Source organism: Pseudomonas sp. CFII64 (genome assembly GCF_000416235.1).
Lineage (GTDB): Bacteria > Pseudomonadota > Gammaproteobacteria > Pseudomonadales > Pseudomonadaceae > Aquipseudomonas.
Genome location: NZ_ATLO01000042.1, coordinates 399370 through 455432, shown reverse-complemented (window position 1 = coordinate 455432; position 56063 = coordinate 399370). Strand labels below are relative to the sequence as shown.

The following is a 56063-nucleotide window of genomic DNA, read 5'->3' as shown; positions in this document are numbered from 1 at the left end:
GCGTGTCTGAGCCGGGTCGTGTTGATCCTGTTTTTTCCTTTGCCGGCGCTTTGGTTGGCCGGTGTGTGCTGGACGCTGGCGTTTGCCCTGTACGCCTGGCGCTATGGGCCGATGCTGCTGCGGACCCGCGTTGACGGTCATCCGGGATAAATCAGCGAACCTGAGGAGGTTGCCAGTCATGTACCCCTTGCTATTGGTGACGCACTTGCTGGCCGCGATTGCCTTCATCGGCACGCTGTTTTTCGAGGTGGTGATCTGGCATCGAGCCCGCCTGCAACTGACGGACACCGCGCAGAGCACGGCGGATCAGGCCATTGCGGTGCGCTCGCGCAAGGTGCTGCATGGCGTGGTATTGCTGCTGTATGGCGCCGGTATCGGTCTGGCGTGGCAGCACCGGGGCACATTGAGTCAGCCGCTGGCCAGCAGTTTCGGCACGTTGCTGAGCCTGAAGATCCTGTTGGCCTTGAGCATCATTGGTCATTACCTGTTGCTGGCCTATTGGTTGACCCACGCGCGACTGTCCAATGCCCGCGCCAGCTGGATTCGCCGCAGCATCCTCGGGCACATGGTGTTGATCGTGATTCTCGCCAAGGCCATGTTCTATTGGCAGCCTTGAGTGGCGCAGAGAAAAACCCGCGCCAGCCGGAGGGTTGGCGCAGGTTTGGTGGTGCGGCAATCGTTCAATGACGAGGGTTCAGGGCATTGACGAACAGCACGTTGTTTTCCAGGTGAATGTGTTGCGTCAGGTCATCGCGAAACTCCAGCAGCCCGCGATACAAGGCCCGCCAGGTGTTACAGGCATCGACCGGCGGGGTGATGTTGTCAGTCAGGGCCAGCAGCTTCTCCAGGGTTCGCCCGTGTTGATCATGTTCGAAACGCATTACCTGGATCGGCGGCGCAGCCTGGGGGCCAAAGCCCTGTTGCAGCATCGGGAAGAGCACTTGTTCTTCCTTGAGCATATGGCCTTCGAGTTCCTGTTGCAGGTCGGTCAGCAGGTCGGCCAGACCGTTGGGGCAACTGCTGCGTGCGCCGTGGACGTGTTCGACGCGACGGGCCAGACGGATCAGCTCCGGCAGTTGCTCCCGGTGGCGGGCGTGGTAACGGGTCAGGAGGTGGGCGATCAGGCGTTCTGGCGGTTCGTTGCGCCAGTCGTACTGGTTCTCGCCAGCGTCTTGCAGCAGGTTCAGGGCGTCGGCAATCAGTGCCGGATCGAGGTCTTTGCCCAGCGCCGCTTCACGCAGGCTTTTATGTCCACCGCAACAGAAGTCCAGCTTGAGTGAGTGAAAAATCCGGGTGGCGCCGGGAATATCGCAGGCCAGTTGGCCAAGGCTTTGTTCCTGCAGGGTCTGGCTCATCGGGGTTCCTTGATTGGGATTTCAACGGTTCCCCAGACTCATTGCATCCGCCATGCCATTTTTTAACGTATTGATAATCATGAATTTATTTTTGGCTGTGGTGATAGAAACCCTGACGCTTCAGGGTCAATCCAACCCAAGAGGGTAATGACTACCATGCTGCGTGAAAGCCTGGCTGCCGACCTGATCGTCGAGTTGCCCAATGCCGTGCGGTTGCAACGACTGGTCCAGACCCTGCGCGAATACTTCAACAGTGGCGCCGTGGGCTTGCTTCGTCTGGATGGCGACAGCCTCAGGCCGGTTGCGACGGTGGGGCTGGTGCACGAGGCGCTCGGGCGCCGGTTTGTCATCGCCCAGCATCCTCGACTGGCGGCGATCATGGCGTCGCGTGAACCCACCTGGTTCGAGCCCGACAGTCGCCTGCCTGACCCCTACGACGGCTTGCTCGATCACGCTGTCGGCGAGCCGTTGCCGGTGCATGACTGCATGGGCGTGAGCCTGTATGTGGAAGGCCGGATCTGGGGTGCGATCACCCTCGATGCGCTGCATGCCGGCACCTTCGACAGCCGTGCCCATGAAGAGCTCAAGCGATGTACCTTGCAGATCGAAGCCGCCGTGCGGGTCACCCGCCTTGAGCAGGAAAACCGCAGCTTGCGCCTGTCCCGCAGCGATCTTCAGGACCTGCGTACGCCGGTGGATGAAGGGGAAATCCTCGGCCGCAGCGAGGTATTACACCAGTTGCTGATTGAGCTGGACGTATTGGCCGACTCCGATCTGCCCGTGTTGCTTTTAGGCGAGACCGGCGTCGGCAAGGAGTTGTTTGCCCGAAGGCTGCATCGCCTCTCGCGACGCAGTCACAAGCCGCTGATACAGGTCAACTGCGCGGCCTTGCCGGAATCCCTGGCGGAGAGCGAGTTGTTCGGCCATGTCAAAGGCGCGTTTTCCGGCGCCACCCATGACCGTGCCGGACGTTTCGATGCCGCCAACGGCGGAACGCTGTTTCTCGACGAAGTGGGCGAATTGCCGCTCGGCGTTCAAGCCAAGCTGCTGCGCACTTTGCAGAACGGCGAAATCCAGCGCCTCGGGGCGGACAAACCCTTGCATGTCGATGTGCGGATCATTGCCGCGACCAATCGTAATCTGCCCGACAGTATCCGCGACGGTCTGTTTCGCGCGGACCTGTATCACCGACTTTCGGTGTATCCGGTGCCCATCCCGGCGCTGCGCGAGCGCGGACACGATGTGTTGATGCTGGCCGGGCACTTCCTGGAACTCAATCGGGCCCGGCTCGGGCTGCGTGGTTTGCGACTGTCGCCGGCAGCCGAGCGGGCCTTGCTGGCGTACAGCTGGCCGGGCAATGTGCGCGAGCTGGAACATGTGATCAGCCGCGCCGCGTTGAAGCAGCTCAGTCGCGGTACGAGTCGCACGCAGATCATGACGCTGGAACCCGCGATTCTCGACCTCGACAACACGCTGAGGGCATCGGGGCTGATGGTTGAGCCGCTGCTGGAGGAAGCGTCGGTTGTGCCCTTCCAGACCTTGAGCGTCGCGGTCGATGACTGTCAGCGCCAACAGGTTCTCCAGGCCCTGAGTCTTTCCGGAAACAACTGGGCCGGGGCCGCGCGGCTGCTGGAAGTCGATCCCAGTAACCTGCACAAACTGGCCCGGCGTCTGCGGCTCAAGTAAACGCACGCATCCTTTGCGTGCCAAGTGTTGATGGTGGTCAAGGTGGTCTCGCGCAAGGCTTTGCACACTGCGTGAAACCTTCAGGAGATCACTGACATGCCCCTTTCCCTGGCTGAGATGCGCCGCAGCTACACCCTTAATGGCCTGCAGGACGAGGCGGCGCTGGACGATCCGCTGACGCTGTTCCGCCAATGGATGCAGCAGGCGCGGGACACCGAGTGCGCGCCGATCGAGGCCAACAGCATGATGCTGGCGACGGTCGACAGCGAAGGCAATCCGCATTGCCGGGTGCTGCTGCTCAAGGGCTTGAGCGACGAAGGCTTTACTTTTTTCGGCAATTACCAGAGCGACAAGGGCCGGCAACTGGCGGGTAACCCGAATGCCGCCATGACGTTTTTCTGGCCGGGGCTGGAGCGTCAGGTTCGCATCGAAGGCCAGGTGTCGAAACTTCAGGCACAGCTCTCGGACGCGTACTTCGAGTCGCGCTCGGAGGCCAGTCGGCTGGGTGCCTGGGCTTCGCCGCAGAGCCAGCCGCTGGCCAATCGGGCAGCGCTTGAATCGTTGATGGCCGACACCATCACGCGGTTTGTTGATCAACCCGTGCCGCGACCCGCGCATTGGGGCGGCTATTGCCTGCGCCCACAGCGCCTGGAGTTCTGGCAGGGGCGCGCTGACCGCTTGCATGACCGCATCGATTATCGCTTGCAAAACGGCGTGTGGTTTCGCAACCGCCTGGCGCCTTGAGCCGGTCGAGGTACCTCCATGGAGGAATAGGCCACACCGCGATTCCGGTTCAGGCTTGAGCCTATGCTCATCTACGGGAGGCTTTGAAATGGCCCATCTGGCGCAACGCACGTTTGAACCCCTGAACATCGCCGTGCTGACGATCAGCGATACACGCAGCTTCGAGACCGACACCTCGGGACAGACACTCACCGACCTGCTGCAAGCGGCCGGGCATGCATTGATTGATCGTGATCTGGTCACCGACGACATCTACCAGATCCGCGCGACCGTTTCCCGGTGGATCGCCGATCCCAAAGTGCAGGTCGTACTGATGACCGGCGGTACCGGTTTCACCGCCCGCGACAACACGCCGCAAGCGGTCCTGCCGTTGCTGGATAAGCACGTGGAAGGCTTTGGCGAGTTGTTCCGTCAGGTCTCCCTGGCGGAAATCGGCATGTCCAGCTTGCAGTCGCGGGCCTTGGCCGGAATGAGCAATGGCGTGCTGGTGTGCTGCGTTCCAGGTTCGCCGGGGGCCTGCCGGACCGCCTGGAACATGATCTTGCTGGAACAACTGGACAGTCGCACCGGGCCGTGCAATTTCGCCCCGCATCTGAAAGCGCAAACCCCGCGGGGCATCGACGCCTGCGGGACGCGTTCATGACCGGCCCGGTGTGTGACAGCGGTCACTTGATGCCGGTGGATGAGGCTATTCAGCGTCTACTGGATCAGGTGCCGCCACCGCCTTTGTCGCACATGATTCCTCTGGATCAAGCCATGGGCCGGGTTCTGGCGGCGGACATTCATTCCCCGGTGAACCTGCCGGCCTGGGACAACAGCGCCATGGACGGTTATGCGCTGCGGGCGGCCGACCTGCCAACAGAGGGCGGTTATCTGCCGCTTGGCGGGCGAATTGCAGCGGGGGATCCGGCCGATTCGCCCTTGCCGGCGCAGCAGGCGGTGCAGATATTCACCGGTGCGCCATTGCCGCCCGGCGCCGATACCGTTGTGCCGCAAGAACGCTGCCGGATTGAGGGTGCGCGGGTCTGGTTCCCGTTGGTGAAAGTTGGCGATCACGTACGCCACAAGGGCGAGGAGGTTCGTCGAGGCGATCTGTTGCTCAAAGCCGGCAAGCGTCTGCGTGCACAGGAACTGGGGTTGCTGGCCGGCGCTGGCGTGGCGCGAGTCGAGGTTTATCGCCCGTTGCAGGTGTGCTTGCTCAGCAGCGGCAATGAACTGCGTGAGCCGGGCGATCATCTGGCTCCGGGGCAGATTTACAACAGCAATCGCTACTGCCTGGCGGCGTTATTGCGTGGCTGGGGCGTCGAGGTGCACGACTATGGCGTCATGGCCGATGAGTTGGCGGCCAGCCGACATGCCCTGACACTGGCGTCTTCGGAATGCGACCTGCTGCTGAGTTCCGGTGGTGTGTCGGTCGGCGAGGAAGATCATCTCAAGCAGGCGATTGAGGAACTGGGCAGCCTAGATTTCTGGCGCCTGGCCATTCAGCCGGGTAAACCCTTGGCTTTTGGCAATGTGATCGGCAAACCCTGGATCGGCATGCCGGGAAACCCCTCGGCGGCGATGATTACCGCGTTGGTCGTCGTGCGTCCGTTCCTGCTCCGGGCCCAGGGGGTGACTGATGTGCTGCCCAAGCCATTGGCGGTGCCGGCCGGCTTCGACTGGCTGCAACGTAACAAGCGTCGGCAGTACTTGCGGGCCAGATTGACGCCAGATGCTGAAGGCCGGTTGAGCGTGGAACTGCACCCTCAGCAAAGCTCGGCGATGTTGACGGCTGCCTGTTGGGCCGACGGGTTGGCGGTCATCGAGTGCGAGCAGCAAGTGCTCAAGCACGACAACGTGATGTTCCTGTCCTTCGCTGACCTGATGCAGTAACGGCAATTGATTGTCGTCAAGGTCGTGGCTGCCGGTCTGGCTAGACTGGCAGCGCCTTTTCCAACGGTGCATCACCGCATCGGGCGAGGGTCGAGACGCGTTTTTTCATGAGGATTACCCATGCAACTGGTCTGCCCGGCAGGGAGCCTGCCTGCGCTGAAAGCGGCGGTGCGCCAAGGCGCTGATGCCGTTTATGTCGGCTTTCGCGATGACACCAACGCCCGGCATTTCGCGGGGCTGAACATGGACGACAAACAGTTCGACGCCGCCGTCGCCCACATCCGCCAGCATCAGCGCAAACTCTACGTCGCAGTCAATACTTACCCGCAACCCAAGGGCTGGGAGCGCTGGCAGCGAGCGGTTGATCGCGCCGCCGACTTCGGCGTGGATGCGCTGATCGCCGCCGATCCCGGGGTGCTCAATTACGCCAGTCAGCGTCATCCGCAACTGGCGTTGCACCTGTCGGTACAGGGCTCGGCGACGCACGCCGCTGCACTGCAATTCTATGCGCAGCGCTACGGCATTCGTCGCGCGGTGCTGCCACGGGTGTTGTCATTGGCGCAGGTCCGTCAGGTGGCCGCCAGCAGCCCGGTACCCATCGAAGTGTTTGGTTTTGGCAGCTTGTGCATCATGGCCGAAGGGCGTTGCCATCTGTCTTCCTACATAACCGGCGAGTCGCCGAACCTGTGCGGTGTCTGTTCACCCGCCAAGGCGGTGCGCTGGAGCGAGGACGCCCAAGGCTTGAGCGCGCGCCTGAGCGAAGTGCTGATCGATCGCTACACCCCTGACGAACCCGCCGGTTACCCGACCTTGTGCAAAGGTCGTTTCCTGGTCGACGGCAAGCGCTTTCATGCACTGGAGGAGCCCACCAGTCTCGACACCCTGGACTTGCTGCCGGAGCTCAAGGCTATCGGCGTCGAAGCGGTAAAAATCGAGGGTCGCCAACGCAGCCCGGCCTATGTCGAACAAGTCACCCGGGTCTGGCGGGCGGCACTGGATGCCCATCGCGGTGCGCCAGGCAATTTTCGGGTCAAGGAAGAATGGCGTCAGGTGCTGGCGGGCTTGTCCGAAGGCAGCCAGACCACCCTGGGTGCTTATCATCGATCATGGCAATGAGGGACGGAACATGAAGCTCAGCCTTGGACCGGTCCTGTTTTACTGGGACAAACAACAACTCAGTCACTTTTACGCCGAGATGTCGGCCTTGCCCCTGGATGTGATTTATCTGGGGGAAACCGTGTGTTCGAAACGCCGGGCGTTTTCCCTGGATCAATGGCTGGGACTGGGGCGCGAGTTGCAGGCCTGCAGCCAGGCACAGTTGGTGATCTCCAGCCTGACGCTGATCGAAGCCGCTTCCGAACTGTCCAGCCTGCGGCGGCTGTGCGACAACGGCGAGTTGTTGGTGGAAGCCAACGACATGGGCGCGGTGCAATTCCTCGCTGAACGCAAGTTACCATTCGTGGGCGGTCCGGCCCTGAATCTGTACAACGGCCACGCGCTGGTGCAGCTGCTGGACAGCGGCATGACCCGTTGGGTGCCGCCCGTGGAGTGTTCGGCGGCGTTGATTGGCGATGTGCTTGAGCAAGTGCGCGAACTGGGTCATGAGGTGCCGGAAGTGGAAATCTTCGCGTACGGGCATTTGCCGCTGGCGTATTCCGCACGCTGCTTCACCGCCCGGGCGGAAAACCGGCCCAAGGATGACTGCCAGTTTTGCTGCATCAACTACCCCGACGGCCTGGCATTGACCAGTCAGGAAGGGCAATCGTTGTTCACCCTCAACGGTATCCAAACGATGTCGGCCGAGGTGACCAATCTTCTGGCTGACTATTCCGGGCTGGTGGCTTGCGGGGCCGACGTGTTGCGTTTGAGCCCGCGTGCCCAAGGCATGGCAGAAATCATTGGCGCTTATCAGCGGGTCCGCTCGGGCGAGACGCCGCCACTGTTCGTTGACGGATGTAATGGCTACTGGCATGGCCAGGCTGGCATGCTGCGCGTCGAGGAGGTTGGCCTGTGCTGAACCGAAAAAAATGGTTGTTGAAAGGTGCCGACCGCTTGCTGCCGCTGGTGCGCCGCGTGCCGTTTACGGTGCAGCGCCTGGCGTTGCAACAGGCACTGAATCGTTGCCTCGCCGAGCCGTTGCGCGATGGTGAGTTTGAAGTGTTGCGCGGGCGTTGGTTGTGCCTGCGGATCCCGGATCTGGGTTTGTCCTGGTACCTGACCCTGAACCAGAATGGCTTGCGAATCGCCGAGCACGCCACGGCAGACGTAACCATCAGCGGCAACTGGCGCGAGTTTTTGCTGTTGGCCAGCCGTCAGGAGGATCCGGATACGTTGTTTTTTCGCAGACGGCTGGTCATCGAGGGTGATACCGAGCTGGGGCTGACGTTGAAGAACCTGATTGATAGTCTCGATCCCGATGTGTTGCCGGTGTGGTTGTGGCGCAATCTTGAGCGGGCGGGGAAGGGGTTGGCGGCGTGATGAAAAACCACAGCGAATATCAACCTGATTTAAGGTTGCAGGGTTTCCCTGCAACATAGAATCTCCCACAAGGACGGCGCTGAATTCGTCGGAGCGAGGCTTGCCCGCGAATCGGGCGCCTTGGTGGGTCAGACACACCACGTTATCGTTCTTCGCGGGCAAGCCTCGCTCCCACGGAACGCCATATTGCTCCTTTCCCACTCAGGACGTGTAGAACCGGGTGGGAGAGGACTTGTCCTCGATGAGGCCGGAGGGTCAACCCCAAGCCCCGTAGGACCGGATTTATCCGGGAGGGCGTCGGCTCGGGCAACACATCTGCGGCGCCTGAAAATTCCTTCGCGAGGGCGGTATTTCGGGTGTCAGCGAAACGCCGGCACCACGTGCTCGATAAACAGCTTCAGTGACTTCTTCTTCTCGGCATGGGGCAGGCTGTTGTCGCACCAGAAGCTGAATTCGTCGACGCCCAGTTCCTGGTAGTACTTGATCCGGGCAATGATTTGTTCCGGGGTGCCGATCATGGTGTTCTTGCGGATATTCTCCAGCTCGAACTCCGGGCGTTCCTTGAATTTCTCCTCCGGGCTTGGCTCCAGAAACCCGTTGACCGGTGTCTGTTTGTTGCCGAACCAGGCATCGAAGGTGCGATAAAACTTCGAAATCGCCTTGGCACCGACTTGCCAGCCTTCGGGGTCATCGACGGCATGCACGTGGGTGTGGCGCAACACCATGAGCTGCGGGCGCGGGACATCCGGGTTATTGGCCAGGGCCGCTTCGAATTTGTTCTTCAGGTCGACGACTTCTTCGTCGCCCTTCATCAACGGCGTGACCATGACATTGCAGCCATTGGCGACGGCAAAGTTGTGGGAGTCCGGGTCGCGGGCGGCTATCCACATTGGCGGCGTGTTGATCGGCTTCGGCACGCTGGTAGAGGTGGGAAACTTCCAGATGTCGCCGTCGTGGGCATAGTCGCCCTGCCACAGCGCGCGCACCACCGGGACCATTTCCCGCAGCGCCTGACCACCGGAAGAGGCGGGCATGCCGCCCGCCATGCGGTCGAATTCCACTTGATAGGCGCCGCGCGCCAGACCGACTTCCATGCGGCCATTGCTGATCACATCCAGCAGGGCACATTCGCCCGCCACCCGCAGCGGATGCCAGAACGGCGCGATGATCGTGCCCGCGCCGAGATGGATCTTCGTGGTTTTTGCCGCCAGATACGCCAGCAAGGGCATCGGGCTTGGGGAAATGGTGTATTCCATGGCGTGGTGTTCGCCGATCCACACGGTGCTGAAATCCCCGGCTTCGGCCATCAGCGTCAGCTCGGTCAGGTCTTCGAACAACTGCCGGTGGCTGACGTGCTCATCCCAGCGTTCCATATGCACGAACAACGAAAATTTCATGACGCTTTCCCTCGATTTTTTGTTTTGCGAATGAATAAGCCGGCTTCGGTATTGCCCGGGTTGGCGCTGGCTCACACCAGCGCGGGCAATGCGCCCATCTTGCCTCGGCAATACACCATCGGGCTGTTCGGCAGCTCGGGGACGATCAGGTTTTTCACCGCGCCGACCATGATTGCGTGGTCGCCGCCTTCGTATTCGCGCCACAGTTCGCACTCGATGATCGCCGTCGCGTTGGCGAGCAACGGGTTGCCCAGTTCACTCAGGGTCCACTCGATACCGGCTGCCTTGTCCTTGCCCTTGCGCGCGAAGGCATAGGCTTCGCTTTGCTGGGTGCCGGACAGGAAATGGATCGCAAAGCGCTTGTTCTTGATCAGGGTCGGATACGAGTCCGAGCTGTAATTGGGGCAGAACAGCACCAGCGGTGGGTCCATGGACAACGAACTGAAGGCGCTGGCGGTCAGGCCGACCACTTCGCCATCGTCATTGAGCGTGGTAATCACCGTCACGCCCGACGGGAACGAGCCCATGACGTTCTTGTAGGCATTTGCGTCGATCATGTTCGTTTCCTCTGCGTGCGGGTCTTGGCTGCTTTCTGGTCGTGAGTAACGCGTTTGTTGGTTTATGGTATACCGTAATACCGGTGTTGCAAGCGCTTTTTACGCGACTTTGGTTTAGCTGAAAACGACGATGCCCTCCAGGGGAGGGCATCGCCGACACGTCAGGGATCAGTGGGCGCCAGCCACCTTGTTTAAATCACTCTCGGCCCATTCGGTATACACACAGGCATCGCCAGCGGCCCAGCGTACGCGCACCTTGTCGCCCGGTTTCATCGGCATGCCGGTGGCAGACAGCGCCTTGACGGTCATTGCCGTGCCGCTGTCGGTGACCACCGAGCAGGTCTGGCTTTCGCCGAGGAACAGCACTTCGGTGACGCTCGCGGTGACTTCGTTCCAGCCACTGAGCAAAGGCTCGCTGGCGGCCTGTTCGAGGCTCAGCGCCTGGGCTTTTTCCGGGCGAATCATCAGCAATACGTCCTGCCCGGCCTGCAGGCTGGCAGTCAGCCGGATGGAAAGCGGCTGTCCTTCAAACGTCGCGGCCGCGTTGCTCTGGGCCTTGAGCTTGAGGAAGTTGGAGTTGCCCAGGAACGAGGCGACGAAGGCATTTGGTGGGTTTTGATACAAGTCATAGCCCGTGCCCAGGCCGACGATCTTGCCGTGGCTGAAGATCGCAATGCGCTGGGACAGACGCATGGCTTCTTCCTGGTCGTGGGTCACGTAAACGATGGTGATGCCCAGCCTGCGGTGCAGCTGACGCAGCTCGTCCTGCAATTCTTCCCGCAGTTTCTTGTCCAGCGCGCCGAGAGGTTCGTCCATCAACAGAATGCGCGGCTCGTAAACCAGCGCACGGGCAATTGCCACGCGCTGCTGCTGGCCACCGGAAAGCTGCGAAGGGCGACGATGGGCGAACTGTTCGAGCTGCACCAGCTTGAGCATCGCATCCACGCGTTTTTCCCGTTCGGCGCTGGGCATTTTACGAATTGCCAGCGGGAAGGCGATGTTGTCGCGCACCGACAGATGCGGAAACAGCGAGTAGCGCTGGAATACCATGCCGATGTCGCGCTTGTGTGGCGGCACATTGATCAGCGATTTGCCGCTGACCAGAATCTCCCCGGAACTGGGCGTTTCGAAGCCGGCCAGCATCGACAGCGTGGTGCTTTTGCCCGAGCCGCTGGAGCCCAGGAAAGTGAGGAATTCACCGTCCTGAATATCCAGCGAGATGTTGTCCACGGCAGCAAAATCGCCGTAATGCTTGTTCAGGTTGCACAGACTCACCAGGATTTTCTGATCCTGCTGGCCGGCTTCTTTAATCACCGCACTCATGACGTACTCCTCGCTTCGTTGCGTCGACGCAGCGTCGCTGCGATCACCATGACCATGACTGACAGACCGATAAGCAGCGTCGAGGCGACGGCGATCACGGGTGTCAGGTCCTGACGCAGGGTGGTCCACATTTTGACAGGTAGGGTTTGCAGATTCGGGCTGGCCATCATCACGCTCAGGACCACTTCATCCCACGAGACCAGAAACGCGAACAGGGCACCGGCGACCATGCCGGGACGGATGCCGGGGAAGGTCACTTTGACGATGGCCTGGAGGCGTGATGCGCCGCAGATCACCGCCGCGTCTTCGATGGACTGATCGAACAGCTTCAGCGAATTGATGATCGAGATGATGGTAAAGGGCAGGGCGACGATCACGTGGCTGACCACGAATGAAAACAGTGTGCCGGTGTAGCCCAGCTTGAGGAACAGCGCGTAGACCGCCACCGCGATGATCACCAGCGGCACGATCATCGGCAGGGTAAAAATGCCGTACAGCAGGTCGCGACCCGGAAAACGACCACGCACCAAGGCGAAAGCTGTGGGCAGGCCAAGGGCGACCGCGCAGATTGTGGTCAGCACCGCGACTTTCAGGCTGGCGAACGCGGCAGCCATCCATTCCGGGTTGGAGAAGAATTGCTGATACCACTTCAGCGTCCAGCCCGGCGGTGGAAATACCAGCCACTGTGATGAACCGAACGACAGCAGCACGATAAACACGATGGGCAGGATCAGGAACAGCGCGATCAGGGCCGTGGTCAGGTACAGCCCGAAGCGCAGCCCCGGGCTCATGGCATTGGGAGTCAGGAGCATGTCGGCTTACCTCGCGTTGCTGGCGGCGACCGGGGATTCCGGCTGGAGCTTCAGGTAGAAGTAAAACAGCACCAGGGTGATCACGATCAGCAATGCCGCAGCGGCGCTGGCCAGACCCCAGTTGAGGAACGATTGCACCTGCTGCACGATGAACTCCGGCAGCATCATGTCCTGCGCGCCGCCCAGCAATGCCGGGGTCACGTAATAACCCAGCGACATGACGAAGACCATCAGCCCGCCGGAAAACAGCCCCGGCCGACACAGTGGCAAAAACACCTTGAAGAAGTTGGTCCAGGGACTCGCGCCGCAGATCGAACCGGCCTGCAGCACCATCGGATCAATGGCCTGCATGGTGGCCTGCAACGGCAGCACGATGAACGGAATCATGATGTAACTCATGCCGATCACCACGCCGGTCAGGTTATGCACCATTTCCAGCGGCTGATCGATTACCCCCATGGCCATCAACGCTTTGTTGATCACCCCGGAAGCTTGCAGCAGCACCAGCCAGGAATAAGTGCGCGCCAGCAGACTGGTCCACATCGACAGCAACACGATGTTCAACATCCAGCGGCCCCAACCGCGTGGCACCAGCGTGATTGCCCAGGCCAGCGGGAAACCCAGCAGCAGGCTGAACAACGTGACCAGTCCGGCCACCGAGAACGTATTGAACAACACCCGGGAATAGGCAGAGTTGGCGAACAGTTGTTCGTAGTTGCCCAGGCCAGGTGTCGGCTCCAGCACGCCGCGAAGCAATAGCCCGATCAGTGGCGCGAAGAAGAACAGGCCCAGAAAGATCAGGGCCGGGAGCAGATTGCGGCTGCCGCGCCAGCGTTGTGACAAGGAAACTGATTGCTTCGCTGCCACGACGTGGTTGGGTACCGCGCCGGCGGTGCTGGAAGCACCACCGGCAGGGTTGGATTGACGGGCCGTGCCGGCCGTCATTTTTATTTGACCAGCCATTCGTTCCACCGTGTCGCGATGGCCGAACCGTTCTTGGCCCAGTACGCGAAGTCGAGAGTGATTTGGTCCTTGGCGTACGCTGTTGGCAGGTTAGGCGCCAGGGTCGAGTCCAGACGCTGCACGCTGTCCAGATTCACCGGAGCATAGGCCGTCAGGTTGGAGAAGTCGGCCTGGCCTTTGGCTGCAGTGGCCTCGGCGATGAACTTCATGGCTGCGTCCTTGTTCTTGGCGCCTTTTGGCACCACCAGGAAGTCGGACATGACCAGATTCTGCTTCCAGCTCACGCCCACTGGCGCGCCGTCCTGCTGTACGGCGAAGACCCGGCCATTCCAGAACTGGCCCATGGAGACTTCACCGGAAGCCAGCAGTTGCTGGGATTGCGCGCCGCCGCCCCACCAGACGATGTCTTTTTTGATGGTGTCGAGTTTCTTGAAGGCGCGATCCAGATCCAGCGGATAAAGCTTGTCGGCGGCAACGCCATCGGCCAGCAGCGCCAGCTCCAGCACGCCCGGGCTTGGCCATTTGTACAGCGCGCGTTTGCCAGGGAAGGTCTTGGTGTCGAACAGTGCGGCCCAGTCTTCAGGCTTGTTCTTGCCGGTCTTGCCTTCGTTGTAGCCGAGCACGAAGGAGAAGAAGAACGAACCCACACCGCTCTCGGAGACGAAGCGCGGGTCGAGGCGATCCTTCTTGATGACGTTGAAGTCCAGCGGTTCCAGCAAGCCTTCGCTGGCGGCGCGCAGGGCAAAGTCCGCCTCGACGTCCACGACGTCCCACTGCACATTGCCGCTTTCAACCATCGCCTTGAGTTTGCCGTAGTCGGTCGGCCCGTCCTGCACCACCGCAATGCCGCTGGATTTGCTGAAAGGCGTCGCCCAGGCCTGCTTCTGGGCGTCCTGAGTCGAACCGCCCCAGCTGACGAAGTTCATGCTGTCGGCGGCCATCGCCGCGACGCCTGATACGGACAACACGCCGGCCGTCAGGACTGCAATTGCACGTTTACTCAACACCATTTTGTACGCCCTCATTTGTTGTGTTTTGAGCGGGCTGTTGTTGCCCGCTTATCGGGAGCAGTAGGTCCATTGGGCCTTGGTACGGGCGACCGTGTCAGGGGCTGTTGTTTGTGCTGTCTCCGGTGCTGGAGCGCGCCTGACTGTTCTTTCGGTCTACGGAATATCATATTATGGTATTCCAAACTTTCTGCAAGGGTTTAGCCGTCAAGATCACTGAAATTGTGCGCCGTGATTGCCTTTAGCCCCTTTGTATATTGGGTAAAACGCCCTTGTGGCAGGGCTTTCAGCGTGTTGCCGGCGGCTTGAAAAACAGCCTGAAAAACAAAAAAATACCTGAAAAAAACCTGTTTTTAGCGGCCTTCATCCCGAGAAAGACAGGGTCTCCACCACTTCCAGATCGTAGCCAGTCAAGCCTGCGTATTTCAGCGGGGCACCCATGTGCCGCAGTTTGCCGACGCCAATGTCTTGCAGGATTTGCGCCCCGGTGCCGACTTCCGAATAAATCCGCGACTGCGAGCGGCTGAACTGCCGAGGCGCCTGGGTCAATTGCGGGATGCGTTCGAGCAGCGCCTGGGATGACTCGTGATTGGCCAGCACCACCACGACGCCAGTGCCCACCTCTGCGACCTTTTGCAGAGCGGCCCACAGCGTCCAGTTACTCGGTCCGGTGTATTCGGCACCCACCAGATCCCGCAGCGGATCGATGACGTGGACCCGCACCAGCGTCGGCGTTTCGCGCTTGATATCGCCCATGACCATTGCCATGTGGACGCCGCCTTCTATGCGATCCTCGTAACTGATCAGACGGAAGGTGCCGTGTACCGTCGGCAATTCCCGTTCGCCGATGCGCAGAACGGTGTGCTCGGTGCTCAAGCGGTAGTGAATCAGGTCGGCGATGGTGCCGATCTTGATGCCGTGCCGGGCGGCGAAGGTTTCCAGATCCGGGCGTCGGGCCATGGTGCCGTCGTCATTCATGACCTCGACAATCACCGAGGCGGGTGTGAAACCGGCCAGCCGCGCCAGGTCGCAACCGGCTTCGGTATGGCCGGCGCGGGTCAGCACGCCACCTTCCCGGGCGCGCAGCGGGAAGATATGGCCCGGTTGCACCAGATCCTCGGCACAGGCGCCACTGGCTACCGCAGCGGCAACCGTCCGGGCCCGGTCAGCAGCGGAAATACCGGTGCTGACCCCGCTGGCCGCTTCGATGGATACCGTGAAGGCCGTGGCGAACACGCTGCCATTGCTGGGCACCATTTGTTCCAGGCCCAGACGCTGGCAATGCTCGTCGGTCAGGGTCAGGCAGATCAGGCCCCGTGCCTCGCGGGCCATGAAGCTGATCGCCTGGGCATCGCAACAGTCCGCCGCGAGCAGCAGATCACCTTCGTTTTCCCGGTCTTCGTCATCCACCAGCAGGACCATCTTGCCCTGACGGTAATCCTCTATGATTTCTTCGATTCGGTTGAAGGGCATGGCGGGCTCCGGCTGTCGTATCGTTGTTTATTTGTGGTATACCATAAGACAGTTAAATCATAAGCGACAGATATTTTTCAACGGGTGGAGGTGAAGATGAAGGGTTACTGGATTGCGCAGGTGGACGTGACCGATCCGGAGCAATATTCCGGTTATACACAACGCGCCCCGGCTGCGTTCACGCTGTATGGCGGCAGGTTTCTGGCCAGGGGAGGGCGTAGCGAGGCCGTGGAAGGCAAGACGGCTACGCAGCGCACCGTGGTGATCGAATTTGATTCGTATGAACAGGCACTGGCCTGCTACCGCTCGGCGCAGTATCAGGATGCACTGAGTTATCGCCAAGGCGCGTCGACGGCCGAGATTGTGATTGTGGAAGGGGTTTGAGAGGACGTGGTAGCGGCTCCCACAGGAATCTGGCGCTAGCGAATGAAATGCACCTTGCCGGTATCGTCGTTGCCAACGTAGATCCCGTATGAACCGGTCCGGCGTTCTTCGATGTAGCGCTCGAGGATCTGCCGGATTGCCGGGTAATAGATGCTGTCCCACGGAATGTCTTCGGGAGCGAAGAACTGGCAGGCGAGGGTTTCCGGGCCGAACTGTCCGGTGATCTCAAGGGCCAGGGCGCGGAATACGATGTACACCTCGCTGATGCGCGGCACGCTGAAGATCGAGTAGGGCGAAACGATTTCGGCGCGCACCCCGGTTTCTTCCCAGACTTCACGCAGTGCGGCCTGTTCGGTGGTCTCGCCGCTCTCCATGAAACCCGCCGGCAGCGTCCAGGTGCCGGGACGCGGCGGTATGGCGCGCTGACACAACAGGTACTTGCCGTCGCGCTCGATGATGCAGCCGGCAATGATCTTGGGATTGACGTAATGAACGTAAGCGCAACTGCCGCAGATCAATCGCGGGTGTGTGTCACCTGCGGGAATGCGCTGAGCGAGGTCAGCGCCACCACATTGCGGACAGAAGCGCGGGGCGACCATGTCAGCGGCCTATGCGCGGTTCTTTGAGTGCCACTGGCTCGACGATTTCACGAACCTTGCTGCCATCGTTCTGTTTGAGCTTGAGGTAATCCAGGGCCACTTTGGCGGCGCTGCGCACGTGATCCACCGACGCCTGGTGCGCGGCCAGCGGATCACCGCTCTTGATGGCCGCAACGATGCGCTCCATCTCTTCGTTACTGGCGCTGCGACGGTTTTCCTGGGACACGGAGGTCGCCCGCAGATAGCTGATGCGGGCCTGCAACTGGCGCAACTGAGTGGCGGCGACATGGTTGCCCGAACCTTCGAGGAGCACGTCGTAGAAGCTCTGCACCGAGTCGATGACCTGTTGCAGCTCACCCTCGTTGAGCGCCTTGCGGTTTTCCTCGAGGGCTTTTTCCAGCGCCCGGATATTCCTGGCCTTGGCGCGCAGGGTGAACAGCTGCACGATCAGGCCTTCGAGCACACAGCGCAGCTCGTAGATATCGCAGGCATCTTCCAGGGTGATGATTGCCACGCGCGGCCCTTTGGCGTCGGCGAACTCCACCAGGCCCTCGGATTCCAGATGGCGCAGGGCTTCGCGAACCGAAGTGCGACTCACGCCCAGACGCTCGCACAGATCGCGCTCCACCAGGCGATCGCCGGGCAGCAGCTGGAAATTCATGATGGCGCTACGCAGCTTGTCCAGCACGATTTCGCGCAGGGTAATAGGGTTGCGATTGACCTTGAAGCTGTCGTCGAGTGGAAGGCGTTTCATGGAGTCCCGCTCTGATTGTGACTGTCATGGGTGAAGCGAAAAGAGCCGTTACGCTCTGCAAGTCCGGTGCATGGCCGCGAATCGGCGAATCTCGCCGGCGGCACAGCAAAAAACAGCGGCGAGTTTATCACGCAGGCTCCTGCATGCGACACGCTGACTGCAACCGGACCGGACTTGATTGTACGACCCATGCCGGTCAGACCAGAACTGGCAACGGACCCAGCTTGCCCCGGTGATAAATCATCGGTGTGAGCGGGTTTTCCGGCAGGATCAGATTGCGCACCGCGCCGACAATGATCGCGTGATCGCCGCCATCGTATTCACGCCACAGCTCGCATTCGATGATCGCCGTCGCCTTGCCCAGCAGCGGATTACCCAGTTCGCTCAAATGCCATTCGATACCCTTGGCCTTCTCCTTGCCTTTGCTGGCGAACGCATAGGCCTCGGCCGTCTGGTCGGCGGACAGCAGGTGAATCGCGAATTGTTTGCTGTCGCGCAGGATCGGGTAGGTGTCCGAAGCATAGTTGGGACAGAACAGGACCAGTGCCGGGTCGATGGACAGCGCACTGAAGGCGCTGGCGGTGATACCGACGATCCCGCCTTCGGCATCCAGGGTGGTGACCACCGTGACGCCGGACGGAAACGAGCCCATGACTTCTTTGTAAATACCAGGTTCGATCATTTCAGGGCCTCTCATAAAACTGAAGTGAAGCATTTCTCCGTAGGGAGTTCGCTCCTACGGCATTTGGTTCTCTCAACGCATCACAAACGGATCGGGCATGGGTTCTGCCGACAGGTTGATCCATACCGTTTTCAGTTCGGTATAGGCCAGCACCGAATCGATGCCGCTTTCACGACCGTAGCCGCTGTTCTTGAAGCCGCCGATAGGGGCCATGGCTGACACCGCGCGATAGGTGTTCACCCAGATGATTCCGGAGCGGACATCCCGGGCCAGGCGATGGGCGCGGCCCAGGTCGCGGGTCCAGATGCCTGCCGCCAGGCCGAACTGCGAGTCATTGGCGATCGCCAGCGCTTCGGCTTCGTCCTTGAAGCGAATCACCGAAGCCACCGGCCCGAACACTTCTTCCTGCATGATCTTCATCGAGTTGCGGTCGCATTCGAACAGTGTCGGCTCGTAGTACCAACCTTCGGTGTCCATTGGCGGTCGCTTGCCGCCGGTGCGCAGGCGCGCACCTTCGGCCAGCGCATCGGCGACCAGGCCTTCGACCACCGCCAGTTGTTGCGCGGTAGCCATCGGCCCCATTTCGCTGGCGTCTTCCTGAGGATTGCCGATGCGGATACGTTGGGCGCGCGCCACCAGGCGTTCAACGAACTCGTCATAGATTTCGTCTTGCACCAGCAATCGCGAGCCGGACACGCAGCTCTGCCCGGACGCGGCGTAGATGCCGGCAATCGCGCCATTGATGGCGCTGTCCAGATCGGCGTCGGCAAAAATGATGTTGGGTGATTTACCGCCCAGTTCCAGGGACAGTTTCGCGAAGTTCTCCGCACTGCTGCGCACCACGTGGCGGGCGGTCGCCGCTCCACCGGTGAAAGCAATCTTGCGTACCAGCGGGTGCCGGGTCAGGGCTGCGCCGGTGCTCGGACCGTACCCGGTGACGACGTTGACCACGCCGGGCGGAATACCCGCCTCAAGGGCCAGGCGCGCCAGTTCCAGCACGGTTGCCGAAGCATGTTCCGAAGGCTTGAGGACGATGGTATTGCCGGCGGCCAGCGCGGGCGCGAGCTTGATGGCGGTCAGATAGAGCGGACTGTTCCAGGGAATGATCCCGGCCACCACGCCCATGGGTTCATGCACTGTGTAGGCGAACAGGTCGGGCTTGTCCAGCGGCAGGGTGCCGCCTTCGAGCTTGTCCGCCAGGCCTGCGGTGTAGTGGAAAAATTCGGGCAGATAGCTGACCTGGCCTCGGGTTTCACGGATCAGCTTGCCGTTGTCACGACTTTCCAGCTGAGCCAGTTGTTCCTTGTTTTCAGCGATCAGGTCGCCGAGGCGGCGCAGCAATTTGCCCCGCGCCGTGGCGGTCAGTTTGCGCCAGGCCGGATTTTCGAACGCCCGCTGCGCGGCCTGCACGGCACGGTCCACATCTGCCTCGTCGGCGTCGGGCAACTCGGCCCAGGGTTGGGCCAGCGCCGGGTTGAGGCTCTGGAAAGTCTTGCCGGAGAGGGCGTCGACCCATTGCCCATCAATACACATCTGAAAGCGCGCGAGCGTCATGCAACGATCCCCTTTGCCTGATTGTTTACGTCAGCCTTGGTCAGAAACTCCAGCAATACCTGGTTGACCAGTCGCGGCGACTCCACCGGCATCATATGCCGCTGTTCGGGGAGTATCGCCACTTGTGCACCGGGAATATGCGAGGCCAGTTGCCGCGCCATTTCCGGGGTGGAGCCGGGGTCCAGTTCGCCAGTGGCGATCAGGGTCGGCACTTGAATACTGGCCAGGTCATCGGCGCGGTACATGTCCTGGGTCGCGAACAAGGTGTACGTCGTCAGATAGCCTTGCGGGTCGTTGTCAGCCAATACCTGGCGGATCGCAGCGATCTGCGCCGGGTTGGCCGCCTGATATTCACGGCTGAACCAGCGCGATAAAGCTTCGGCTGCGTTGGCGTCCGGCCCGTGCTCGGCGGCCTGGCTGGTGCGGGCAATGACGCCGGCACGTTGCTCGGCAGAGCGATTGAACACGCTGTTGAGAATCACCATGCCGGCAATGCGCGGCGGGAAGTGCAGCGCGAAAGCCCGCGCGACCAGCCCGCCCATGGAGAAACCGATGACCGTGGCCTGCGCCAGGCCCAGATGGTCGAGCAGTTCCTCCAGTTGTTCGGCGTAACCACGCAATTGCGTGTCGGCGGCCGGGCGCGGGCTGGCGCCATGGCCGAGCATGTCGTACGCGATGACCCGATAGTGCGGAGCCAGACCTACGACCTGGCCGCCCCACATCTCTTTGTTCAAACCAACGCCGTGGATCAACACCACGGGATGGCCTTGGCCGGTCGCCAGGTAACTGGTGCCGGCGGGGGTGCGCTCAGCGGTGAGCCGAATCATGGATCGCTCCTGCACTATGAGTCTTACTGGGCTTTCTCGGCGGCCAGGTCTTCAAGATCGATGTAGCGATTGCCGATCCGTGGATGCAGACGCCCGCCATTGGCAGCCCCGAGGACCACGACGATTTCATCGGCGCGTGGCGCGTCTTCGATCTTCATTTCCAGGGTGATGTAGTGCGAGCGCAAACCTTCGTCATCCTTGTGCATCATCGGGATCTGAATCGAAGTGCCGGGGCCGCCGCGTTTGTTGGTGAAGCTCAGGTAGCTCTTGGCCTTGACCGCTTCGCGGTAATGATTGCCGAAACGCAGGGTGTGGATCACTGCCGAAGCGTGCTCGATCTCGCCATCGGCACCGACCACTGCTGCTTTGCCGTAGGCCTCGATTTTGTCGGCACCGCCGATGGCATCGGTTAGACGCTGGACCATCAATTCACCCAGGTGCGAGCAATTGGCGCGGATTTCCGGTTTCAGGTCTTCGACGAAACCACGGCCCAGCCACGGGTTTTTGATCACCACGGCGAGGCCGATCATGGTCACCGGTTTGTCGGTGGCTTTACCGCCTTCGATGAAGGTTTCCTCGGCGTAGCTAACGATTTTGCGAATTTCGAAACTCATGAGCGGCTCCCAGACAGGGTTATTGGTGTGTATTGCGTCTGATGGTATACCATAATATTGGACGTGCAAATCTTTCTGCGCAGGTCACCGGTCAAATCTGCCGGGCTTGCGGGGGAGGGTGACGCGACGTAAGGCACGCGGATCGCGTTCGCCGGGGTGTAAGGTAGGCAGGCAATCCCTTTCTCTTGACTGAAATGGAGGTAACTGTATGAACACGCCCATGCTCTCGAAGATGCAGATCAATGGTTATCAAGTCATCAGCGTTAATAGCGGTCCGTGGAAAGTCTGTACTAAGGATGATCGGTTGGGTTCTTTCGGCACCCGACAAGAAGCCTTGGCCTATGCAGCGTCGTTACCGGCCTATCAGGCCAGGGTTCCGCGAGCGGAGCGTCAGTAGTCCCGATCACCTGATATAGCCTCGGTAAAGCCGGGGCTATATAGATCGCCGTTCGTCAGCCTGATCAATGATCAGGCAAACTTTCCACGAAGTGCTGTTTCGTAATCAATGGCACCGGTCGGCGCTGTCCGACTGCGCGTCATTATTCAAATGATTAACGAGACGCAGGCGAGATGAACATCGAAACACTGATCCTCACCGAACCCGTCAAACGCCAGGTCATTCGCCTGCTCAGACAAATAGAACAAGCAAGCTCCATGATTCAGGCAGTCAAGTCTGGCGCACGTGCCGATGGGTTCGTGCTCGGCCTGGAGGCTGCGGGAACGATGAGTCACAGTGAAATAGACAACTTGCATGTGTTCTTCGAAACAGCGCTTGAGGCCCGTTTGAGAGCGCTCGTGCAATGAACAAAAAAAGAGCGTTTAAATGAAACTCATGACTCTGTCCACTGCACATCACTCAGGCCGAATTGCTCGGCTTTGGGTTTACTGATAACAGGAACTTTGTCCATGCGGTATTTGGGTATCTGGCCAAATCCCGCATCCACCGCCGCCCAGTTCCAGGCTGACGCATTGTCCATTGCCGGGGCGCAGACATAGAAGCTCTTGTACTTGCCGTGTAATAGATAGTCGATTCGGTAATGTCTGGAATGATGCATGTCTGCATCCCTCTATTGTTGATGTTGTCGATAGATGGAGTCCTCGTAGTTGGGAAAATTCGCGACTTCCGATGATCGGCAGGTGATTAAAATCTGACGTCGGAAAGATGGCAGTTCGATATTATTTCTCGGTGTCTGGCGCTTCATTCATCTGAAGTTTGCTCGCTTGGTTGTGTCATCCGTTTGAATGGCTGATTCCCGTCGGCGACGGCTGGACAGGAGGCAATTGGTGATAGTTTCGGTCGAAATACACCAGCGCCGCCGCATCCTTCTGCCGACGCAGCGCCAATACTTCACAGAACAGAATGTCATGTGTGCCGACGCTGACAGTCTGGCTGACCCGGCAATCAAAGGAGGCCGCTGCGCCATTGAGAATTGGCGCACCGGTGACCCATTCAGACCATTGTGCGGCGGCGAAGCGTTCAGCCATGGGCGTCTTGCCACCGAACAGGTTGGACAGCTCGCGCTGTTCGCTGGTCAAGGTATTGATGCACAGCGTTGCATGGGCGGTGAGGGCTGGATGGACCGATGCCGAGCGATTCAGGCAAACCAGCAGGGTTGGCGGCGAATCCGTCACGCTGCACACCGCCGTGGCGGTAAAACCAAATCGACCATGGGGGCCATCAGTGGTGATGACGTTGACGGCTGCGGCCAGGCCGGCCATGGCGTCGCGGAAATCCTGCAGTGCAATCGGCGCGGGTGCGGTCGTCGGCGCGGTAACGGGGAGTTCGGCTATTTGCATGTCAGTGTCTCCGCTCGGGTCTGGCCAGCAAGATAATTAACAAGTTCGCGATTGAAGGGTTCAACGTCGCTGACACTGGAAGCGTGGCCACCGTAGTCGAGTAACGCCAGGCGCGCCCCGGCAAGCTTGTCCGCCAGATGCTGCGAGCGTTGCCACGGCACGAGCATATCGTCGCGATTGGCGATCAGCAGGGTCGGCGTCTTGATCTGATGCAGCCGGTCTTCAATGTCGAAGGCTTGCAGGGCAGCAATGCGCCGCAGCAGGTTGTCGGTTTCCGGGAAGTGCGCCAAGGCGTGGGCTTCATCTTCGGCCAGCTGTGCGCTGTGCGCGGCGATCCAGTCGGCGGGGTACAAAAACAGCGCCTGCGCCTGAACGTAAGCGGCCGGACCGCTATCGCGCAGCAGGGTCTTGCGGATCGCGAAGCAGCGCTCGCTGTGGGGATTGGGGCTGCTCCAGGCGTTGATCAGCACCATGCTTTGTAGCAATTGCGGGCGTTGCAGGGCCAGCTCCAGTCCGACCAGTGCGCCCAGGGCATGGCCTATGAAATGGCAACGCTGGATGTCCAGGTCGTCGAGCATTGCCAGCAATTCACCGGCCATGCTCGCAATCGAATAGTCTTCGGCAAGGCTGGCCGGACTGCGCCCGGTTCCGGCCTGGTCGTAGACCACGACGCGGTATTGCTCAATGAGCACCGGCAATTGCGGCGCCCAGAAACGCGCGGAACCCCCCAGACCGGAACTCAACACCAGCGTCGGTGCATCTGCTGCCTGACAGCCGAGTATTTCGTAGTGCATGCAAGACTCCAGCGCGGACGCTCGTGCGTCCGCTTCGTTATGGGTTCAGCCGATGTGCGCGATGCTGGCGATTTCGATCAAGGCTTCGGGTTTCACCAGGCCGCACTGGATGCAATAACGCGCCGGTTTTTCCCCGGCGAAGTATTCGGCATACACCTCGTTGACCTTGGCGTAATCCGCCCAGTCGCGAATCATGATCATGTTGAAGGTCACGTCATCCATCGTGCCGCCAGCGGTTTCGATCACGCCTTTTATCGTCTCCAGAACGTGGCGGGTCTGCGCCGTTGCATCGCCGACATGCACCACATTGTTGTCCTTGTCGAAGGGCAGGGTGCCGGAAACGTACAGCACGCCATCCGCCATGGAACCCGGCACGAAGGGCGCGATGGGTTTGCTGGTGCCGGCAGGAATGATTGATTTCTTGGCCATGATGAAACTCCTCAGATCGCAGCGGTTTGGGTGCTGAAGGTGGTGCAGAAATCTTCGACGCTGGACACCCAGCCGAAGAAGGTTTCGATATTGAACAACGCAGCCTGCTGGGCAAAGTCAGGACCGGCCTGATGCGTTGCATCGGCCAGCACAACGCCGAAGTATTCGAGGAAAAAGCCATCACGCAGGGTTGATTCAACGCAGACGTTGGTGGCAATGCCGGTGAACACCAGATTGCGGATGCCGCGACTGCGCAACAGGCTGTCGAAGTTGGTATTGAAGAAACCGCTGTAGCGGGTTTTCGGCACCACGATGTCGCCGGGCTGCGGCTGCAATTCATCCACCAGTTGATAATCCCAGCCCCCTTTGGCGAGCAACTTGCCTTGCAGCTCAGGACGCTTGCGCATGGTTTTCAGCGCGTTGGATTTATGCCAGTTGGGCGACCCCGGCCCGCCGGCTTCGACGTATTCGGGATCCCAGCCATTCTGGAAAAAAATCACCGGCATCCCGGCGGCGCGGGCGGTGGTCAGCGCTTTCTGGATATTGGCGATCACCGGCCCGGTGCTGCTGACATCGAAACCGGCCAGGTCCAGATAGCCGCCCAGCGTCGAATAGGCGTTCTGCATGTCGACCACGATCAATGCGGTCTCGCTCGCCTTCATGCTCAGGGCTTCAGGACGTGCGGGCAGTTGCCGGGTTGGCGATGTGGATTCCGGCAGCCAATAACCGGAGGTTTGCGCGGGTGCATTCATCAGGCGGATTCCTGCAGTGGGTTGATGTGTTGGCGGCTGGTCATCAGCGGCTGGATTTTTTGCCCGAAGTCTTCGACGCCTTTCACGAAGTCGTCAAAGGTCAGCATCACGCCTTGGGTGCCAGGCACCGTCGCGACTTCATCGAGCATCCGCGCCACGCTGGCCCACGAGCCGACCAGCGTGCCCATGTTGATATTCACCGCAGAAGTGGGGTCGGCCATCTGCCGCATGTTCGAACCGGGGCTCTTGTCCGCAGCGCCTTTTTCGCTGAGCCAGGCAATCGCTTCCTCGTCGGCGCCAGCCTTGATGTGCTCCCAGCGGGCGCGAGCGGCTTCGTCGGTGTCATCAGCGATGATCATGAACAGCGGGCAAGAAGTGACGTTGCGGCCGGTTTTTTCGTTGGCTTCGATCAGCTTCGCGGCAGTGGGTGCATAGGCCATCGGGGTGTTCACGCCCTTGCCGAAGCAGAAGTTGTAGTCGGCGTATTGCGAAGAAAATGCCATGCCGGCTTCACTTTGCCCGGCACAGATTATTTTCATCTCGGCCTGGGGCTTGGGGCTGACCCGGCAGTCGTTCATGGTGAAGTACTTGCCTTTGAGGTCGCTGTGCCCGGTGCTCCATAAATCGCGCAACACCTGCGCATACTCGGCCAGATATTCGTAACGGGTCGAGAAGAATTCATCTCCCGGCCACATGCCCATTTGCTCGTACTCCGGCTTTTGCCAGCCAGTCACCAGATTGACGCCGAAGCGACCGCCGGAAATCGAATCGATGGTCGACGCCATGCGCGCGACGATAGCCGGCGGAATGGTCAGCGTGGCGACCGTTGCGAACAAATGGATGCGACGGGTGACGGCGGCAAGTCCGGCCATCAGAGTGAACGACTCCATGTTGTGTTCCCAGAACTCGGTCTTGCCGCCAAAGCCGCGCAGCTTGATCATCGACAGCGCGAACTCGAAGCCGTAGTGCTCGGCCTTCTGCACGATTTCCTTGTTCAATTCAAAGGTCGGCATGTACTGCGGCGCATTGCTTGAAATGAGCCAGCCGTTGTTGCCGATGGGGATGAAGATTCCAATATCCATGAGAAGGCCTCTTGCATGCGAACGATGATTGCGTTGCCCAAAGCGTCGGGAACACGGTACGCAAAAGCTTTTGCATGAAGCAGGCCAGCTTTTATTTGTGCTTTTAAAACAATGACTTGGTAAATGAATTGTTAAATTTCAGACCATCTGGTCCAGGTTAGAGCACTTGGTTTGTGCATGGCGCACGGCGATGGGGCAGAAACGCCGAACACAATCTGTTGGAGCGTGGTTTGCCCGCGAATCGATAGTGCAGTCGACATTTTGTATCGCCTGAAACAATGCCTTCGCGAGCAAGCTCGCTCCCACACAGACGCGTCGTGTCGGGTATGCCGCCTTCCGAACAGGTTCGCTCCTGCAAAGAACCTGCAAATACCCAAGATCGGTCTTGCGGGGTAAAGTGCCCCCGTACGCATTATCGAATCGGTCGTAAACGTGAATAACGAAACTCCCGCCGCCCCGCCCAAATCCCTCAAACGCACGCGCGTGGTCAAGCCCAAGGTCGCTGCGGCCAAAGCCAAGCCTGTGGCGAAGGACAAAGGCACCCGGGCCGCCAGCGCTTCCACGCTGAGCCGTCGTACGCGTCTTGTCGAAGGCAAGCGCACCGCGATTCTCGAAGCGGCGCTGGAGATTTTTTCCCGCTTTGGCCTGCATGGCACCAGTCTGGATCAGGTCGCGAGCATGGCCGACGTGTCCAAGACCAACCTGCTTTATTACTTCAGCAGTAAAGAAGAGCTGTACACCAGCGTGCTGCGCCAGCTACTGGATGTCTGGCTCAAACCGCTGCGTGGGTTCAGCGCCGAGCAGGACCCGATTCAGGCGATCAGCGACTACATTCGGGTCAAGCTGGAATTGTCCCGTGATCACCCGGCCGAATCCCGGTTGTTCTGCCTGGAAATCATTCAGGGCGCACCGCTGATGCTGGCCGAACTTGAGCAGCCGTTACGCGATATCGTCGAAGCCAAGGTGGCGGTGATTCAGGGCTGGATCGATGCGGGCAAGCTGGCGCCCATCGAACCGCACCATCTGATTTTTTCCCTGTGGGCGACCACCCAGCACTACGCCGACTTCGCCCGGCAAATCAGCGCAGTGACCGGCAATTCGCTGCAAGACCCGGCGTTCTTCGCTCAGACCCTGGAGAACCTGCAAGGGTTGATCCTTAACGGGATCAGACCTCGTAAGGGTTGAGCCTCACGCTGAGTACGGAGGCATCAGTCCAGTCGCCGCACTCCCGGATGAGTCCGGTCCTACAAGATCGCGTGGATTTCTAAAGCGTGGGCATGATTCAGGGTTATGTTCGTCGCTTTGCCCTGCAACAGAAAAGCCAGCACAAGTGTTCAATCCGCCGCATTGCGTTTCTCCCATCATGCGGACCCATTCCAGTCCGTTATGTTTGAGAGGTCGTCATGCGTCAGTCCACTTCACCCATCCTGCGAGGGCTTGTTTTGGCCTTGGCGTTGGCTTCAGGACTGGCGCTCGCCCAGCCGCCCGCGCAACAGAAGACCCAAGTGCCGGGTTATCAACGGTTCGCGGTGGGCGATTACGAAGTGACAGCGCTGTTTGACGGCTACAACGATTTGTCGCCGGACTTGCTCAAGGGCTTGAGCCCGGGGCAGATTCGCGCGCTGCTGGCGCGTCGCTCCATTGATACCCCCGGCGTGCAGACCGCATTCAACGCGTTCCTGATCAATACCGGCAAGCACCTGATTCTGGTCGATACCGGCGCAGGCGCTTGCATCGGTGAGACCGCAGGTTTCCTGTCGGCGAACATCAAGGCGTCGGGCTACGAACCGGCGCAGGTGGACACCATCCTGCTGACCCACTTGCACCTGGATCATGTGTGCGGTCTGGTGGATGCCCGGCAGCAGCCGATTTTCTCCAATGCCACGGTCTATGCGGCCAAGCCCGAAGCGGATTACTGGCTCGATCCGCATGCCATGGCTCGCGTCCCGGAAAAAGCCCGGGAGTTCTTCAGGATCGCTCAGGAATCAACGGCGCCCTACATCGCGGCTGGCCGCTTCAAGACCTTTAAACCTGGCGAGTCGCCGGTGCCTGAAGTACAGACCGCGCTGGAAGCAGGGCACACGCCAGGCAGCACCACGTATCTGTTCAGCTCCGCAGGGCAAAGCATCCTGTTCATGGGCGATCTGGTGCACAACCTGGCCGTGCAATTCGATCATCCGGAAGTGACCATCGGCTTTGACGTCAATGCCCAGCAAGCCAAGACCAGTCGCGAGCAGGTGTTCAGCTCGGCAGCGGCCAAGGGAATCTGGGTCGCGGCGGCGCATCTGCCGTTTCCCGGCATCGGCCACATTGCCGCTGTCGACAAGCATTTCCAATGGGTGCCGATCGAATACGGCCCTTACCAGCGCGCGGCGCATGTGCCGTTGATCCAGTAGGGGACTGTCCCGATGGCTCGCAGCCTCGCTGATTTGGCGATACAGTAGCGGCTGCGATTACCTGATGGAAACCCCGTGGACGCCCCTTCGATTGCGCACTTGAACAACGAAAAATTCACTGCCACGCGGGTGGTTCACGCACGTCCCGATCCCGACAAAATCATTGATATTCCATGCGCTGATGCTTTTTCGATCATTGTTCAGCTGGAGGATTTCGCCGAACACCGGCTGTGGCGCGGGCGACGCTTGAGTTACTCCGGCGGTTATCGACAAGGCAGCGTGTCGTTGCCATTCATGGGTGACGAGCTGCGCTGCCAGCATCGCGCGTCCTATGACAATCTGCGCTTCAACATTCCCCGACAAACCCTGGATGAGTATCAGGCGGAGAACCGTGGGCGCAAGATCGACGGGTTCCGTTATGAGCAGGGCGCTCAGGACAGGGTGTTGTACCACCTGGCTCAAGCCATGTTGCCAGCGTTGCAGAATCCGGCAATGGCCAATCAATTGTTCATCGATCACATCCTGTTGGCGATGTGTGCGCATTCGATTCAGCACTACGGACGGATTGCCTCGACTGCTGGCAAATTCACCACCACGCTGACGCCTCGCCAGGAGCGACTGGCCAAGGAGATGATTGCCGGCAACCTGGGCAATGATCTGTCCGTAGAGCGTGTTGCCCAGGAATGCTCATTGTCCCGCAGCCACTTCTCCCGGGCTTTCAAACAAGCTACCGGTGTTGCCCCGCACACCTGGTTGCTGCAAATGCGTGTCGAAAAAGCCAAGGAACTGCTCCAGGCACAACCGCAACTGCCGTTAGCGGCGATTGCCGGGCAATGCGGCTTTTCCGATCAGCCGCACCTGACCCGGGTATTCACCCGTATGGTGGGGACCAGCCCCAGCGTCTGGCGCGGTCGGCAACGCGGAGCCATCGTTTTATTGAGCTGAGGTTAGGCTCAGGCGGCGATTTTTTTCCGGCGCCCGGCCAGTAAAAATATCCCCAATGCAATGAGTGGCAATCCAGCGCCGAACAGCGCTATGCCGTGCCAGCCGGCTTGTTCATAAAGACTGCTGGCCACCGCCGAGCCTATGGCGCCGCCGATAAAGATGCTGGTCATGTACAGGGCGTTCAAGCGACCACGGCTGGCGGGGTCCAGCGCGTAGACGGCGCGCTGGCCGAGCACCATGTTCAACTGCACCGCGAAATCCAGCAGCACACCGGTAACCGCCAGGCCAATGACGGTGTAGCCAGGTAGCGTCAGGCCGATCAGCAGCGCAATCGGTGCCAGCGTCAGCGCCAGCAGTGAGGCGCGCTGGGTATGTCCCGCATCGGCCAGTCGACCGGCAATGGGCGCAGCGATGGCGCCGATGGCGCCGACCAGGGCAAACAGGGCGATCTGGGTTTGCGACAAGCCAAAGTGCCGCGAAAGCTCGATAGGCGCGGCAGTCCAGAACAGACTGAACGCGGCGAACAGCAGGCCTTGATACAGCGAGCGCTGGCGCAACACCGAATGCCTGCGCAGCAGCGTAATCAATGAGCCAAGCAACTGGCCGTAGCTGGCCTTGTGATCGGGGGCCCGTTTCGGGATGGTCAATGCCAGCAGGACAATGATCGCCAGCATCACCACCGACGCGCTCATGAATACCGCACGCCAGCCAAAGTGATCGGCGATCAGGCTGGAAACCGGACGCGCCAGCAGAATGCCCAGTAACAGGCCGCCCATGATATTGCCGACGACCTGGCCACGGGTTTCTTCCGGGGCCAGATGCGCGGCGAGCGGGATCAGCATCTGCACCGACACCGAGCTGAAGCCGATCAGCAACGAAATCATCAGGAATCCGTTGGGGTGCTGGCTCATGCTGGCGGCGAACAGGCTGCCGGTGGCGATAATGGCGGTGCCGATCATCAGCTTGCGGTTTTCCAGCAGGTCGGCCAGCGGTACCAGAAACAGCAACCCCAACGCGTAACCAATCTGGGTCAGGGAGACAATCAGGCTAGCGCTGTGGGCCGAGAGACCGACGTCTGGCGCAATGAGTTCGACGATAGGTTGCGCGTAATAAATATTGGCAACGATGGCTCCGCAGCAAAATGCGAACAGCAGCACCAGGCCGCGGGTCAGGGTGTGCTGCGAGGCATGCAGCGGTGTAGCGCTCGATTGGGTCATGCACGTTGGCTCATGTCGGTGATGAGAGCAGTTCCGCCTGGAACCGATATGGAATGCACCTTAGGCGAACACATCGGGTGGGAGAATCCGTCGCCTGCGCAACAGAGCGTTGCATAAATCGCATCCCGGGCGGCTCAACGGCTGGTTCGCCGCGCTGGCGGATATAAAAAGTATCTGTGGCTCATGGCTAGTACTTCAAGTTAAACCCCTATTTAATTGTATTATTGTGCGCACTTCAAACTTTGTGATATTCGGGTATTTGCCTGGACTATCCCAATAGATAATATCGGGCGTTGCAGTTACCGGGTTATATAGGGTTTACCGTCAGTGATGAATGCCATTTGATAGCGATCGATCCCCAGGGCACTGCCGGTAGTGCGGCAGAAAATCACCGCCCCCCTAAGGACAGCGTGAATAGAATGATAAGTCTCGGTCAAGCCCATGTATCTCTGGAACTAAGAGAAGTATTCAAGTGTGGAACGCCGCTGCGTATTGGTGCGCGAGCGTTCGATATCCTGGAGCTGTTGATCAATCGTCCGGGCCGTCTGGTGACCAAAGACGAGATTCTGCAAAAAGTCTGGCCCGAGACCGTTGTCGAAGAAAACAATCTTCAGGTGCACATCTCCGCCCTGCGCAAGGCACTGGGAACCGATCGCGACCTGATTCGCACCATCCCGGGTCGAGGCTACATGCTCATCAGCGGCGACGAAGAGTTGGCGTCGAATGCTCTGGCTGCAAGTGTGCTGTCCAGCCCATTCGGCTGTCCGATGCTGCGCAAGAGCGATCTGCCCCATGACGTCGCGTTGATAGGCCGGGTAGCGGCGCTGGATGATGCGTGTCAGGCCCTGGAAAGCACTTCATTGCTGACCCTGACCGGCTCGGGTGGCATCGGCAAGACCTCGCTGGCAGTGGCCGTTGCTCATCGGCTGTCCCGCACGCAATCGGCGCCGGTGTGTTTTGTCGCGTTGGGCCAACTCAGTTGCTCCGAGCGGGTTATCGACGCAGTGGCTTATGCGTTGGAGGTCGATGGCGTTCAGGGGCAGTCGATGCTCGACGCCGTGGTCGCCCGCCTCAATGACGCAGCGACTTTGCTGGTCCTCGACAACTGCGAGCATCTGGTCGAAGCCGTGGCGACCTTGTGCGCGCAGCTTGCCCAGCGCTGCCCGACCCTGAAAATCCTTGCCACCAGCCGCGAGGCCTTGCGTATCAATGGTGAGCGCAGCATGAATGTCGTACCCCTCGACGTGCCGGGGCCGGGCGCCGACAGAACGCACATCCTGCACAGCGATGCCGCACAGTTGTTTCTGATCCGATTGCGTGCGCTGGATTCCTGCTTTCCAGGCGATGACAGCGACGGCCTGGACGACCAGAGTGTCGAACTGATTGCGCAGGTCTGCCGCACCCTTGACGGCATCCCGTTGGCCCTGGAAATGGCCGCTGCCCGGGCGTCGGCACTGGGGCTTTATGAGCTTTGCGCCAGCCTGCGGGGCGATCTGCACCTGTTGGCCGGTGGCTTGCGCAGCGCGCCGGAGCGCCATCAGACCTTGCAGGCTTCGGTGGACTGGAGCTATCGCCTGCTCAATCATGACGAACGCCGGGTGCTGGGGCGGATCGCTTTGCTTGACGGGCGGTTCACCCTGGATCAGGCTTGCGAGGTCGCGCAGTCCCAGGATATTTCCAGAACACAAGTCATGGACGCGATTGTCGGCCTGGCGCTCAAATCCCTGCTGGCAGTGCTGACCGAAGGGCCGTTCAAGTTCTACCGCCTGTTGGGCGCGACCCGGACCTGTATCGTGCAGAGGCTCAAACCGGCACCGGGCACGGCTACATCGACGTGTTCATCAGGTTCGTCGGCGCAGTGCGTCGAACGGCTGGCAATCAGCGCAGCGCCAGCTTCGCTGAACACCTTGCGTGCCAGCCAGGGGGTGCCGGAGCCGGATCATTTTCACCGTAACCACCAACGCGTCCTGGCGACCAGCCAGTAGCACCAAGCTCCCGGATTACTGTTTATGCCTGCGACATCCATGGTTTATGTGGTCGACGATGAGAGCTCGATTCGCTCTTCGCTGACTCGACTCTTGAGTTCGGCCGACCTCAGCGCCCAGTGCTTCGCGACGGCTCACGAGTTTCTGGAACAGGCCTTCGCCGAGCAACCCACCTGTTTGTTGCTGGACGTGAATATTGCCGCCGCCAGCGGTTTTGATGTGCAAGAGGAACTGCTGCGTCGCGGGCATCGTTTTCCCATCATTTTCATGACCGGTTTTGGCACCATCCCGATGTCGGTCAAAGCCATCAAGGCCGGCGCCCACGAATTTCTGACCAAACCCTTCGAGCCGGATCAACTGCTTGAAGTCGTCCGCCAGGCGCTCGACCACGATGAGCGTGGGCTGATCGAGCGGGTTCAGGTCGAAAGCATCCGCCGCCGGTTCGAAACCCTGACACCCCGCGAACGAGAGGTGATGGCGCAACTGGTAACCGGCAAGATGAATAAGCAGGTTGCCCACGAGTTGGGCACCAGCGAAATAACCGCCAAAGTGCATAAGCGGCACATAATGACAAAAATGAATGCACGAACTTTGATTGAGCTGGTCAAGATGTGGGAACAAGTGATTCCCGTGAGTTGATTAAAACAGCACAATTATACATAGAGACAATCCCGCTCTTTGAATCAAGAGCGTATTCTTCTCTAATTACTTTTCCTGTCATGAAGTTCAGCCTATGATCCTCATCTGCGTTGTTGATGACGACGCTTCCGTGCGAAATGGCCTTGGCAATCTTCTCAAATCGTTGGGTTATCACACTGTGGGCTTTGCTTCGGGGGAAGAGTTCCTGGCTTCATCCGCGAGCGACGAAGCACACTGCGTATTGCTCGATCTGAAGATGAAAGGCATGCAAGGGTTGGAAGTGCTTGAGCGATTGAAAGCTGCGCGCAAGACAGTTGCGGTTTGCTGCATGTCCGCACATGACGACGAAGTCACCGTGCGCCGCACGCGCGAGGCGGGCGCCCTGGGTTTTCTGCACAAGCCATTTTCCGAGGAAGCGTTGCTCGAATCGATAAGGCAGGCACTTGAGAAGGTAGTTTAAGCAGGTAAGGACCCGTTATGAATGGCATCAGTGCAGAGCCGACGTTGAGTATGCGGGGCCTCCCTGACCAGCAACCGGAAGGTTTCAGTCTGCAGTGGCTGGCGCTGCTGTCCTGGGAACTGCTGTATGCCGACGGCGAGATCGATCATTATCGGGTGCATGTGCCTGGCTGTTCACCCACCTGGCTGATTGCACGGTGCTCTGCCCGACTGGTCGAAAGTGGCTTCCGCCGCATCGAGCATGAGTTTTCAATCGCGCCCCGGCTGGATCCCGGCTGGGCCTTGATGCCGCTGGCGGTACTGCACACACCGGATGGCCCGCTGCTGGTCGCCAACGATCCAGGTGGTAAATCCCTGCACGAAGTGGCGGACGGAAGCCTGTCGATCAGCCTGTTCCTGCGCCTGGCCATTGGCGCCGCACACGCCCTGAGCCAGGCCCACGGCAACGGTCTGCTGCACCGTGATATCAAGCCCAGCAATTTCATTCAGGGTGACGACGGTTTCGTGCGCCTGACCGGATTTGGCGTCACGGTCGAGCGCCAGCCTGGCGGCCCGCACAGCGTCTCGGACTCGATCTGCGGCACGCTGGCGTATATGTCGCCGGAACAGGCGCGGCGAGTGGATCGTAAGGCCGATGAACGCAGCGACCTGTATTCCCTGGGCATGACCTTCTATGAATGGCTGACCGGCCAGTTACCGTTTGAAGCCAGCGACGCGGTGGAGTGGGTGTATTGCCACGTGGCGAGGCAGCCGCCGTCGCCGCGCCAGTTTCGCGATTCCATTCCCATGCCGTTGGCCCAGCTGATTCTCAAGCTGATCGCCAAGAACCCCGCCGACCGTTATCAAAATGCCTTCAGGCTGGAAATGGATTTGCGCGAATGCCTGGCGCAATGGAGCGAGTTTCAGCACATCGCTGCGTTCGAACCGGCCCTGCAGCGTCATTTACCCCAAGGCAACGAGCGCAGGGGACTGATTGCCCGCTGCGAAGAGCTGCAGGCGCTGCATGGCGTGTTTTCCCGGGTCAGCCATACCGGCGGCTGTGAAATGGTGCTGCTCTCGGGTTCTTCGGGCACCGGCAAAACCACCCTGGTTCGCCAGCTCCAGCAGGATCTGGCGTTGCATCGGGTGTTGTTCGCCTCAGGGAAATTCGACCAGGCGCAATACAATGCACCTTATGCCTCGCTGGCCCAGGCCCTGCGTTCCTTGATCATGCGGGTGCTCGGTGAGAGCGCTGACGAGCTACAACGCTGGCGTGAGCAATTATTGGCAGCGCTCGGCGGCCACGGCCGGTTGATCGCCAATCTTGTTCCGGAAATCGAATTGATTCTCGGACCACAGGCGCCCTTGGCCGATCTTCCCGCCAATGAAACCCAGAACCTGTTCAACCTGGTGCTGCATCGCTTCCTGAACAGCTTCGCCAGCCCGCAACGCCCGCTCATCCTGTTCTTCGATGACCTGCAATGGTTGGACGATGCGACGTTGGCCTTCATCGCTTCGTTCAGCGCCGGTCACTATCGAAGCATCCTGTTGATGGGTGCCTATCGGGACGTCGAAGTCCGGCAAACGCCCATGTTCCTGGACTTCCTGGCAGCGCTGCGCGAGAGCCCGACGCGCTTGACCGAAATCAAAATATCGACTCTGTGCCTTGACGATGTTTGCCAGTGGGTCGCGCAGGCACTGGAATGTGACCCCGCCGAAAGCATGCTGCTGGCCAGGGTGATTCATGCCAAAACCAGCGGCAACCCGTTCTTCATCGACCAGTTGCTACGCAGCCTGTTCGATGAACAGCTGATCGTCATGGATCGCAGCAAAGCGAGCTGGACCTGGAACCTGGACGCCATCGACAGCCATCGCTGCGCTGATAACGTGATTGATCTGATGGTGGCGCGGATGGCTCGTCTGCCGTCCCAGACCCGTGCATTGCTGGGGCAGATGGCGTGTATCGGATCGTGCGTCGACATCCGGGCGCTGGCGCGAATCAGCAGCACTGTAGAAAAGTCCTTGCACCGCCATCTGGCGCCCGCTGTGCAGGCCGGGCTGTTGACCGAGAGCCGCCACGGATTTGCTTTTTATCATGATCGTGTCCAGGAATCGGCGTATTGCCTGACGCCGCCTGCGGTGCGGTCGGCCGAACATGGGCGAATCGCCCGGATTCTCCTCGCGGACCTGGATGGGGAAGGGCGCACCGACCAGATTTTCGCCATTGCCTCGCACTTGCAGCGGGTTCGGCCCGACGAGCCGGATGCCGCCGAAGTGCTGCTGTTCAGCGACCTGTTGTTGCGCGCTGCCCGGCAGGCAATGAAGGCTGCGGCGATTCACTCTGCGCTGGGTTACCTGATAACGGTCAGGTCCTTGACCCATTCGCAGCGTTGGCAGCAACACGCGGCAATCAGTTACGAGGCCGGTGTGCTTCAGGCGCAGTGTCTGATTCTCGATGCGCAGCTCGAGCCGGCAAGCCGGGTGCTTGCCGAGTTGCTGGAGCACATCGATGCCGTGGTGCAGCGCGCAGCGATCTACATGCTCAAAGTCGAGCTGCAGGTTCTCTCGTCCTGCTACCGCGAGGCCATCGCCACGGCGCTGGAAGGGCTGCGCATGTTCGGCATCCGGATTGCCCCGCAGATCGAGGGCGAGGCAATCGAACAGCGGTATCAACGCCTGCTGCATACCCTCGCAAACCGCTCAATCGCATCACTGATCGAGCTGCCGTTGATGCAGGAGGCGTCATTCGAGGCCGCCGTTGGCATGCTCGCCAGCCTGATTGCCCCGGCATCCTTTACTGATCAGGATGTGCTGTTCGTCGTCGCTTGCGAGATGGTGCAGCTATCCCTCGACTACGGTATCTGTGCCGCGTCGGCGTCGGGATTCGCCTGGTTTGGTGTGGTGCTTGCCCAGCGACAAGGGCTTTATCAGGAAGGCGCGCAGTACGCGCAGCTGGCACACCAATTGGTCAAGCGTCACGGTTATGACGGTGCCGAAAGCATGGTGCTGGTTGCGCTTGATCAGGTCAGCGTCTGGACTCAACCGCTGAGCCATTGCCTGGATTACGCGCGTGCGGCATTTGCCAGCAGCCATACCGCCGGCAATCTGAGCATGAGCTGTTATGCCTGTAATCACATCGTCTCCGACCTGCTGGTCATGGGCGAATACCTGGAGCGCGTGCAGGAGGAAATCGACAACGGCCTGGAGTTTTCCCGACGCGCGCGCTTTCGCGACGTAGAAGCCGCGTTGCAGACTCAGGCGCGATTTGTCGCGGCCTTGCGCGTGGGGCCAGCCGCAGGAGTGGCGTCCAGCACGACCCAGGATTGCGCCGGCCGCGACAGTGCCATGACACCGGTAGCGTTCTGGTGGTGGCTTTTCGAGGGCATTTCCAACTACCTGTATCGCGATTTCACTGGCGCAACGCTCTGCCTGGAAAAAGCTGAATCACTGGCCTGGTCGACGCCGGCGCACGTGCATCTGCTCGAATTGCATTTTTTCAGCGCCCTCAACCTTGCCAGCGGGCGTGACCGGACGCTTGATTCTGCCCGGATTGTGGCGGCCATGACGCCTCATCTGGACAAACTCAACCAATGGGCGGCGCTCAATCCGCAGGTATTTCGCGACAAGGCGCTCCTGGTCGAAGCGGAAATGGCCCGAGTGGCCGGGGACACGCTCAACGCGCTGGACCTGTATGAGCTGTCGATTACCGCAGCGGCCAATGCCGGTTTCGTGCATGTCCAGGCGCTGGCCCATGAACTGGCGGCCGAATTCCATCACACCCGAGGCTTGTTCTCCTCGGCGCGCAGCCATATGCGCAGTGCCCGGGATTGCTATCAGCGCTGGGGCGCGCATGGCAAGGTCGCTAACCTCGAAGCCCGCGCCGGCTTCCTGCGCGAGCAGGCATCGTTGTCCCGTCCTTCGATCAGTATTTCCGGCGGGCAAGACACGCTGGATCTGGTCTCGGTCATGAAAGCCTCTCAAGCCTTGTCCGAAGAAATTGTCCTGGACCGGCTGATTGGTACGCTGCTGACCAACACGATCATTCATGCCGGCGCACAGCAGGCGCTGTTGCTGCTGGTCAAACAGGACCAGCCGCAGATTTGTGCCCGAGGCCGGGCGCAGGATCGGGGCATCGAGATCGATCTGACCGTGTCCGTGCCGTTGGCGCAGCATTTGCCGTTGTCCCTGCTTTACACCGTCATGCGTACCCGACAATCGGTGGTGCTGGACGATGCCATGCAAGCCAGCGACTTCGTCGATGACCCCTATTTTCAGCAACGCCAGGCGCGCTCGGTGTTGTGCCTGCCGCTGGTCAAACAAGGTCAGGTCATCGGCGTGCTGTACCTGGAAAACAACCTCGCGCCGGGCGTCTTCACCGCCAATCGCGCCACGGTCCTGGAACTGCTGGCCGGGCAGGCGGCGATCTCTCTGGAAACCGCCCGGCTGTACGCTGAGCTGGTGGAAGAAAACACCCGGCGCCGGGCGATCGAGTCGGCTTTGCGCACCAGTCAGGCCTCCTTGGCGCTGGGCCAGCGCATTGGTCATTCCGGAAGTTTTCGCTGGCATGCGGGCAGGGATGAGTCCGTCTGGTCCGATCAGTTGTTTTCGGTGTGGGGATTGCCGGTTGCGGCGACGCCGCCGTCACTGCACGAGCTGGAGCGCGTCGTCCATCCCGAGGATCTGAATGCTTTTTCGGCCATGCTCAGCCGCGCGGTGCGTACCAGCAGCGCGTTCCAGCATGAGTTTCGTCTGGTGATGCCGGACGGCAGCATCCGCCACCTGGAGTTACTGGGCGAGCCAGACACTGACGATAGGGATGTCTTTGTCGGAGTCGCCAGCGATATCACGGAACGGCGCACCACCGAAGCGGCGCTGCGCCACGCGCGAGCGGAGTTGGCCACCGTGTCGCAGGCGACGATCATGGGCGAATTGGCCGCGTCCATTGCCCATGAAATCAATCAGCCGCTGGCGTCCATCATCACCAATGCCAGCGCCAGTGTGCGCTGGCTCAAGCGGGAGCCGCCGGTGGTTGCCGAAGCCCTCGCGGGGTTGGGCGACATCGTCAATGACAGCAAGCGTGCGGCCGACATCGTGCGCGCCTTGCAATCGCTGGCTCGACAGAAGCCGTCCACGCGACAGCCGTTGCAAATCAACGAAGTGATCCGCCGGGTGGTGCAGCTGACCGCCAGTGAGATCGAGCACAGGCAGGTGCTGCTGATCCGCCAGAGCAGTGGGCCGCAGCTGAGCATTGAGGGTGACGCGGTGCAGCTGCAACAGGTCATTCTCAACTTGATCATGAACGCGATGGAGGCCATGAGCGAAGTCCATGATGGCCCCCGTCGTCTGTCGATCAGTTGCGATACGGTGGGCAATGACTATGTGGTGGTCAGCGTCCAGGACAATGGCGCCGGAATCAACGAGGAGCATCTCGAACGTGTGTTCGACGCCTTTTTTACGACCAAGGAAAAAGGCATGGGCATGGGCCTGGCAATCTGCCAATCGATTATCGAATCCCATGACGGCGGGCTTTATGCGTTTGCCGGACGGGGCAGGGGAACGGTTTTTGTGTTTACCCTGCCGGTGTAGGCTGTCGTCCGCGCAACGCAGCATCTGCGCAGACTGTGTGGGAGCGAGCTTGCTCGCGAAAAGCGTATGGACACCGGGTTCATCCAGAGTCACGCGTTATCGTTGAAGTCATTTGTGTTCTGTTTTTTTGACCGAGTACATATCCATTCCTGCGGTAACGGCGACTTACTGGTTCCGCCCTGACGGCGGGTTACTTGGAAAAGCGCCAAGTAACCAAGCGCTCTCGCCCCTGACGTCCGGTGGTTCGCCTGGGCTCACCATACCCTCGCTCCGGTTCTGCTCCGTGGGCCCGCCGCCATCGGCCATCCATGGCCAAGGGCGGCTAACCCGGCATCCATGCCGGGTTGCCCACTGCGCAAAACCTGCGCTCGGCCTTCCGACGGGGCAGGTCAAGGTCAAGATCAAAAGCTAAAGCCAGATCAACAGCCAGAACGAATTTAACCGGGGGAGCGAGGCCAATCCGGAACAGCGCCTCGCGAACAAGTTCGCTCCTGCGCAAGGTTGCGTTTCAAGGTTCAGGGTTATTCAAACGGCCAGCGGGTTTCCAGCAGCAGGGTGCAGAAATTAGCCCGTTTGTACTGTTCGTCGAGGCGTTCGAGAACATCGGCGTTCACCGTGCCAAAGGCGGTATGCGGGCGGTGCTTGAGGCCCGCCGCCATGGCGTTGAGCAATTTGGCGTTGAAACCCGGTTCGCGGGGGAACGCCTGCAGAATGTGTGTCAGTTCAGCAGGACTGAACGCGCTGCGATGCCGGCCATACAGATCGGTATCCACACCGGCAGCGATCAGTGCGACGAGGTGCGATTTGTGTTCCGGAATGCCTGGAGTGCTGTGCAGGGCAATGGCGTCCCAGACTTCCTGTGCATCGTCATTCGAGCAGCCGAACCCCTTGAGAAACTCCCGTGCGGCAGTAGCGCCATCGATTTCGAAGCGGTTTTGCGAGCGTCGATACCGTGCTGTGAGGCCCACGCGGTGAAACAGCGCCCCCACATAAAGCAATTCTTCATCGAACGGGACCTGGTGCTGCTCGCCGATCAGGGTGGCGAACAGGAATACCCGTTTCGAGTGGTTGAGCATCAGCGTTGAGTGCGCATCGCTGATCAGTTCCACTGCCGCTTGAGCCATGGGACTGTCCGGCAATCGAATGCTGGCGATGCCATTGTTATTGTTATCCCTCACATGCATCCCTCACGGTCTTGGGTTTCACGGACCTGTGACCCGTCGCGACGACGGGTCACAGGTCGCGGGTTTAGCGGGCCTGGGCGAAGGTCAGCAAATCCTGATTCAGCTGATCCTTGTGGGTGAAGTACACCGCGTGAGGTGCGCCAGGGTAGATTTTGAGTTCTGCACCCTTGACCAGTGCCGCTGCGGCCTTGCCGGTCACGTCGATGTTGACCACGGCGTCGCCATCACCATGGATGACCAGCGTCGGCACGTCGAAGCGCGCCAGGTCGGAACGGAAATCCGTTTCGGAAAACGCTGCAACGCAATCCAGAGTGCCCTTCATGCCGCCTTGCAAGGCCATGAACTGAGTCCAGTCCAGCATCGGTTTAGTAACTGAAGAGCCCGGCTGGTCGGCACCGGTGAAGACCGGTCCGAACGCGTCGAGGAAGCCTGCGCGGTCATTGAGCAGCCCGGCGCGGATGCCGTCGAAGATTGCCGGGTCCATGCCTTCGGGATGGTCCTCGCGACGAATCATCAGCGGGGTGACCGCGCTGACGAGTACCGCCTTGGCGATGCGCCGGGTGCCGTGGCGGCCAATGTAACGCGCCACTTCGCCGCCGCCCATGGAGAAACCCACCAGCATGATGTCGGTCAGATCCAGGGTTGTGATCAGGGCGTGCAAATCATCAGCGAACGTATCGTAGTCATAACCCTGCCATGGCTGGCTGGAACGCCCGAAGCCGCGACGGTCCGGGGCAATCACCCGAAAGCCGTTCGCGGCCAGGAAGTTCATCTGGTATTCCCACATGTCGGCATTCAGCGGCCAGCCATGACTCAGGATGACCGGCTGGCCGGTGCCCCAGTCCTTGTAGTAAAGCTGCGTGCCGTCGGCGGTGGTGATCGTGGGCATGGGTTTCTCCTGGGATTGGCGCACAAAATGAGAAGGCCAACAGTAGGCCGCCCCTTCGCTCAAGTCCTTGGCACCGACCTGAAATGTTCTTAACCGGATCGCCCCTGCTTCCCCCATAACCGAGCGCCATAGCCTGCTTCAGAACGATTAATGTCCCAAGAAGGACTTTAAGGACTGCCAACTACAGACTCGGAACCTGACCAACCCCTTTTGCTCAGGAGAGTCTGAAATGAATACCGTCAGCCCATCGCCCTTACGCCAGATCGAATCCTCCGTAGCCGCCCAGGCCCCGTCGCCGCCAACGCTGGCCGGGCTTTCGTCTGCCCTCGATGAGTTGATCAAGTCGTGGTCGCGCAACGCGGCGGACGACCGGCCCATCAGCTTGCTTGAGCCGACTGCCTCCGGCATTGAGCCACTGGCTTATCAATTGATCTGCTCGTTATTGCCAGCGCTGCGCAATCGGCAGGGGGAGGTTGAAGACTCAGTGGATCGGGCCATGCTGGTGCTGTGTTCGCATCTGTCCACGCACTTTGAAAAGCCCGCGCCTTGCGAGGCACTTCAAACCGAAAAAGCGCCCTGCGAAAAAATAGCCTTGTCGCCCTGGCAGGAGCGGCGCGCCAAGGAAATGATGGCCAGCCATATGGATCGCGGCCTGTCCATCGCCCAGATCGCCGGCGAGTGCTCCTTGTCGCGCAGTCATTTCTCCCGGGCTTTCAAGAAGAATACCGGCGTCTCGCCTCGCGACTGGTTCTTGCAGATGCGCCTGGACAAGGCCAAGCACCTGCTCACTGAAACGCAACTGACCATTTCCCGGATCAGCCTGGATTGTGGCTTTGCCGATCAATCGCACTTCACCCGGGTGTTCACCCGCGTAATCGGCCTGACCCCATTCAGCTGGCGCCGGTCACTGCCGGTCGCCAGCCGTCGCGCCAGTTGATTACTTGAGCAGGTCCAGCGGGTATTCAACCACCAGATACAACCGATCGATATCGTCGCCCGCCTGAGCGGTATTGCCTCGGTGGGATACATGGGAAATATCCAGCGACAGGTCTTTGGCGGGGCCCGATTGCACCACGTATTTCAGGTCGATATCGCGTTCCCAATGGCGGCCGCCCTTGCCCTGAATCGGCACGTAACGGTCAATGTCAGTGTCGAACGGATTATAGGCGCCGCTTTGCTGGGCCTTGGTCCCGTCGATCTGCCGACCGGTCACATAGCGGGTCATGAACTTGAGGCCCGGGACACCGAGCGTTGCGAAGTTCAGGTCGTAGCGAACCTGATAAGACTGCTCATGCGCGCCGTTGAAGTCGGCATATTTGATCGAGTTGGCCAGATAAATCGAATCGCCGCCGACGAAATCGAATGGCGTGTCGCCGTCAATCTTCTGATAACCGAGGGTCAGCGCCTGACTGCCCAGCCGATATTTGGCCGACAAACTGTACGCTGTATTGTTGATCGAGCCGGCGTCGGCGTCGGCGTTGCCGGTGTCCAGCGTTCGGTACAGATTACTGTCCAGCAGCACCGAGCTGTCTGCGGACAGCTGTCGGTTAAAGTGCAGGTTGGCGTAGTACTGCCGCCAGGTGTCCGAGAGTTGCGAGGCATACAGCGAACCTCCCAGAGGACCATCGCCCGAGAGTTCGATCCCGGCCAGGCTGATGCTGGCGTCGCGCGTGCTTGCGCCGTAACCGGCGAAGTCGCCGTGAGTGGTCGAGGCGTCCTGATTCTTGAATGCCGTGAAGTGCCCGGCCACCAGCCTTACGCCCTGGATTTCCTGGCTGTCGAGGAAGAATCCGGTGGCGTACTCCGGTTGCAAGCGCTTGTCGGCGGTATCGAAAACTGGTGTTTCGACTTCCATTTCGCCGAACTTCAACGTGGTTTGCGAATACTTGAGCTTGAGCGCAGCGCCCGCGCTGGAATAGTCATCTTCGGCGCGGCCCTGGCTGTCCAGTGGCAGCAACCCGGTGCCGGAACGCCCGCGGCCGCTGTCCAGCTTCAAACCATAAAACCCGTGGGCATCAATGCCAACGCCAATCTCGCCCTGGGTAAAGCCGGATTTGAGATTGGCAATAAAGCCTTGTGCCCACTCCTGCTTGTAGTTCTTCTGCTCATGTCCGGTGCGGTAATCGTTGTGCAGGAAGAAGTTTCGCGATAACAGATTGAGGGTCGAATCCTCAACAAAGCCATGTGGCTCTTCGGCATGGACAGCCAAGGCCTGACCCGACGCCAGCAGCGCCACGGAAGTCAGCAGGGTAAATCGGTTGCGCATATTCATGCCCTTTTGAGTGAAGCGACTACGCTGAACCGAATGTCCGGCAAGCGCGGGTCAATCTGACAGGAACGGGCTGGCATGAATTGACGGGCTGTGCGCAAAATTGTCTGCGGGTGCTAGAGCTGAAGGCTCGCCACATCATTCTGTAGGACCGGCTTTAGCCGGGAGGACGCTCTCCCGGCTAAAGCCGGTCCTACAGATCACGGTGTATTTTTGCGAATCAAAAGCACATCCATACAAGGCAGGCCCCCATCTACAGTGCTTACTTGAGCAGCAGATAAGCCCGGCTGCCTTTTCATTTTCTTCGTTCTGGACCCCACTCATGAATCGCAACGACCTGCGCCGTGTCGACCTCAACTTGCTGGTGATCTTTGAAGCCTTGATGTTCGAGCGCAACCTGACCCGGGTCGCGGAAAAGCTGTTCATGGGGCAGCCGGCGGTGAGCGCGGCGTTGGCGCGGCTGAGGGATCTGTTCGATGATCCGCTGCTGTTGCGCAATGGCCGGGGCATGGAACCGACCGCGCGGGCCCTGGACATCCTCAAGGAAATCCAGCCGGCACTGGACACCATTTCCGGAGCCGTCAGCCGGGCCAAGGATTTCGACCCGTCTACCAGCACCGACGTGTTCCGTATCGGATTGTCCGATGACGCCGAGTTTGGTTTGCTGCCGCCGCTATTGACGCAGCTGCGCGAGGAAGCGCCGGGCATCATTGTTGTCGTGCGACGCGCCAACTATTTATTGCTGCCAGCCTTGTTGGCATCCGGGGAAATCTCGGTGGGCGTCAGCTACACCACGGACCTGCCCGCCAATGCCAAGCGCAAGAAACTGCGCGATATCGGCTGCAAGGTTCTGCGTGGCGACGCCCGGCCCGGGCCTTTGACCCTCGACGAATATTGCGCGCGGCCCCATGCGATGGTGTCGTTCTCGGGCGACTTGAGCGGCAACATCGATCTGGATCTGGCCAAGGTCGGGCGGGCGCGCAAGGTGGTGTTGGCGGTCCCGCAGTTCAACGGGCTGCGGGCATTGCTGGCGGGCACCGAACTGATCGCCACCGTGCCCGACTACGCGGCCTGTGCGCTGGTTGAAGGCTGCGCCTTGCGCGCTGACGATCCGCCGTTTCCGATCAACGAAGCCGAGCTGTCGATGGTCTGGAGCGGGGTTCACGATAACGATCCGGCCGAACGCTGGTTGCGCGCGCGGATCAGCCAGTTCATGTCCCAGGCGCTGGACGTCGCGCCCTAGCCGTCAACGCTGATCGGCAAAGAAAGCACAACCATTCAATTTTTGCCGCACCCCGCTGGGCACTATCAAATTCAGAGTTGGCCAGGACACGCGCAGCGTGCTCTGGCCATTCCTTAACTTGCTGGTGGCGCCATGACTAATTCGACGCTGGAAAACAACGCTCAGGACCTCGGCCTGCTGTTTCTGCGGATCAGCGCCGCCGTTTTCCTCTTGATCGTTCACGGGCTGCCCAAGCTGCTCAACTTCCAGGCGCAGCTGTCGCTTATCGAAGATCCCTTCCACATGGGCGCAAGCCTGACCTTGATCCTGGCGATCTTCGCCGAAGTGGTGTGCCCGATTTTCATCGCCGCCGGTCTGTTCGTGCGCCTGTCGTGCCTGCCCATCATCGTCGTGCTGCTGGTGGCCTTGCTGGTCGTCCATCCGCAATGGAGTCTGGAAGAAGGGCAGTTCGGCTGGCTGCTGCTGATCATCTTTACTACTGTGTTTATGGCCGGGCCGGGACGGCTGGCCCTCAACGCACGTTTTAGCGGAGCGTTACGTTATGTCTGATGCACCTTCACTCTTCAGCGCCGAGGCGGCTGTGGTCAGCCAGCCAGTGTTCAACGAAGTGGTCACCCTGGTCATCAAGCACCGGATCAAGGCCGGGCTGGAGGCTGATTATGAAGCCTGGCTGCGGCGCATCGTATCGATTGCCGGCAGCTATCCGGGTCACCTCGGCGTGGATGTCATCCGCAGCAAGGCTGATGGTCTGCAACTGTTTACCTGCGTGCTGCGTTTTCACTCCACTGACGCCATGCAGAGCTGGCTCGATTCCGCGGAACGCAGCCGGTTGGTGGCAGAAGCCCAGCCGTTGCTCGCCGACGGCGACCAGATCGAGGTCAATCCGCACAACGAATTCTGGTTCACACCGGCCACGGAATCGTCTAAATCGCCGCCGCCGCGCTGGAAGCAGGCGTGCGTGACGTTCCTGGTGATCTGCCCGCTGACCCTGCTGATTCCGTTGATCTGGCACCCGGTTTTTACCTTGAGTCCGTTTCTCGCCAATTACGTGGTGAGCACCGCACTGGTCACCGTGACCATCGTCCTGCTGGTGGTCTACCTCCTGATGCCCGCAGCAACGCGCCTGTTTGCGCCATGGCTGAATGCTGCGCCGGAAAGCAAACCCGTGGAGTAACGCCATGAGTGACGACAAAACCGATCTGGAGCGACGCCGCTTCGTCGCCAAGGGCACGCTGCTCAGTGCCGCCGCCGCACTGTTTCCCTCTTTGCCTTTTGCCGGTTATGCCGGCGCTTCTCAATCCTCTGTCGAAGGAACCGCTATGAACGTCGAGCTGATTCTGTACAACGGACAATTCCATACCGTCGACCGTGAAAAGCCGACTGCCAGTGCGGTCGCCATCAGCGGCGGCCGTTTCGTCGCCGTGGGCAGCGAAGCTGAAGTGATGGCGCTGCGCGGCAGCGCGACGCAGGTGATCGATCTGCAAAAACGCACGGTGATCCCCGGCCTCAACGACTCTCACTTGCACCTGATCCGTGGCGGTCTGAATTACAATCTCGAACTGCGTTGGGAAGGCGTGCCGTCGCTGGCCGATGCCTTGCGCATGCTCAAGGATCAGGCTGATCGCACGCCTACGCCGCAATGGGTGCGCGTGGTGGGCGGCTGGAACGAATTCCAGTTCGCCGAAAAACGCATGCCAACCCTGGAAGAGCTCAACCAGGCCGCGCCGGATACACCGGTATTTGTGCTGCACCTGTATGACCGCGCCTTGCTCAACCGTGCCGCACTGCGTGTCGCCGGTTACACCCGCAACACGCCGAACCCGCCGGGTGGCGAGATCGTCCGCGACTCCAACGGCGATCCAACCGGCATGCTGGTGGCCAAGCCTAACGCGATGATTCTGTACTCGACCCTGGCGAAAGGGCCGAAGCTGCCGCTGGAATACCAGGTCAACTCCACGCGTCAGTTCATGCGCGAACTCAATCGCCTGGGCGTGACCAGCGCCATTGATGCCGGCGGCGGTTTCCAGAACTACCCGGATGACTACGCCGTCATCGAAGAGCTCGCTAAAGAAAAACAGCTGACCGTACGTATCGCCTACAACCTGTTCACCCAGAAGCCGAAAGAAGAACTGACCGACTTCAAGAACTGGACCAGCACCGTTCAGCTGCATCAGGGCGACGATTTCCTGCGCCATAACGGCGCCGGGGAAATGCTCGCCTTCTCCGCAGCCGACTTCGAAGACTTCCTTGAGCCTCGGCCGGATCTGCCAGCCGGCATGGAGCAGGACCTGGAACCTGTGGTGCGCCATCTGGTGGAGCATCGCTGGCCGTTCCGCCTGCACGCCACTTACGACGAATCCATCACGCGCATGCTCGACGTATTCGAGAAGGTCAATCGCGACATCCCGTTCAACGGTCTGCCATGGTTTTTTGACCACTGCGAAACCATCACGCCGAAAAACATCGAGCGCGTGCGGGCCTTGGGCGGCGGTATCGCGATTCAGGACCGGATGGCCTTCCAGGGCGAATATTTTGTCGAGCGTTACGGGGCCAAGGCTGCCGAATACACGCCACCGATCAAACGCATGCTGGCCGAAGGCGTACCCGTCGGCGCGGGCACCGACGCGACTCGGGTGTCGAGCTACAACCCGTGGACTTCCCTGTACTGGATGGTCAGCGGCCGTACGGTTGGCGGGCTGGAGCTGTATCCGGAAGGTCTGTCCCGGGACATCGCCCTGGAACTCTTCACCCACGGCAGCGCCTGGTTTTCGTCCGAGCAGGGCAAGAAAGGCATGATCAAAGTCGGCCAACTCGCCGATCTGGTGGCTTTGTCGGCGGACTATTTCAGCGTCGACGAGGAATCCATCAAGTGGATCGAGTCGGTGCTGACCGTGGTAGACGGCAAGGTGGTGTACGGCAGCGGCGATTTCGAAAAACTCGCACCGCCCAGCGTACCTGTGCTGCCCGATTGGTCGCCGGTGGTCAAAGTCCCCGGCCACTGGCGCCAGAACTCGCCGATGCTGGCCCAGGTTCACCAGTGCGCGGGGCCATGCACCGTGCACGCCCACAGCCACGAACGCGCTCGTATGTCGAGCGTACCGGTCAGCGACTTCCAGGGTTTCTGGGGCGCATTCGGCTGTTCGTGTTTCGCATTCTGATTACCCGAAAACCCGTAAATCTCAAAGGAGTCAACCATGAGCACCCCCTACAAGCGCCTCAACAAAGACGACGCAGTTGTTTTGCTGGTCGACCACCAGACGGGCCTGATCTCTCTGGTTCAGGATTTCCAGCCTAACGAGTTCAAGAACAACGTGTTGGCCCTCGCCGACGTCGCCAAGTTCTTCAAACTGCCGACCATCCTCACCACCAGTTTTGAAAGCGGTCCGAACGGCCCGATGGTTCCAGAACTCAAGGAACTGTTCCCGGACGCGCCGTACATCCCGCGTCCAGGTCAGATCAATGCCTGGGACAACGAAGATTTCGTCAAGGCGGTGAAAGCCACTGGCCGCAAGCAACTGATCATCGCGGGTGTTGTGACTGACGTCTGCGTGACCTTCCCGACATTGTCGGCTTTGGCTGAAGGGTTCGAAGTATTCGTCGTGACGGATGCTTCCGGCACCTTCAATGAAACCGTGCAGCAAGCCTCGTGGGCACGCATGACCGCCGCTGGCGCTCAACTGGTCAACTGGTTCTCGGTCGCTTGCGAGCTGCAAGTCGACTGGCGCAACGACATGGAAGGCCTGGCCAACCTGCTGTCGCCACGCATCCCGAACTACCGCAACCTGATGAACAGCTACTCGGCACTGACTGCCAAGTATGGGTGCGGCGCCGTTTTTTTGTGCCAACGCAGATGTATTCCTGGAATATCACCTCGCGAATATATTCGCTCCTACACAGTCGCGTCCGGGCTCGGTGTTTGCTCTGCCGCTGCGCTTTTACGATTGATCAACGCCAGTCCAATATCTGCAATCAGGGCGACTGCGATGGCCCCGGCCGCGATGGCAAACAGCATCACGTGGTGCCCGCCATTGCCATTGAAGACCACCGAATAACCGTAGCCCGCCAGCGCCTGAAAGGTGGCGAACGACACCGTTGCGCGGCTCCAGGCAACTTGTTGCTGTTCGTGACCCGGCACCAATTCGTGAATACGGGCCAAGGCCAACGGGACGATACCCGGCGGAAACGAACCAATGATCACCGCCAGCAACGCCAGCAGCGGATAAGAGTGGGTCAGGCACAACCCGGCGACGGCAAGGGCCTGGACCAGCAATACCAGGCGAATCGAATTCCGCGCCCCGAGATGGTCAGCAAGGAAGCCATAAATGACTGGCCCAAGGATCGCGCCAACGCCATACATCACCCAGATCAACGCACCGATGTGCGCGCTGGCACCCTGGCCTCGGGTCACGTAATCCACCAGAAATACCATGGCTGGCACCAGGCCTACGGCCATTAGGGCGTATTGGCCGAACAGCAGATAAACCGCTGCGTCCAGTGGCGCTGGTTTACCAGGCTGAGCGTTCTGTACCGCAGCCGCATTGACCGCCGCCGTGGCACTCGTCGAAGGCCAGCCGAACCAGCTGACAGCGGTCAACAGCAAGGACACCAGGCCAAGGCCGATCCAGGCGTCACGCAGGCCCAGCGACAGCAGAAAGGGCACCAGCGTCCCGGAGCCCGCAATACCCAGGCCGACACCCAGAAAGATCGCGCCGCTGGCCAGGCCTTTACGCGCGGCAGGGACGTGGGGAATCACTGTCGCCGCCACCAGCACCATGATTGCGCCGCCGGCGATGCCGGACAACAGGCGCCAACTGAAGAACCAGGTGATCGACAGCGGAAAGGCGCAAGCAAAGAACGAAGCGGTTGCCAGCAGCATCATCAGTCGCAGGCTATGGCCGTTGGACAGACGCGCGGCGATAGGACGCCCGGCGAGTGCGCCGATCAGATAGCCGATCAGGTTTGCGGCGCTGAGGTAGATCACGTCGGACGCGGAAAACCAGTGCGCACCGATCAGCGACGGAATCAGCGGCGTGTAGGCGAAGCGCGCCAGGCCGATGCTGACCAGGCTGGCACACAGGCCGGCGAGAATGTGCAGCCAGACGTTATTACGCCCGGGAGAAGAGCAATCAGTGGTCGTAAGCATGAGTAGGTTTCCCGCAAATCTGGTGAAAGCACCGAAAGTGCTTGGCTGAGCCCATGGTAACGATGATTAATGATGCAGACTTGCAGTGAATTCTCATGACTAGGATGCACAAATGCATCACGAGAGGCGGCGTATGAACTGGGATGACACCCGGATATTTCTGGCTATATGCCGCAAGGCCACGCTTCGTGGGGCGGCGCGGGTGCTGGGCGTGGATCAGGCCACGGTGGGACGGCGGCTCGGCGCGCTGGAAAAAGCTTTGGGCACGACCTTGTTTCTGCGCACTTCGGACGGCTATGTGCTGACGGTTGCGGGGGAAGCGGCGTTAAGAGCAGCACAGAAAATGGAGCAGTCGGCGCTGGAGTTGCAACGGCAGATACTCGGTCTGGACGAGCGCTTGACCGGCGAGGTGCGCATCACCAGTACTGATTCCCTTGCCGTCGACTTCGTGATCCCGGCCATTGCCAGCCTGCACCAGATTCATCCGGACATCAAAGTCCGGCTCGACACTTCGATTGAAGTGGCGAGCCTGTCCAAGCGTGAAGCTGATATCGCGATTCGCAACGTCAAGCCCGAGAATCCGGATCTGATCGCCCGCTGTATTGCCCGCTGGCCGGTGGGGCTGTTCGCATCGGCGGGCTACGTCGAGCGTTGCGGCCAGCCGCCGGCAGGGTTTGCCGGGCATGATTTGATCATGTATCAGCCTTATATGGAGACAGGAAAACCACCGACCATGTGCTCCGAGCCCATCACCGAGGGGCGGTTGGTCGCGACGGTCAATTCAGGGTTCATGATGCGTAAATCCGTTGCGGCGGGGATCGGTATTGGCGAGCTACCGGTTTGCCTTGGCGAAATGGACGGCCTCGCGCGCATCTGGCCCGAGCGTTTCCGGTTGACGACTTATGATGTCTGGCTGGTGACCCATGAAGATCTGCGCCATACCGCCCGGGTGCGTGCGGTGATCGAAAAAATCGCCGAGAGATTTTCCGGCGTTAATTAATGTGGGCCAGCACCAGCGCTGGGGGGGTTAATTCTCTGAATTGACCAAGCTGCTGATATTTAGCGTAATGTATCCAATCGGATTGAAAAAAAGCGTTTGCTGCCGCGTTAGTTATCTTAAGAGTGCCTTTGAATGCCGCCTGTAGCTCGCCGCACACTTGCAATTCGGCGCAATGTGTAGAGAATTCCGCGCAACGACTATTTCTTGTCAAAACGCCACTATTTTAGTTTTCTTCCAGCCCTGCTGTGAAGACCGCACTGTTCCAGGAGTTCAAGAACATGGCAGCACTGCAACAGCGTACCGTTGACGCTCTGAAAAAATCCCAGTCCGGTTTGACCGCCAAATGGCTTTCCAGCCTGGAAGCGAGCGGCGCAACTCGCAACATCAAGGAAGAAGACCTGAAATTGCAGGCGGATGACTTTCTGCGCCTGGTGATTTCCGTGGCCGAGAAGGGCAGTCATCAGTCGCTGGGTGGCAGCGACTGGGATGAAATTCGCCTGTTCCTGGAAAAGCTCTCTCACAGTCGCGCCCTTAGCGGCCAGGATTCGCAGCAGACCGCCAGCTTCATTTTCTCGTTGAAAGGCCCGTTGTTCGCGATGCTGCAAAGCGAATACGAAGACAGCCCGACGCTGCTGGCCGAGCAGGTTCTGGAAATTTCCGAGCTGCTGGATGCCTTGGGCATGCACACCATTCGGACCTTCCAGAAATCCCGTGAAGCGGTGATCAAGCGCCAGCAGGAAGAACTGCTCGAGCTGTCCACGCCCGTGGTGAAACTGTGGGATGGCGTGCTGGCATTGCCGATGATCGGCACCCTGGATTCGCAACGTACCCAAGTGGTCATGGAATCGCTGCTGCAGCGCATTGTCGACACCGGTTCCGAGATTGCCATTATCGACATCACCGGCGTGCCGACGGTTGATACCCTGGTTGCCCAGCACCTGTTGAAAACAGTGACCGCCATTCGCTTGATGGGTGCTGATTGCATCATCAGCGGCGTGCGTCCACAAATCGCGCAGACCATCGTGCACCTGGGCCTGGACCTGCAAGGCGTGGTCACCAAGGCCAATCTCGCCGATGCGCTGGCGCTGGCCCTGCGGCGTCTGGGTTTGACCGTCACCAAGGCGGTGTAGACCCATGGAACGTATTCCGATTCTGCAAATGGGTGCTTACCTGCTCGTCACGATTCAAGTGGATATGCATGATCAACTCGCCCTGAACCTGCAGGATGACCTCTCCGAGCTCATCAGCAAGACGTCAGCGCGTGGTGTGCTCATTGATATCTCGGCGCTGGACATTGTCGATTCGTTCGTCGGACGCATGATCGGCACAATTTCCGGCCTGTCGCGAATCATGGACGCCGAAACCGTGCTGGTGGGCATGCAACCTGCCGTAGCGATCACGCTGGTCGAACTGGGCATGACCTTGCCCGGCGTCAGCACTGCGCTCAATGTGGAGCGAGGGATGAAACTGCTGCACGAGCGAGCGCACGCACAATGACCGTGCGTAGCGAGGGTTCTCAACCCGTGCTGATCGAACAGGATGTGGTACTGGCGCGCCAGACGGCGCGCAAGCTCGCCCAGGAGTGCGGGATGCGCCTGATCGACCTGACCAAAATGGTCACGGCGGTCAGTGAACTCGCCCGCAACACCATGGTCTACGGCGGGGGCGGGCATATGGACTGGCAAATCCTCGACGACAATCTGCGCACTGGTTTGCGCATCACGTTCCGCGACGAAGGCCCCGGCATCGCTGATCTTAAACTGGCCATGACCGATGGCTGGACCTCCGGCAAAGGCATGGGCCTGGGCCTCACCGGCGCCAAGCGTCTGGTGGACGAGTTTGAACTGGATACAGCGCCCGGCGCTGGCACACGGGTAACGATCACCCGATGGATATGATGCTGCGCAGCACCCTGACGCAGGTTTTGTTGATCGAAGACAGCAGCCAGGTAGGACACGCCAGACGTACGGTTCAGCAACTTGCCCAAGCGCTGGATTTCTGTGAGGCCGATGCCGGTCGAGCAGCACTGGTGACCACCGAACTGGCGAGCAATCTGCTCAAGCATGCGACGCGCGGTGAGCTGCACTTGCGTACCTTCCGCACGCCTTCTTTACAGGCCATCGAAGTGATTGCAGTCGACCGTGGCCCCGGGTTCGATGTGCATGACTGTCTGGCGGACGGGTTTTCCACCCGCGGCACCCAAGGCATCGGGCTTGGCGCGATTTCCCGTCAGGCGGATGTCTTCGATGTGCATTCCGATGCGCGTGGCTCGGTGGTCCTGGCGCGGTTTTTCCCCCGTGGGCAGTCGATCAGCGACGTCAGGTTCGGCGTCAGCCAGCATTCCCTGCACGACGACCCGGCCTGCGGCGATGTCTGGTCACTGGCGATCAAGGCGGGCTGGGTCAGCGTCTTGATGGTTGATGGCCTGGGCCATGGCGAAGACGCCGAGATAGCGGCGCGGGCGGGTGAGAATGCATTTGTCCGACAACCTTTTGCTTCTCCAGCGTTCATATTGGAAGAAATGCACGACGCCATGCGCGGCACCCGAGGCGGCGCCGCTGCTGTCGCGCAATTTGATGGCGCTGGCGATTCATTGCGGTTCGTCGGCATAGGTAATATTGGCGGCACCCTGATTGGCGCAGAAAGGCCTCGTGGCCTGGCTTCTCATCCAGGCATCGTGGGCCTGCAATTTCGTAAAGCCCAGGCGTTCGATTTCCCTCAGGTCGGTGGCCAATTGTTGATCATGTACAGCGATGGACTGCAATCACGTTGGGACCTGCGCGAGTATGCGGGGTTGGCGTTCCGCCATCCGGCGGTCATCGCGGCAGTGCTGCATCGTGATTATTGCCGGGGTCGTGATGACGTGACTGTTTTAGTGATAGCTCTGGAGACAGCCAATGTCTGAGTCACCTGCCGACCAAAATGATCTCAGCCTTGAGCTGGCGCGCGTGCAGGCTGAAGCCGACGCCTTGCGCAGCGAACTCGATGAAACCAATCAAGGCGTGCTCGCGCTGTATGCCGAACTCGACAATCAGGCCGATGAACTGCGTCAGGCATCGGATCTGAAAAGCCGTTTCCTGTCCTACATGAGTCACGAGTTCCGCACGCCGCTGGGTTCGATCCTGAGTATTTCCAGCCTGCTCACCGATGAAATCGACGGGCCGCTGGCCACCGAACAGCACCGCCAGGTTGCGTTTATCAGCAGTGCTGCACGTGAGCTGTCCGACATGGTCGATGATCTTCTGGATCTGGCCAAGATCGAGGCCGGGCGCATCACTATTTCCCCGGCCTGGTTCGACATGCTCGACTTGTTTGCCGCCCTGCGCGGGATGTTTCGCCCGATCGTCAATATGTCGTCGGTGGACCTGATTTTCGAAGAGCCCATCGGCTTGCCACGGCTGTTCACCGATGACAAAAAGGCCGGGCAGATCCTGCGTAACTTTATCTCCAACTCCCTGAAGTTCACCCAGCGCGGTGAGGTGCGGGTCTCGGCGTGCATGGAAAACGCCAATGAAGTGCGTTTCGCCGTCAGCGATACCGGTGTGGGCATTCCTGAAGAAATGCTCGGTGAGCTGTTCGAAGATTTCTCGCAGATCGACTCGCCCCTGCAAAAACGCTGGCGCGGCACGGGCCTTGGATTGTCCCTGTGCAAACGCTTCGCCGAACTGTTGGGCGGACGGGTAGGGGTGCAGAGCAAACCTGGCGTTGGTTCGACCTTCTTCGTCATCATTCCGTTGGCGATTGCCGGAGAGCCTGGCGATGAAGCGTGAAATCCGGCTATTGATCGTCGATGACAACGCTGCGACCCGTTATGCCTTGCGCCGACGCATGGAGCAGCACGACTTTGTCGTGCTTGAAGCCGGCACGGGCAATGAAGGCCTGGCGCTGATTGCTTCTGAAGCGCCGGATGCGCTGATTCTCGACGTCAACCTTCCGGATATGAGCGGTTTTGACATCGTGCGCCTGCTGCGCTCTGAGCCGCGCACGGCGCTATTGCCGGTCGTGCATGTGTCGGCAGCCTCAATCCAGACCGCCGATATCGTCACCGGTCTGGAAGCCGGTGCCGATGCCTATCTGGTGCATCCGGTGGACGGGGATGTGTTGCTGGCAACCCTGCGCACGCTGCTGCGAGTGCGCGACACCGAATACGCCCTGCGCGAGAGCGAGGCACGGTTCCGGGAAATCTTCGTCAACATTTCCGCGCCCATTGCGGTGATGGACGCCGACCTCAAAGTGCATGAATGCAACCACGCGTTCGCCCAGCTGATTCAGAAAAGTATTTCCCAGCACACGATGCTCGATTCCCTTTCGGCAGGCCAGGAAGAGATCATTCAGCAACTGCGCGCCGGACTGCTTGCAGGAGAACGCTGGAGAGGCACGCTGCTGATGGCGGTCAAGGGTGACGTCCGTGAAACCGAGTGGCAGATTTCCCCCTACCGGACGCCGGAGCTGAGCCTGGTATTTGTCGAGGATGTCACCGAGCATCGACAGCGCGAGCAGTCGCATCTGCGCCAGCTCGACAGTGTCAACACCCGGCTGGCCCATGAAGTCGCCGAGCGCGCCCGCACAGAAGCGCAGCTGTTGCAGGCACAGAAAATGGACGCCATCGGCAAGCTCACCGGCGGCATCGCCCATGACTTCAATAACCTGCTGACCGGGATCATCACCGGCATCGAACTGATCAAGAAACGCACCGCTGAAAACCGCCCGGAACGGGTTGCGCGCTACGCCGACGCGGCCCTGGCTTCGGCCATGAGTGCCGCGGCCCTGACGCATCGATTGTTGGCGTTCGCCCGTCAGCAGCCACTGGATGCCCGGCCCATCGATGTCAACGAGCACATTCGCTCCCTGGAAGACCTGCTCAGCCGCACCATTGGCAAGCGCATTACGCTGACCCTGGACCTGACCTCCAAATCCGCCGTGGCGTTGGTGGATTCCAGCCAGCTGGAAAGCGCGATCCTCAATCTGGTCATCAACGCGCGGGATGCACTTCCCGGCGGCGGCAACGTGCGGGTCACGACCTTTGCCGCGCACTCCAAAGGCGATCCTCGCGTGGCCGACGGGGCGTATATCGCGTTGTCGGTCAAGGATGACGGGGTCGGCATCGACCACAGCGTGATCGACAAGGTATTCGACCCGTTCTTCACCACCAAACCCATTGGTGAAGGGACCGGGCTCGGGCTTTCAACCA

56 protein-coding genes and 1 pseudogene (2 of these 57 only partly in view) are annotated in these 56063 nt (G+C 60.1%); 32 read left to right on the top strand and 25 right to left on the bottom strand.

Going from position 1 to position 56063, the window contains the following annotated elements; all coding sequences use genetic code 11:
- Window positions 1-150, top strand: partial view of an NnrS family protein gene (locus tag CFII64_RS20030; protein ID WP_020292657.1) — the 3' portion only. The gene continues 1041 nt to the left of window position 1, outside the view; 150 of the gene's 1191 nt are visible here — the last part of the coding sequence; the start codon falls outside the window, past its left edge; the stop codon is at window positions 148-150.
- Window positions 151-178: 28 nt separating this feature from the next.
- The gene (locus tag CFII64_RS20025) at window positions 179-616 is read left to right on the top strand and encodes a hypothetical protein (RefSeq protein WP_020292656.1); all 438 of its coding nucleotides are present in this window, start codon (window positions 179-181) and stop codon (window positions 614-616) included.
- Between the two features lie 64 nt (window positions 617-680).
- Here CFII64_RS20025 and ytfE read toward each other — a convergent pair whose 3' ends face one another.
- Entirely contained in the window at window positions 681-1355 is a 675-nt protein-coding gene (gene ytfE, locus CFII64_RS20020) for an iron-sulfur cluster repair protein YtfE (protein ID WP_020292655.1), read from the bottom strand.
- A 156-nt stretch (window positions 1356-1511) separates the two neighbouring features.
- On the opposite strand from ytfE, the gene norR reads away from it, so the two are divergent.
- From norR to CFII64_RS19985, 7 genes are all read left to right on the top strand, one after another.
- Entirely contained in the window at window positions 1512-3041 is a 1530-nt protein-coding gene (norR, locus tag CFII64_RS20015) for a nitric oxide reductase transcriptional regulator NorR (protein WP_020292654.1), read from the top strand.
- A gap of 96 nt (window positions 3042-3137) precedes the next feature.
- Window positions 3138-3785, top strand: a complete 648-nt coding sequence (gene pdxH, locus CFII64_RS20010; protein ID WP_020292653.1) for a pyridoxamine 5'-phosphate oxidase — start codon at window positions 3138-3140, stop codon at window positions 3783-3785.
- A gap of 88 nt (window positions 3786-3873) precedes the next feature.
- Window positions 3874-4428, top strand: coding sequence for a molybdenum cofactor biosynthesis protein B (gene moaB / locus CFII64_RS20005; RefSeq protein ID WP_020292652.1), 555 nt, complete (start codon window positions 3874-3876; stop codon window positions 4426-4428).
- Window positions 4425-5660 carry a gephyrin-like molybdotransferase Glp gene (gene glp / locus CFII64_RS20000; RefSeq protein ID WP_020292651.1) on the top strand — a complete coding sequence of 412 codons (1236 nt, stop codon included), beginning with the start codon at window positions 4425-4427 and terminating at the stop codon, window positions 5658-5660. Before moaB ends, glp begins: the two co-directional genes overlap by 4 nt.
- 120 nt (window positions 5661-5780) lie before the next feature.
- Window positions 5781-6776 (top strand): peptidase U32 family protein, encoded by a 996-nt coding sequence (locus tag CFII64_RS19995; RefSeq protein WP_020292650.1) that lies wholly within the window; start codon window positions 5781-5783, stop codon window positions 6774-6776.
- Between the two features lie 10 nt (window positions 6777-6786).
- Window positions 6787-7677, top strand: a complete 891-nt coding sequence (locus CFII64_RS19990; protein WP_020292649.1) for a U32 family peptidase — start codon at window positions 6787-6789, stop codon at window positions 7675-7677.
- The gene (locus CFII64_RS19985) at window positions 7671-8138 is read left to right on the top strand and encodes an SCP2 domain-containing protein (protein ID WP_020292648.1); all 468 of its coding nucleotides are present in this window, start codon (window positions 7671-7673) and stop codon (window positions 8136-8138) included. The genes CFII64_RS19990 and CFII64_RS19985 overlap by 7 nt, the downstream gene beginning before the upstream one ends.
- Before the next feature lie 359 nt (window positions 8139-8497).
- Here the strand turns inward: CFII64_RS19985 and CFII64_RS19980 are convergent, their stop codons facing one another.
- From CFII64_RS19980 to ribBA, 7 genes are all read right to left on the bottom strand, one after another.
- The gene (locus CFII64_RS19980) at window positions 8498-9535 is read right to left on the bottom strand and encodes an LLM class flavin-dependent oxidoreductase (protein ID WP_020292647.1); all 1038 of its coding nucleotides are present in this window, start codon (window positions 9533-9535) and stop codon (window positions 8498-8500) included.
- 71 nt (window positions 9536-9606) lie between these two features.
- On the bottom strand, window positions 9607-10092 hold the full coding sequence (locus tag CFII64_RS19975) for a flavin reductase family protein (protein ID WP_020292646.1): 486 nt from the start codon (window positions 10090-10092) through the stop codon (window positions 9607-9609).
- 168 nt (window positions 10093-10260) lie between these two features.
- Window positions 10261-11415 carry an ABC transporter ATP-binding protein gene (locus CFII64_RS19970; protein ID WP_020292645.1) on the bottom strand — a complete coding sequence of 385 codons (1155 nt, stop codon included), beginning with the start codon at window positions 11413-11415 and terminating at the stop codon, window positions 10261-10263.
- The gene (locus CFII64_RS19965; protein ID WP_020292644.1) at window positions 11412-12227 is read right to left on the bottom strand and encodes an ABC transporter permease; all 816 of its coding nucleotides are present in this window, start codon (window positions 12225-12227) and stop codon (window positions 11412-11414) included. Before CFII64_RS19965 ends, CFII64_RS19970 begins: the two co-directional genes overlap by 4 nt.
- Before the next feature lie 6 nt (window positions 12228-12233).
- On the bottom strand, window positions 12234-13190 hold the full coding sequence (locus tag CFII64_RS19960; protein WP_084488286.1) for an ABC transporter permease: 957 nt from the start codon (window positions 13188-13190) through the stop codon (window positions 12234-12236).
- Window positions 13175-14200: an ABC transporter substrate-binding protein gene (locus CFII64_RS19955; protein WP_020292642.1), complete on the bottom strand. Its 1026-nt coding sequence runs from the start codon at window positions 14198-14200 to the stop codon at window positions 13175-13177. The genes CFII64_RS19960 and CFII64_RS19955 overlap by 16 nt, the downstream gene beginning before the upstream one ends.
- Before the next feature lie 360 nt (window positions 14201-14560).
- Window positions 14561-15670 carry a bifunctional 3,4-dihydroxy-2-butanone-4-phosphate synthase/GTP cyclohydrolase II gene (gene ribBA, locus CFII64_RS19950; RefSeq protein WP_020292641.1) on the bottom strand — a complete coding sequence of 370 codons (1110 nt, stop codon included), beginning with the start codon at window positions 15668-15670 and terminating at the stop codon, window positions 14561-14563.
- Window positions 15671-15766: 96 nt separating this feature from the next.
- Here ribBA and CFII64_RS19945 point away from each other — a divergent pair, with 96 nt between their 5' ends.
- The gene (locus CFII64_RS19945) at window positions 15767-16054 is read left to right on the top strand and encodes a DUF1330 domain-containing protein (protein WP_020292640.1); all 288 of its coding nucleotides are present in this window, start codon (window positions 15767-15769) and stop codon (window positions 16052-16054) included.
- Between the two features lie 35 nt (window positions 16055-16089).
- On the opposite strand, the gene CFII64_RS19940 is transcribed toward CFII64_RS19945, so the two are convergent.
- The 6 genes from CFII64_RS19940 to CFII64_RS19915 form a co-directional block, all read right to left on the bottom strand.
- On the bottom strand, window positions 16090-16653 hold the full coding sequence (locus CFII64_RS19940; protein ID WP_020292639.1) for an NUDIX hydrolase: 564 nt from the start codon (window positions 16651-16653) through the stop codon (window positions 16090-16092).
- Window position 16654: 1 nt separating this feature from the next.
- Window positions 16655-17407: a GntR family transcriptional regulator gene (locus tag CFII64_RS19935; RefSeq protein ID WP_020292638.1), complete on the bottom strand. Its 753-nt coding sequence runs from the start codon at window positions 17405-17407 to the stop codon at window positions 16655-16657.
- Window positions 17408-17603: 196 nt separating this feature from the next.
- A complete protein-coding gene (locus CFII64_RS19930; RefSeq protein WP_020292637.1) occupies window positions 17604-18089 on the bottom strand; it encodes a flavin reductase family protein in 486 nt (161 codons plus the stop codon).
- A 72-nt stretch (window positions 18090-18161) separates the two neighbouring features.
- The gene (locus CFII64_RS19925; protein ID WP_020292636.1) at window positions 18162-19643 is read right to left on the bottom strand and encodes an aldehyde dehydrogenase; all 1482 of its coding nucleotides are present in this window, start codon (window positions 19641-19643) and stop codon (window positions 18162-18164) included.
- Window positions 19640-20470 (bottom strand): alpha/beta fold hydrolase, encoded by an 831-nt coding sequence (locus CFII64_RS19920; RefSeq protein ID WP_020292635.1) that lies wholly within the window; start codon window positions 20468-20470, stop codon window positions 19640-19642. Before CFII64_RS19920 ends, CFII64_RS19925 begins: the two co-directional genes overlap by 4 nt.
- 23 nt (window positions 20471-20493) lie before the next feature.
- Window positions 20494-21084, bottom strand: a complete 591-nt coding sequence (locus tag CFII64_RS19915) for an amino acid synthesis family protein (protein WP_020292634.1) — start codon at window positions 21082-21084, stop codon at window positions 20494-20496.
- 208 nt (window positions 21085-21292) lie between these two features.
- Between CFII64_RS19915 and CFII64_RS19910 the strand changes: the two genes are divergently transcribed.
- Both CFII64_RS19910 and CFII64_RS19905 read left to right on the top strand, forming a co-directional pair.
- Window positions 21293-21481, top strand: a complete 189-nt coding sequence (locus CFII64_RS19910; RefSeq protein WP_020292633.1) for a hypothetical protein — start codon at window positions 21293-21295, stop codon at window positions 21479-21481.
- Window positions 21482-21654: 173 nt separating this feature from the next.
- On the top strand, window positions 21655-21888 hold the full coding sequence (locus CFII64_RS19905) for a hypothetical protein (RefSeq protein WP_020292632.1): 234 nt from the start codon (window positions 21655-21657) through the stop codon (window positions 21886-21888).
- A gap of 26 nt (window positions 21889-21914) precedes the next feature.
- Here CFII64_RS19905 and CFII64_RS19900 read toward each other — a convergent pair whose 3' ends face one another.
- From CFII64_RS19900 to rutA, 6 genes are all read right to left on the bottom strand, one after another.
- Window positions 21915-22139 carry a DUF6555 family protein gene (locus CFII64_RS19900; RefSeq protein ID WP_020292631.1) on the bottom strand — a complete coding sequence of 75 codons (225 nt, stop codon included), beginning with the start codon at window positions 22137-22139 and terminating at the stop codon, window positions 21915-21917.
- Between the two features lie 175 nt (window positions 22140-22314).
- On the bottom strand, window positions 22315-22881 hold the full coding sequence (rutF, locus tag CFII64_RS19895) for an NADH-dependent FMN reductase RutF (protein WP_020292630.1): 567 nt from the start codon (window positions 22879-22881) through the stop codon (window positions 22315-22317).
- Window positions 22872-23675 carry a pyrimidine utilization protein D gene (gene rutD, locus CFII64_RS19890; RefSeq protein WP_020292629.1) on the bottom strand — a complete coding sequence of 268 codons (804 nt, stop codon included), beginning with the start codon at window positions 23673-23675 and terminating at the stop codon, window positions 22872-22874. Before rutD ends, rutF begins: the two co-directional genes overlap by 10 nt.
- A 45-nt stretch (window positions 23676-23720) precedes the next feature.
- A complete protein-coding gene (gene rutC, locus CFII64_RS19885) occupies window positions 23721-24104 on the bottom strand; it encodes a pyrimidine utilization protein C (protein ID WP_020292628.1) in 384 nt (127 codons plus the stop codon).
- 11 nt (window positions 24105-24115) lie between these two features.
- On the bottom strand, window positions 24116-24856 hold the full coding sequence (gene rutB, locus CFII64_RS19880; protein ID WP_020292627.1) for a pyrimidine utilization protein B: 741 nt from the start codon (window positions 24854-24856) through the stop codon (window positions 24116-24118).
- Window positions 24856-25938: a pyrimidine utilization protein A gene (gene rutA / locus CFII64_RS19875; protein ID WP_020292626.1), complete on the bottom strand. Its 1083-nt coding sequence runs from the start codon at window positions 25936-25938 to the stop codon at window positions 24856-24858. Before rutA ends, rutB begins: the two co-directional genes overlap by 1 nt.
- 432 nt (window positions 25939-26370) lie before the next feature.
- Here rutA and rutR point away from each other — a divergent pair, with 432 nt between their 5' ends.
- The 3 genes from rutR to CFII64_RS30310 all read left to right on the top strand — a co-directional run bounded on the left by rutR (window position 26371) and on the right by CFII64_RS30310 (window position 29279).
- On the top strand, window positions 26371-27123 hold the full coding sequence (gene rutR, locus CFII64_RS19870; protein WP_020292625.1) for an HTH-type transcriptional regulator RutR: 753 nt from the start codon (window positions 26371-26373) through the stop codon (window positions 27121-27123).
- A 218-nt stretch (window positions 27124-27341) separates the two neighbouring features.
- Window positions 27342-28334, top strand: coding sequence for an MBL fold metallo-hydrolase (locus CFII64_RS19865; protein WP_020292624.1), 993 nt, complete (start codon window positions 27342-27344; stop codon window positions 28332-28334).
- A 75-nt stretch (window positions 28335-28409) separates the two neighbouring features.
- On the top strand, window positions 28410-29279 hold the full coding sequence (locus tag CFII64_RS30310; protein WP_020292623.1) for an AraC family transcriptional regulator: 870 nt from the start codon (window positions 28410-28412) through the stop codon (window positions 29277-29279).
- A gap of 8 nt (window positions 29280-29287) precedes the next feature.
- Here the strand turns inward: CFII64_RS30310 and CFII64_RS19855 are convergent, their stop codons facing one another.
- Window positions 29288-30496 (bottom strand): MFS transporter, encoded by a 1209-nt coding sequence (locus CFII64_RS19855; RefSeq protein ID WP_020292622.1) that lies wholly within the window; start codon window positions 30494-30496, stop codon window positions 29288-29290.
- Between the two features lie 419 nt (window positions 30497-30915).
- Between CFII64_RS19855 and CFII64_RS19850 the strand changes: the two genes are divergently transcribed.
- The 4 genes from CFII64_RS19850 (at window position 30916) to CFII64_RS19835 (ending at window position 39144) form a co-directional block, all read left to right on the top strand.
- Window positions 30916-32481 carry a winged helix-turn-helix domain-containing protein gene (locus tag CFII64_RS19850; RefSeq protein ID WP_020292621.1) on the top strand — a complete coding sequence of 522 codons (1566 nt, stop codon included), beginning with the start codon at window positions 30916-30918 and terminating at the stop codon, window positions 32479-32481.
- Window positions 32482-32505: 24 nt separating this feature from the next.
- A complete protein-coding gene (locus tag CFII64_RS19845; protein ID WP_020292620.1) occupies window positions 32506-33120 on the top strand; it encodes a response regulator transcription factor in 615 nt (204 codons plus the stop codon).
- Between the two features lie 94 nt (window positions 33121-33214).
- Window positions 33215-33580, top strand: a complete 366-nt coding sequence (locus CFII64_RS19840) for a response regulator transcription factor (protein WP_020292619.1) — start codon at window positions 33215-33217, stop codon at window positions 33578-33580.
- Between the two features lie 17 nt (window positions 33581-33597).
- Window positions 33598-39144 (top strand): AAA family ATPase, encoded by a 5547-nt coding sequence (locus CFII64_RS19835; protein ID WP_020292618.1) that lies wholly within the window; start codon window positions 33598-33600, stop codon window positions 39142-39144.
- Between the two features lie 521 nt (window positions 39145-39665).
- Here CFII64_RS19835 and CFII64_RS19830 read toward each other — a convergent pair.
- Window positions 39666-40268, bottom strand: coding sequence for an HD domain-containing protein (locus tag CFII64_RS19830; protein WP_218187611.1), 603 nt, complete (start codon window positions 40266-40268; stop codon window positions 39666-39668).
- 124 nt (window positions 40269-40392) lie between these two features.
- A complete protein-coding gene (locus CFII64_RS19825) occupies window positions 40393-41217 on the bottom strand; it encodes an alpha/beta fold hydrolase (RefSeq protein WP_020292616.1) in 825 nt (274 codons plus the stop codon).
- 229 nt (window positions 41218-41446) lie between these two features.
- On the opposite strand from CFII64_RS19825, the gene CFII64_RS30305 reads away from it, so the two are divergent.
- A complete protein-coding gene (locus CFII64_RS30305) occupies window positions 41447-42154 on the top strand; it encodes a helix-turn-helix domain-containing protein (RefSeq protein WP_020292615.1) in 708 nt (235 codons plus the stop codon).
- Here CFII64_RS30305 and CFII64_RS19815 read toward each other — a convergent pair whose 3' ends face one another.
- Entirely contained in the window at window positions 42155-43483 is a 1329-nt protein-coding gene (locus tag CFII64_RS19815) for an OprD family porin (RefSeq protein WP_020292614.1), read from the bottom strand. It abuts the gene before it with no gap.
- A gap of 325 nt (window positions 43484-43808) precedes the next feature.
- Here CFII64_RS19815 and CFII64_RS19810 point away from each other — a divergent pair, with 325 nt between their 5' ends.
- The 5 genes and pseudogenes from CFII64_RS19810 to ycaC all read left to right on the top strand — a co-directional run.
- The gene (locus CFII64_RS19810; RefSeq protein WP_020292613.1) at window positions 43809-44729 is read left to right on the top strand and encodes a LysR family transcriptional regulator; all 921 of its coding nucleotides are present in this window, start codon (window positions 43809-43811) and stop codon (window positions 44727-44729) included.
- 132 nt (window positions 44730-44861) lie between these two features.
- Window positions 44862-45278, top strand: a complete 417-nt coding sequence (locus CFII64_RS19805; protein WP_020292612.1) for a DoxX family protein — start codon at window positions 44862-44864, stop codon at window positions 45276-45278.
- Window positions 45271-45903 carry an antibiotic biosynthesis monooxygenase gene (locus tag CFII64_RS19800; RefSeq protein WP_020292611.1) on the top strand — a complete coding sequence of 211 codons (633 nt, stop codon included), beginning with the start codon at window positions 45271-45273 and terminating at the stop codon, window positions 45901-45903. Before CFII64_RS19805 ends, CFII64_RS19800 begins: the two co-directional genes overlap by 8 nt.
- A gap of 145 nt (window positions 45904-46048) precedes the next feature.
- Complete coding sequence (locus CFII64_RS19795) at window positions 46049-47887, top strand: amidohydrolase (protein ID WP_044901575.1); 1839 nt, start codon at window positions 46049-46051, stop codon at window positions 47885-47887.
- Between the two features lie 36 nt (window positions 47888-47923).
- Window positions 47924-48526 (top strand): annotated as a pseudogene (gene ycaC / locus CFII64_RS19790) (isochorismate family cysteine hydrolase YcaC); the annotation flags it as partial.
- Window positions 48527-48618: 92 nt separating this feature from the next.
- On the opposite strand, the gene CFII64_RS19785 reads toward ycaC, so the two are convergent.
- Window positions 48619-49872, bottom strand: a complete 1254-nt coding sequence (locus tag CFII64_RS19785; protein WP_020292608.1) for a YbfB/YjiJ family MFS transporter — start codon at window positions 49870-49872, stop codon at window positions 48619-48621.
- 133 nt (window positions 49873-50005) lie between these two features.
- On the opposite strand from CFII64_RS19785, the gene CFII64_RS19780 reads away from it, so the two are divergent.
- The 7 genes from CFII64_RS19780 to CFII64_RS19750 all read left to right on the top strand — a co-directional run.
- Complete coding sequence (locus CFII64_RS19780; RefSeq protein ID WP_020292607.1) at window positions 50006-50872, top strand: LysR family transcriptional regulator; 867 nt, start codon at window positions 50006-50008, stop codon at window positions 50870-50872.
- 278 nt (window positions 50873-51150) lie between these two features.
- On the top strand, window positions 51151-52002 hold the full coding sequence (locus CFII64_RS19775; RefSeq protein ID WP_020292606.1) for an STAS domain-containing protein: 852 nt from the start codon (window positions 51151-51153) through the stop codon (window positions 52000-52002).
- 4 nt (window positions 52003-52006) lie between these two features.
- On the top strand, window positions 52007-52369 hold the full coding sequence (locus CFII64_RS19770; RefSeq protein ID WP_020292605.1) for an STAS domain-containing protein: 363 nt from the start codon (window positions 52007-52009) through the stop codon (window positions 52367-52369).
- The gene (locus CFII64_RS19765; protein WP_020292604.1) at window positions 52366-52770 is read left to right on the top strand and encodes an anti-sigma regulatory factor; all 405 of its coding nucleotides are present in this window, start codon (window positions 52366-52368) and stop codon (window positions 52768-52770) included. The genes CFII64_RS19770 and CFII64_RS19765 overlap by 4 nt, the downstream gene beginning before the upstream one ends.
- On the top strand, window positions 52761-53777 hold the full coding sequence (locus CFII64_RS19760; protein ID WP_020292603.1) for an ATP-binding protein: 1017 nt from the start codon (window positions 52761-52763) through the stop codon (window positions 53775-53777). Before CFII64_RS19765 ends, CFII64_RS19760 begins: the two co-directional genes overlap by 10 nt.
- Window positions 53770-54642, top strand: a complete 873-nt coding sequence (locus CFII64_RS19755; RefSeq protein WP_020292602.1) for a sensor histidine kinase KdpD — start codon at window positions 53770-53772, stop codon at window positions 54640-54642. The genes CFII64_RS19760 and CFII64_RS19755 overlap by 8 nt, the downstream gene beginning before the upstream one ends.
- Window positions 54632-56063: the 5' portion of a response regulator gene (locus CFII64_RS19750; RefSeq protein ID WP_020292601.1), read on the top strand. The gene runs 524 nt beyond the window's last position; 1432 of the gene's 1956 nt are visible here — the first part of the coding sequence; it begins with the start codon at window positions 54632-54634; the stop codon falls past the right edge of the window. The genes CFII64_RS19755 and CFII64_RS19750 overlap by 11 nt, the downstream gene beginning before the upstream one ends.

Coding starts and splice junctions, on each gene's coding strand:
- CFII64_RS20025 (WP_020292656.1), top strand. CDS start 179: ATGTACCCCTTGCTATTGGTGACGCACTTGCTGGCCGCGATTGCCTTC.
- ytfE (WP_020292655.1), bottom strand. CDS start 1,355: ATGAGCCAGACCCTGCAGGAACAAAGCCTTGGCCAACTGGCCTGCGAT.
- norR (WP_020292654.1), top strand. CDS start 1,512: ATGCTGCGTGAAAGCCTGGCTGCCGACCTGATCGTCGAGTTGCCCAAT.
- pdxH (WP_020292653.1), top strand. CDS start 3,138: ATGCCCCTTTCCCTGGCTGAGATGCGCCGCAGCTACACCCTTAATGGC.
- moaB (WP_020292652.1), top strand. CDS start 3,874: ATGGCCCATCTGGCGCAACGCACGTTTGAACCCCTGAACATCGCCGTG.
- glp (WP_020292651.1), top strand. CDS start 4,425: ATGACCGGCCCGGTGTGTGACAGCGGTCACTTGATGCCGGTGGATGAG.
- CFII64_RS19995 (WP_020292650.1), top strand. CDS start 5,781: ATGCAACTGGTCTGCCCGGCAGGGAGCCTGCCTGCGCTGAAAGCGGCG.
- CFII64_RS19990 (WP_020292649.1), top strand. CDS start 6,787: ATGAAGCTCAGCCTTGGACCGGTCCTGTTTTACTGGGACAAACAACAA.
- CFII64_RS19980 (WP_020292647.1), bottom strand. CDS start 9,535: ATGAAATTTTCGTTGTTCGTGCATATGGAACGCTGGGATGAGCACGTC.
- CFII64_RS19975 (WP_020292646.1), bottom strand. CDS start 10,092: ATGATCGACGCAAATGCCTACAAGAACGTCATGGGCTCGTTCCCGTCG.
- CFII64_RS19970 (WP_020292645.1), bottom strand. CDS start 11,415: ATGAGTGCGGTGATTAAAGAAGCCGGCCAGCAGGATCAGAAAATCCTG.
- CFII64_RS19965 (WP_020292644.1), bottom strand. CDS start 12,227: ATGCTCCTGACTCCCAATGCCATGAGCCCGGGGCTGCGCTTCGGGCTG.
- CFII64_RS19960 (WP_084488286.1), bottom strand. CDS start 13,190: ATGGCTGGTCAAATAAAAATGACGGCCGGCACGGCCCGTCAATCCAAC.
- CFII64_RS19955 (WP_020292642.1), bottom strand. CDS start 14,200: ATGGTGTTGAGTAAACGTGCAATTGCAGTCCTGACGGCCGGCGTGTTG.
- ribBA (WP_020292641.1), bottom strand. CDS start 15,670: ATGCCCTTCAACCGAATCGAAGAAATCATAGAGGATTACCGTCAGGGC.
- CFII64_RS19945 (WP_020292640.1), top strand. CDS start 15,767: ATGAAGGGTTACTGGATTGCGCAGGTGGACGTGACCGATCCGGAGCAA.
- CFII64_RS19940 (WP_020292639.1), bottom strand. CDS start 16,653: ATGGTCGCCCCGCGCTTCTGTCCGCAATGTGGTGGCGCTGACCTCGCT.
- CFII64_RS19935 (WP_020292638.1), bottom strand. CDS start 17,407: ATGAAACGCCTTCCACTCGACGACAGCTTCAAGGTCAATCGCAACCCT.
- CFII64_RS19930 (WP_020292637.1), bottom strand. CDS start 18,089: ATGATCGAACCTGGTATTTACAAAGAAGTCATGGGCTCGTTTCCGTCC.
- CFII64_RS19925 (WP_020292636.1), bottom strand. CDS start 19,643: ATGACGCTCGCGCGCTTTCAGATGTGTATTGATGGGCAATGGGTCGAC.
- CFII64_RS19920 (WP_020292635.1), bottom strand. CDS start 20,470: ATGATTCGGCTCACCGCTGAGCGCACCCCCGCCGGCACCAGTTACCTG.
- CFII64_RS19915 (WP_020292634.1), bottom strand. CDS start 21,084: ATGAGTTTCGAAATTCGCAAAATCGTTAGCTACGCCGAGGAAACCTTC.
- CFII64_RS19910 (WP_020292633.1), top strand. CDS start 21,293: ATGAACACGCCCATGCTCTCGAAGATGCAGATCAATGGTTATCAAGTC.
- CFII64_RS19905 (WP_020292632.1), top strand. CDS start 21,655: ATGAACATCGAAACACTGATCCTCACCGAACCCGTCAAACGCCAGGTC.
- CFII64_RS19900 (WP_020292631.1), bottom strand. CDS start 22,139: ATGCATCATTCCAGACATTACCGAATCGACTATCTATTACACGGCAAG.
- rutF (WP_020292630.1), bottom strand. CDS start 22,881: ATGCAAATAGCCGAACTCCCCGTTACCGCGCCGACGACCGCACCCGCG.
- rutD (WP_020292629.1), bottom strand. CDS start 23,675: ATGCACTACGAAATACTCGGCTGTCAGGCAGCAGATGCACCGACGCTG.
- rutC (WP_020292628.1), bottom strand. CDS start 24,104: ATGGCCAAGAAATCAATCATTCCTGCCGGCACCAGCAAACCCATCGCG.
- rutB (WP_020292627.1), bottom strand. CDS start 24,856: ATGAATGCACCCGCGCAAACCTCCGGTTATTGGCTGCCGGAATCCACA.
- rutA (WP_020292626.1), bottom strand. CDS start 25,938: ATGGATATTGGAATCTTCATCCCCATCGGCAACAACGGCTGGCTCATT.
- CFII64_RS19865 (WP_020292624.1), top strand. CDS start 27,342: ATGCGTCAGTCCACTTCACCCATCCTGCGAGGGCTTGTTTTGGCCTTG.
- CFII64_RS19855 (WP_020292622.1), bottom strand. CDS start 30,496: ATGACCCAATCGAGCGCTACACCGCTGCATGCCTCGCAGCACACCCTG.
- CFII64_RS19850 (WP_020292621.1), top strand. CDS start 30,916: ATGATAAGTCTCGGTCAAGCCCATGTATCTCTGGAACTAAGAGAAGTA.
- CFII64_RS19845 (WP_020292620.1), top strand. CDS start 32,506: ATGCCTGCGACATCCATGGTTTATGTGGTCGACGATGAGAGCTCGATT.
- CFII64_RS19840 (WP_020292619.1), top strand. CDS start 33,215: ATGATCCTCATCTGCGTTGTTGATGACGACGCTTCCGTGCGAAATGGC.
- CFII64_RS19835 (WP_020292618.1), top strand. CDS start 33,598: ATGAATGGCATCAGTGCAGAGCCGACGTTGAGTATGCGGGGCCTCCCT.
- CFII64_RS19830 (WP_218187611.1), bottom strand. CDS start 40,268: ATGGCTCAAGCGGCAGTGGAACTGATCAGCGATGCGCACTCAACGCTG.
- CFII64_RS19825 (WP_020292616.1), bottom strand. CDS start 41,217: ATGCCCACGATCACCACCGCCGACGGCACGCAGCTTTACTACAAGGAC.
- CFII64_RS30305 (WP_020292615.1), top strand. CDS start 41,447: ATGAATACCGTCAGCCCATCGCCCTTACGCCAGATCGAATCCTCCGTA.
- CFII64_RS19815 (WP_020292614.1), bottom strand. CDS start 43,483: ATGCGCAACCGATTTACCCTGCTGACTTCCGTGGCGCTGCTGGCGTCG.
- CFII64_RS19810 (WP_020292613.1), top strand. CDS start 43,809: ATGAATCGCAACGACCTGCGCCGTGTCGACCTCAACTTGCTGGTGATC.
- CFII64_RS19805 (WP_020292612.1), top strand. CDS start 44,862: ATGACTAATTCGACGCTGGAAAACAACGCTCAGGACCTCGGCCTGCTG.
- CFII64_RS19800 (WP_020292611.1), top strand. CDS start 45,271: ATGTCTGATGCACCTTCACTCTTCAGCGCCGAGGCGGCTGTGGTCAGC.
- CFII64_RS19795 (WP_044901575.1), top strand. CDS start 46,049: ATGAACGTCGAGCTGATTCTGTACAACGGACAATTCCATACCGTCGAC.
- CFII64_RS19785 (WP_020292608.1), bottom strand. CDS start 49,872: ATGCTTACGACCACTGATTGCTCTTCTCCCGGGCGTAATAACGTCTGG.
- CFII64_RS19780 (WP_020292607.1), top strand. CDS start 50,006: ATGAACTGGGATGACACCCGGATATTTCTGGCTATATGCCGCAAGGCC.
- CFII64_RS19775 (WP_020292606.1), top strand. CDS start 51,151: ATGGCAGCACTGCAACAGCGTACCGTTGACGCTCTGAAAAAATCCCAG.
- CFII64_RS19770 (WP_020292605.1), top strand. CDS start 52,007: ATGGAACGTATTCCGATTCTGCAAATGGGTGCTTACCTGCTCGTCACG.
- CFII64_RS19765 (WP_020292604.1), top strand. CDS start 52,366: ATGACCGTGCGTAGCGAGGGTTCTCAACCCGTGCTGATCGAACAGGAT.
- CFII64_RS19760 (WP_020292603.1), top strand. CDS start 52,761: ATGGATATGATGCTGCGCAGCACCCTGACGCAGGTTTTGTTGATCGAA.
- CFII64_RS19755 (WP_020292602.1), top strand. CDS start 53,770: ATGTCTGAGTCACCTGCCGACCAAAATGATCTCAGCCTTGAGCTGGCG.